Below are 57,671 nucleotides of genomic sequence, written 5' to 3' on the forward strand. Positions count from 1 at the left end.
TTTCTGCAAGCGTGGCGTAATCTAACCCTAGACGACGCATCACATCAGGTCGAAACTGCTCAATGACAATATCAAACTCAGAAATCTTGGCTTTAATCAGATCAATACTCGCCGGATCTTTTAAATCGAGAACAATCGACTGTTTATTTCGATTTAGATAACTATGTGCCGTTGCTTGTCCATTTGCATAAGGCGGCATGATGCGAATTAAATCTGGACGTGATGGAGATTCAATATGGATGACTTCTGCGCCCATATCGGCTAAGTACATTGTTGCAAAAGGGCCAGGTAAGAGGGTCGAGAAATCTAGAACTTTAAGTCCATTTAATGCTGTCGTCATCGTTTTTTTAACCACTATTATTCATATTTTCTTTTATATTAGTTAAGCAAATATTCTAAAACAATGTCATGTTCAGCCATTTACCTTGATCATTTCGGCAATTTAACATGTAAAAAGTGCTTTTACTCTGTTGTAAATCGCCAATTTATTTTTTTAGACGGTCATTTAGGTCAATTTAAAGTGAACATCAAAGAGACTGAAGGATTCAATATGAGTCGCGATACGATTAGCATCCACTTCGTGAATGCGGCTTTAACAGGCGTAAAACGCCTTGGCATGGATGTCGAGACGTTACTTTCACATGTGGGTATCGAAGCGGAACTATTACGTCAACCTAAAGCTCGAATCTCGCCAGAACAATACACTCGTTTTATAAAAATGTTGTGGATGGTCACACAAGATGAACACGTTGGTTTTGATGTACAGCCACGTCGTTTGGGCACTTTTGCCATTATGTGTCAGTTGATTATTCATGCAAAAACCTTGGGCCAAGCCCTTGAACTCTCATCTCAATTTTACAAATTATTCGGTGACGAATGGTCTGTAAGCCTAGAGCGTGACAAACATGAAGCACGTTTAGTTCCACTCATTCCAAAAACATTAGATCCGGACCATTTCATTACTGAAAGTATGTTAATGATTTGGCATGGTTTGGCATCGTGGCTGATTGAACGTCGGTTACCTTTAGAACGTGTTCATTTTAGCTATCCACGTCCTGCCCATGCAGATGAATATGATGCATTATTTTTTGCACCAGTCATGCAGTTTGATGCACCACGTACTGAGATTACCTTTGCGGCCGATTATCTTGATTTGCCAATCCGCCAAGATGAAAAAACGCTAGAAGAGTTCTTAAAAGCAGCTCCTGCTCAGCTTTTAGTAAAATTCAAAAACACCAACTCGCTGACTTCTCGTATTCGTGACGTGCTCAAAAGCCAAATTGGTGAAGAAATGCCAACGCTTAATGACGTTGCATCAATGTTGTACTTGTCTCCTCAAACTTTACGCCGCCGCTTGGCTGCTGAAGGTAAAAGCTACCAAGGCGTGAAAGATGCCCTACGCCGAGATGCTGCTATTCATTTGTTACTCAACCCTGAATTAACACTTGAAGATGTTGCACAACAAGTTGGCTTTAGTGAAACCAGTACTTTCCACCGCGCATTTAAAAAATGGACAGGTGTGACCCCTGGTTTATACCGTCAGCTACACGGTTACCACTAATTCTTAAATCTCTTTAGTTTCACATTTAGCCCAAGCATGACTTGGGCTTTTTTGTATCTCTATTGGCAAAAATCATCACCTGACTGGTGCGCTTATCGTCATTGCACTCGCTATTAAAACCAGTACACTCAAAGCACAAATAAATTTTAAGCAATAAAAAAGGAACTGTTATGAGCGAGGCTTATATTATTGATGCCATTCGCACACCACGCGGAAAAGGAAAAAAAGACGGCTCTCTTTACGAAGTAAAACCTATTACATTACTGACCACCTTATTAAACGAATTACAGCAGCGCCATCAACTTGATACGTCTAAAGTCGACGATATTGTTCTGGGCTGCGTAACGCCAATTGGTGACCAAGGTGGTGATATTGCTAAAACAGCAGCCATTGCCGCAGGCTGGAATGATGATGTTGCTGGGGTGCAAATCAATCGTTTTTGTGCTTCAGGTTTAGAAGCAGTCAACATGGCAGCAATGAAAGTTCGCTCAGGCTGGGAAGATTTAGTGGTTGCTGGTGGCGTCGAGTCAATGTCACGCATCCCAATGGGTTCTGATGGTGGGTCGTGGGCGTTAGACCCTGAAACCAATCTAAAATCATCATTTGTTCCACAAGGTGTGGGGGCTGACCTCATTGCAACCTTAGATGGTTATAGCCGCGAAGATGTAGACACATTTGCAGTAAACTCTCAGCAAAAAGCTGCAGCAGCTCAGGCAAATGGATATTTCGATCAATCAGTGGTTCCAGTAAAAGATCATTCTGGTGTGGTGATTTTAGAAAAAGATGAATTTATTAAAGGAAATACGACAGTTGAAGGACTGACTAAACTCAACCCAAGTTTTGAAATGATGGGACAAATGGGTTTTGATGCCATCGCCTTACAAAAATACCCTGAAGCACAAAAAATCAATCATGTTCATCATGCAGGTAACTCATCTGGCATTGTCGATGGAGCAGCTGTAGTTTTATTGGCTTCTGAAAAAGCGGTGAAAGAACAGAATTTAAAACCGCGCGCTAAAGTTCTGGCGACAGCACTGGTCGGGACAGACCCAACGATCATGCTTACTGGCCCTGCTCCTGCTGCACGTAAAGCTTTAGAAAAAGCTGGCCTCACCATTAATGATATTGACCTGTTTGAAGTCAACGAAGCCTTTGCAGCAGTTGTAATGCGTTTTATCAATGAACTCAATGTTCCACCAGAAAAAGTTAACGTAAATGGCGGTGCGATTGCTTTAGGTCATCCATTAGGTGCAACGGGTGCCATGATTTTAGGCACGCTACTTGATGAGCTTGAACGTCAAAATAAAAAGCGCGGTTTAGCTACGCTCTGTGTTGGTGGTGGTATGGGTATTGCCACCATTATTGAACGCGTATAAAGATTAGGGATATAAAAGATGAGTGCAATCCAATACGAAAAAAATGCCGATAACATTGTCATTTTAACGCTTGATTCAACAGGTCAATCTGCAAATACCATGAATGCCGAGTTTCGTGACTCGCTTGATGAAGCAACCCAAAAACTAAAAGCAGAAACAGCACTTGCGGGTGTTATTTTCCGCTCAGCCAAAAAAACTTTCTTTGCAGGCGGCGACTTAGATGAGCTTATTCAGGTTCAGCCTGAACATGCCACTGATTTTTTCAGCATGGTTGAAAAATTAAAAGGCCATTTACGTACCATTGAAACATTAGGTATTCCAGTCGTTGCAGCCTTAAATGGCACAGCGCTTGGTGGCGGTTGGGAAATCGCATTAAGTTGCCATCACCGCATTGCCATTAATGACTCAAAAAGTAAATTCGGCCTACCTGAAGTCACTTTAGGCCTTTTACCAGGTGGCGGTGGTATCGTCCGCATGGTACGCCTGCTTGGCTTACAAAACGCATTCCCATTTTTAATGGAAGGCAAGCAGTTCGGTGTTGATAAAGCAAAATCTTTAGGTCTGATACATGACACTGCTGAAAACGAACAAGAGCTTTTAGATAAAGCGATTACTTGGATAAAAGCCAATCCTAAGTCTCAACAACCTTTTGATGTCAAAGGTTATAAAATTCCGGGTGGCGATCCAAAGACTCCAGCTGTTGCTCAAGTTCTTGCTATTGCCCCAGCCATGTTAAGAGACAAAACTAAAGGTTGTTACCCTGCTCCTGAAGCAATTATGGCGGCAGCAGTTGAAGGTGCTCAGGTCGATGTAGATACCGCTTTACGCATCGAATCTCGTTACTTCACCGAACTCACCACGGGTCAGATCTCTAAAAATATGATCGGTACTTTCTGGCATGGTCTAAATGCGATTAAGTCTGGTGCTAGCCGCCCTACCGATGTTGCAAAATGGCAAGCAACCAAAGTTGGTGTGCTAGGCGCAGGTATGATGGGTGCGGGTATTGCATATTCGACTGCAATTAAAGGCATTCCTGTTGTACTAAAAGATGTCTCTATTGAAAATGCTGAAAAAGGCAAAGCCTATTCACAAAAACTTTTAGATAAACGCGTTTCACAAGGCCGTATGACCGCAGAAAAACGCGACCAAGTCTTATCCCTCATTACAGCCACTGCCTCAGCACAAGATTTACAAGGCTGTGACTTAATTATTGAAGCTGTATTTGAAAACCAAGAGCTCAAAGCCAAAGTTACTCAAGAAGCTGAACAATATTTAGCTGAAGGTGGAATCTTTGCATCAAATACCTCCACCCTACCAATCACAGGTTTGGCAACGGCGAGTAAAGATGCCCAGAAGTTTATTGGACTACATTTCTTTAGCCCAGTCGACAAAATGCAGTTGGTCGAAATTATTAAAGGTAAAAACACTTCAAGCGACACACTTGCCAAAGCCTACGACTTTGTACAACAGATTGGAAAAACGCCGATTGTTGTCAATGATAGCCGTGGCTTCTTTACCAGTCGTGTGTTTGGTACTTTTATTCAAGAAGGTATGCGCTTACTTGCCGAAGGTGTTCATCCAGCGCGTATTGAAATGGCAGCGCTTAAAGCAGGCATGCCTGTAGGCCCACTCGCTATTCAAGATGAAGTATCTTTAACCTTAACCGAACATGTTGCCAGTGAAGCACGTAAAGCCCTACAAGCCGAAGGTAAAGATTTGCCTAAGACCTCTGTCGATGAGGTCGTTCATACCATGATTCATGAGCTAAACCGTAAAGGTAAGGCGACTGGCGCTGGTTTCTATGAATATCCAGAAAATGGTAAAAAGCACCTTTGGGGAGGTTTAAACCGCTGGCAAAAAGATCATGATATTTCTGAGCAAGACATGATTGATCGCATTCTATTTGTACAAGCTTTAGATACATTACGTTGCTATGAAGAAGGCGTATTGGAGTCTGTGATTGATGCCAATGTCGGTTCTATCTTTGGGATTGGTTATGCACCTTGGACGGGTGGAGCCATTCAATTCCTCAACCAATATGGTACTGATAAAGCACAGAAGCGAGCAGAAGAATTAGCTGCCAAATATGGTGACCGTTTTACACCTCCAACTTTGCTAAAAACCAAAGCTGAGCAGAAGCAAAATATTCAATAACTTAGACTTATTGGATATTTAAAAACTGTATAAACCTTGCCCATATAAATATATTTTATTTATATGGGTTTTTCTTTATGACCTTTAAGATTTCAGCCTCCTGCCTAAATATGCTATAAATAGACTTCATTTTTGTGCTTCTAAAGCACATTCGAGAAATCCTTATGTCCGATAAAAATTCTTCCGAGTCAGCAATTTTAGGTTGGAAATTTGTTCTGATCGTTGGTGTTTTGAGTGCGATTTTCCTTGGCTTTTTCTATTTAGCGATGAGCAATGAACCTGACTATATGCCAGGGGCTCAGCGCAAAGCACAACAAGAGCAAATGCAGCAAAAAGCTGAAAATTCCACAGAGCAACACGCTCAACATAGTGACAACATGTCTGAAATGGATATGAAAGAACATCAGAACTCAACTCAGTAATTAGATATCAAATGACAGATTTTTCCCGTAATGCACTTGTTGTAGAGGGTGGAGGCATGCGTGGTGCCTTTACCAGTGGCGTACTTGATGCTTTTTTACAGCAGCAGTTCAACCCTTTCGATTTATATGTTGGCGTATCATCTGGTTCAACCAACGTTGCAAATTATTTAGCAGGTCAGCAAGGCCGCACTTTAACGTTTTATATTGATCACTCACTCCGTCCTGAATTTATCGATTACAAACGCTTCTTTAAAGGCGGTGATTTACTTGATTTAAAATGGATGTGGGAAATTGGCGAGCAAGAGCATCCGCTTGATCAGCAAAGTCTGTTTGCCAAAAATCCTGATTTTTATATGGTATTAACGCATGCCAAAACAGGTCATGCTGAATATCTTCGTGCTGGTAAAGACAACTTACTAAATGCACTTCGTGCTTCTAGCTCAATTCCAGTCTTAACGCGTCATCCCGTCGATATTATGGGTGAACCATACTTTGATGGTGGCGTTGCAGATGCCTTACCTGTTCGCTGGACGGCTCAGCAAAGTGATGTCAAAAAACTGTTAGTTTTACGCACTCGCCCGAAAAATTACTTTAAAGCCAGTAGTAGAGGGGATCAATTCCTCGCGAAATATGCGTTTAAACATCATTATGGTTTTGCAAACAGCTTACGTAGCCGTTGTGCTCGATATAATGCTTCAGTGGATTTTGTACGTAGCAATAATCCAGAGCAACAAATTTTAGAAGTTTGCCCGCCACCCCTTAAGAATATGGCAGGTCGTTTAAGTACTAATCCGAAAAAGCTTCGCTATAGCTATGAAGTTGGCATGGAAACAGGTTTACAAGCCATTAAAAGCTGGAATGCAATGAAATAATGCCAAATTGAGATTTCTAAAAAGAAGTCTCAATTTAACTCTAAAGTCATATCAATATGTGGGATACCACAATCTAGATATTCTTCGCCTTGACCCACAAAGCCCAATGCTTCATAAAACGCGGTCACATAAGTTTGAGCTGAAAGCTTTAGATAAGGCAATTTATGATAACGCGCGTAATCAATAATATGCTGCATTAAAATTTTGCCGATCCCTCGCTTGCGATAAGGTACTAAGACAGCTACCCGCCCGACACTATGCTGTGGCAACAATCGCGCTGTCGCAATGGGTTGCTCACGGTCATACATAATAAAGTGCAAAACTGTGGCATCTAAATCATCCCATTCATCTTCAGGGGCAATTCCCTGCTCTTGAATAAAAACCTGCTCACGAATGAGCTTGGCATCTTTCTCAAGCTGCTCCCAACCACCCTCTATAATTTTATACATGGGTTAACCTGCTTAGCACTTACAACCAATATTCTCGATAGGCAACTGGTCTTGTAGTAACAATTCTAGAGTTTGTTTTTTAATACCATACATTTCTTTCAAGGCTTGAATTTGAGCCATGATCTTGGCATCAGGCTGAGTAACATCCTTACGCTTAGTCGCCAGAATCATTTTGTTTTTACTGGTATGTTCCAGCGATACAAACTCAAAAACTTTGGTTTCATAGCCATAAGCTTTTAAAAGTAATGCACGTAATGTATCAGTCAACATTTCAGCTTGCTGACCAGCATGAATTCCAAATTGGAGCATTGGCTGTAAAACTTCGGGACTATGTAATTGTGGGCGTAACTCTTTGTGGCAACATGGGGCACACATAATCATTGATGCATTTAAACGAATGCCGGTATGAATCGCAAAATCGGTAGCAATGTCACAAGCATGCAAAGCAATCATGACATCCAACTTTTCCGGTTGATAACTACGTACATCACCTTCAAAAAAGTCTAAATGATTGAAATCAACTTTATCTGCAACTTTTTGGCAGAATTCAACCAGATTTGGGCGTAATTCAACACCGGTAATTAGAGGTGTTTTTTGTTGTTCTTGCAAATAATCATATAAAGCAAAAGTTAAATAGCCTTTACCTGAACCGAAATCGACAATCCGTAGTTCTTGCTGAGATGCATCAATCTGTTCATAGGCACTCGCAAAAATTTCAATAAATTTATTTATCTGTTTCCATTTGCGGGCCATGCTTGGAATGATTTGGCCTTTTTCATCGGTAATACCAAGCTCTTTTAGAAATGCATTGCCCTGCTGTACATAGCGTTGCTTTTCACGATCATGTGTCTGAACCGTTTGTGTCGCATTTACGGCCTGTTTTTTACCTATATTTAATAGGGCTTTTTTCTTATTTTTTTTAAGTTGGATTTCTTGAGTAGTTGAAAATAAGTTCGCTTGCTTACACTGCACTAAAAGCGCTGCAATCTGTTCTAAGCCTTCTTCAAATGAATAATTTTTGGTCACATCTTGGGTCGTATAGTGATATAAAGCCGAAAGCTGTTTTTGTCCATGTAACTCTACAACACGGAAAGTGATTTTTTCCAGTTGTTCCAACTCTCCTTTATATTGGCTCAAAATCAAACGCTCAAAAGTCTGCTCATCAAGCATTTGTTTGATTTCATAAAAGAATTGCTGTTCTTGCTCAAAGGAGAAAACCGACACGGATATACCTAAAAAATGAAGACTCATATAAAATAGAAGTTTAAAGGGTCTAGGATTAAAAATAAAATAACTTTACGACTGTTTTGTATTTCTATACATTTGTATTTTTAATCAAAAAAATTAAACTCATGAGTAAATCTGTGCTGGAAACTTACGATCCTAAAGAAGAACTACTTAACGCCTATAGCCATGGAGCTGGTGTCGTTATGGCAGTTATTGCTTCTATCTTTTTAATTATGAAGGGATCTTATCTTCCAACTGCTCAGTGGGTGGGTTTATGGGTATACTCATTTAGTCTAATTCTGGTTTTCACGAGTTCAACTCTCTATCACTTTGCTCAAACACAAAATCTACGTTATTGGTATAAGAAACTAGACCACACTGCTATTTATTATTTAATTGCTGGGACATATACCCCTTTCTTAAGCATCGCGATTCCTACACAAAAAGCCCATATTCTGCTTATTGCACTCTGGAGCATTGCTGCAATTGGTACACTTTTCAAGTTAGTTTTTATTAATCGTTTTCAAAAAATTTCTTTGCTGGCCTATATTGTAATGGGATGGCTTGCTGTTTTTGTAATGGATGATATGCGTACTTATTTGAGTAAAGACGCATTGATTTTCTTGATTATTGGCGGGTTAGCTTATACGGTTGGAGCATTGTTTTACGCGTTAAAAAAGGTAAGATATACCCATGCGATCTGGCACATTTTTGTGCTTTTAGGTGCAGGAGCACACTTTCTTGCGATCTATTGGTACATTGTTTAGTTCATTTTTCACTCTTATTCAGTGATCCTGAAAGAGTCATGGATGATGTTCTTTCACGCTATTCTTTTAGAAAAATATGTCTTTAAAAAGAATAGTAAATTAAAAATAAATTTTAACTGATATAAGGTCTTATATGGAGTCAACCTCTGCGACTGCTGCTCCGGCAGTGGCCACTAATTCAAAAGCGCGGGTTTTGTTTGCAAGTTTAGTCGGTACAACCATTGAGTTCTTCGACTTTTATATCTATGCAACCGCCGCAGTACTTATCTTTCCTCACCTGTTTTTCCCTGCTAGTAGTGGCAGTGCCGCAGTCTTACAATCTTTAGCAACCTTCGCCATTGCCTTTATTGCTCGCCCTATCGGTGCAGCATTATTCGGTCATTTAGGAGACCGTATTGGTCGTAAAGCCACTCTAGTTGCAGCTTTGCTCACCATGGGTATTTCAACAGTATGTATTGGTTTACTTCCAACGTATGCACAAATTGGTCTTGCTGCGCCTTTACTATTGGCTCTATGTCGTCTAGGGCAAGGCTTAGGTTTAGGTGGTGAATGGAGTGGTGCTGTATTACTTGCAACAGAGAATGCACCTGAGGGTAAACGCGCATGGTATGGCATGTTCCCACAACTAGGGGCTCCAATTGGCTTTATTTTGGCAACAGGTTCATTTTTATTATTGGGTGCAGCCATTCCTGAGCAGGCATTCATGCAATGGGGCTGGCGTATTCCCTTTATTGCAAGTGCAGTATTAGTGATTGTTGGCTTATATATCCGTTTAAAGCTCCATGAAACTCCAGCATTCCAAAAAGTTTTGGATAAGCAAAAAGAAGTAAATATTCCATTTAAAGAAGTCTTAACTAAACATACAGGCAAACTTGTACTTGGTACGATTGCAGCAATCTGTACGTTTGTGGTGTTCTATCTTACGACGGTATTTGCCTTAAACTGGGGAACCACTAAACTTGGCTATGCGCGTGGTGAGTTCCTAGAACTTCAACTCTTTGCCACACTGTGCTTTGCTGCATTCATTCCTTTATCTGCTATTTTTGCAGAAAAATTTGGTCGTAAAGCCACTTCGATTGGTGTTTGTATTGCTGCTGCAATTTTCGGTTTGTTCTTCTCTAGCATGTTAGAGTCTGGAAATACGTTAATCGTCTTTCTCTTCTTATGTACAGGCTTGTCGATTATGGGCTTGACCTATGGTCCGATTGGCACTGTTCTTTCTGAACTTTTCCCAACCTCAGTTCGTTATACAGGTTCAGCATTAACGTTTAACTTGGCAGGTATTTTTGGTGCATCTTTTGCTCCACTCATTGCCACTAAACTTGCTGAAACTTATGGTTTATATGCAGTTGGTTATTATCTTACTGCGGCATCACTTCTATCACTCATCGCTTTCTTATTCATTCGTGAAACAAAAAATGATGATGTGAATAATCAGATTTAAAAACTAGAAATTCTTATATAAAAAAAGCCGGTTCATTATTGACCGGCTTTTTTTATAAATATATGACTTAATTTATTGATGCTGGATTTGCTGGTGTAACGCTATTTGTTACAGCTGGAGCTGCTACATTGCTTGCTGCAACTGCCGCTGGTCCTGCTACAGCTGCTTCACCAATTAAAGCCACTTTTGCTTTTTCTTGGCTCTTCACAGATAAAGCAGGGTTAGTTGCCACAATACGATTAATGTTTGCCGAGTTTGCCGGAGCAATCGCAGTAGTTTGTAAAATAATTGGGCGATTACCTGTGTTACCTAACGTATAGCGAATACCTGTACGCGGGCTAATCACTGTTGTATTTTCTTGCTTCACTACAGCTTGAGCCGAAGTTGGCCCTTTTGCTGCAAGTACTTTATCAACCGTTGTCGTTTGAGGGGCTGAAGCTGCTTCTGCTGCGAAAACAAAACTAGGGACAGCAAGAACAGTTAAAAATAAAGGTTGTAATACTTTTTTCATTGTCTTTCCAACATACACTCTGGATGAGAAGTAAATAGCATTTAATGCTTAAAACTGCAAACATTATTCACAGGCTTACTACAAACATAAAAAAAGCAGAACAATTGTTCTGCTTTTTTTGTGAAGGCAGATTAGATCTTACCGTGACACTGCTTATATTTTAATCCAGATCCACATGGGCATGGCGCATTGCGACTTTCTGGAACAGGGAAAGCTTGCTGATCGGCAGACTCGTTCATGGTTTCTTGAGAAAGTGTAACTTCACCTGTTAAACCATCTACATCATCATGTTCAAAAGAAAGCTTCATCGATTCAGCTTGCTGCTGCTGTTGAGCTTCCATTTCTGCAAGTTCTTCTGGTGTTGGGATATGTACACGAGACAAATCAGTCACAACATCAGTTTTAATAATACCAAGCATATTTACAAACAGGTTGAAAGCTTCTTTCTTGTATTCCTGTTCAGGATTCTTTTGCGCATAGCCACGTAAGTGAATACCTTGACGCAAGTAATCCATTGCAGCTAAGTGATCTTTCCAATGACGATCAAGAGAGTTTAAAACGAAGTGGCGTTCAAGCATTGCTGCTGATTCATCACCCATTTGAGCACGGCGTTGACGATAACGTTCAATCACTTCATCACTGATTCGCTCAACTAAACCTTCTTCATCCAGACGGCGATCTTGATCTAACCATTCCTGAATTGGTAGCTCAATGCCCAAATCAATACGTAAAGCATTCTCTAAACCTTCAACATCCCACTGGTCATGAATTGACTCAGGTGGAATAAAGTTAGCAATCACGCCTTTCATCACTTCATGATGCATTTCTTCGACGTATTCTTTTAAGGTATTTTCAGCTAACACTTCATCACGTTGTGAATAAATGATCTTACGTTGTTCATTATTCACATCATCGTATTTCAATAAGTTTTTACGAATATCAAAGTTACGAGCTTCAACTTTACGCTGAGCGTTCTCGATTGAACGACTCACCATTTTGTGTTCAATCGCTTCATTTTCTTGTAGACCCATCGCGCGCATCATTCCGACTACGCGGTCACCTGCGAAAATACGCATAAGGTCATCTTCAAGAGACAAATAGAAACGAGAAACACCAGGGTCACCCTGACGGCCCGCACGACCACGTAACTGGTTATCAATACGACGTGATTCATGGCGTTCAGAACCAATGATGTGCAAACCACCTGATTGCAATACATCTTCATGGTCTTGTTCCCATTGTGCTTTCAGATGTGCTTCATCTTCAGCAGTAGGGTTCTCAAGTTTGGCAAGTTTTGCTTTCCAGTTACCACCCAAGATAATGTCTGTACCACGACCCGCCATGTTCGTTGCAATCGTTACTGCATTCGGGCTACCCGCTTGAGCAATAATGTCAGCTTCACGCTCATGTTGTTTTGCATTCAACACTTCGTGATGAATACCAGCTTGCATTAACTTAGAAGATAAAATTTCACTAGCTTCAATGGTCGCTGTACCAATAAGAATCGGTGCCACACCTTGCTCACGAATATTCGTAATTTCCTGAATAATCGCGTCATATTTACCGTTACGGTTTAAATAAATTAAATCGTTTTGGTCATTACGTACCATTGGGCGGTGAGTTGGAATAATCACAACATCAAGGCCATAAATTTCTTTCATTTCCGCAGCTTCAGTATCAGCAGTACCTGTCATACCTGAAAGCTTTTTATATAGACGGAAATAGTTCTGGAATGTTGTGGTCGCTAAAGTCTGGTTTTCAGGCTGAATTTCCAAACCTTCTTTCGCTTCAACTGCTTGATGCAAACCTTCTGACCAACGACGGCCCGGCATTGTACGGCCAGTATGTTCGTCAACAATCACGACTTCACCATCATGAATAATATAGTGAACATCGCGTTGGAATAAGAAATGTGCACGAATAGCAGCAGACACATGGTGAACAAGGCTTAGATTCGTTGCTGAATATAAGCTTTCACCTTCAGCCAACAAGCCCATCTGAATAAGTTCTTGCTCAACAGTTTCATAACCAATTTCGGTCATTTCAACTGAACGCTGTTTTTCATCAATCCAGAAATGCCCGCCATCTGCGACTTTTTCTTCTTTTTGCGGACGTAATCTAGGGGGAATCGTGTTGATTGCAGCATAAAGATGCGAAGAGTCTTCACTTTGACCAGAAATAATTAATGGTGTACGTGCTTCATCAATCAAGATTGAGTCAACTTCATCTATAATGGCATAGTGCAAGCCACGTTGTTTCTTTTCTGCTAAAGAAAACACCATGTTGTCACGTAAGTAGTCAAAACCGAATTCGTTATTGGTACCATAAGTAATATCAGCAAGATAAGCTTCCGCTTTTTCAGACGGACCTTGCATTGAATAGATCGTACCAATAGATAAACCCAAAAATTCAAATAATGGGCGGTTCAACTCAGCATCACGCTGTGCCAAATAATCGTTCACAGTAATGACATGAACGCCTTCGCCACTTAATGCGTTTAAATAACACGCCAAAGTACCCATAAGGGTTTTACCTTCACCGGTACGCATTTCGGCAATCTTACCTTCATGTAAGGTAATACCACCAATAAGCTGAACATCATAGTGACGCATGCCCATTACACGTTTGGCAGCTTCACGACACACTGCAAACGCTTCTGGAAGTAATTTATCTAAACTTTCGCCATTATTATAACGTTGTTTGAATTCTGGAGTTTTTGCAGATAAGTCTGCATCGCTTAAAGCTGATATCGTCGGCTCGAGCGCATTGATTTGCTCAACAATTTTGCGCATGCGTTTGAGTTCGCGCTCATTTTTTGTACCGAAGATACCTCCGATCAGACTTGCCAACATGGATAAACTCTCTAAATCTTGCTTGGTCAAATGAATAAACTTTTTCTCAGTCGTTTATTATGGTGCCAGAAATTTGAAGTACAAGGGTTTTGCACAAAACCCCTAAAAAAAATCTGATAGTTAGACGAATGGTTTTATCATTCACCTAGTCCCCCGTAATGCGCTCTGCCCCTAAAAACGTAACATTAACGCTCATCTATTAAGCATAACTTCCGAGAAATCTAATTTAGCAAATTTACCTTAAAGTTACATTGATTAAGCACATAAAATAGTGAGTTTTAGTCATATATATTTACACTTATATAAAAAACTCATAATAAAATACAAAAACAATAATTTTAATCATAAAGATAATGCTGCATATTCATTGGATCGAATAACAAATTATGACCAATTGAGGAACGATCATGACACTACGATTAGGAGATACAGCCCCCGATTTTCAACAAGAATCGAGTGAAGGCACAATTAATTTTTATGATTTTCTAGGGGATAGTTGGGGAATTTTATTTTCACATCCAGCCGACTATACACCCGTATGTACAACAGAGTTAGGTTACACAGCAAAATTAAAAGATGAATTTGAAAAACGTAATGTTAAAGCGATTGCTTTGTCAGTAGATGATGTAGAGTCTCATAAGGGCTGGATCAATGACATTAACGAAACACAAAACACGACTGTAAATTTTCCAATCATTGCCGATAAAGACCGCAAAGTCTCTGAGCTATATGGTTTCATTCATCCAAATGCCAGTGAAACACTGACAGTACGTTCATTAGTGATTATTGATCCAAATAAAAAAGTTCGCTTAATCATTACCTACCCTGCTTCAACAGGCCGAAATTTTAATGAAGTCTTACGTGTTGTTGACTCATTACAATTAACTGACAAGCATAAAGTAGCGACACCAGCGAACTGGCAACAAGGTGAAGATGTCGTTATTGTGCCATCACTTAAAGATGAAGAAGAAATTAAACAGCGCTTCCCTAAAGGCTATACAGCGGTTAAACCTTATTTACGCTTAACACCACAGCCTGAGCAAGATTAAAGCCTTTAAAAAGGCTTTAATTGAAGCGCAAGACAAGCGAAGCGCGTAGGCAAGCATTTGAAAATTTCGCTACAAGACAAGTGAAACGAGTATGCAAACATTCGAAACTTTTCGAATAAAAACTGTCAGCGACACGTACGCAACCAGTTAAAAAGTTCATAACAGGATATGCGAAGCAAGTACCAAATTTTTAGAAAATCTTAAGTAAATATCACACTCTAAAAAGTCATCCAACGTGATGGCTTTTTATTTATGTATTGAATACACATGGTTTTTACTGCCCAGATCAGTTATAACTCGAAGCGATTCGGTATAAAAAATAAAAATCATGATCCATAAAATTCATCATTTAAAGTGCGGCAGCATGTGCCCAGTTTGTGCCCCACTCTTTGGACAAAAAGGCTTCCGGGCTGAAGTCGTCTGCCATTGCCTTCTGGTTGAAACCGATCGCGGCCTTGTACTTATTGATACAGGCTTTGGGCTGCAAGATTATCTACATATGAAGCAGCGACTAGGTTCATTAGTCCAACGTTTAGGCAAAATTGAGACTAACCTTGAGTTTAGTGCCATCCAGCAAATCCAAAAGCTCGGGTTTAATCCTAAGGATGTACAACATATTTTTGTCACTCATCTTGATTTTGATCATGCAGGTGGAATTTCAGATTTCCCTCATGCCACAGTTCATGTTTTAGCGGCAGAATATAACGCGGCTCAACTACCAAATTTTAAGGGAAAACTTCGCTACAGAAACAATCAATACAAAGACCATCGCTACTGGAACTTCGTTGAATATCAGCAAGGTGAAGCATGGTTTAACCTCGAAAAAGTAAAGGGCTTTCCTCTGTTTCAAGATGAAATTTTAATGGTGCCTTTATTGGGTCACTCAGCTGGTCATTGTGGCATTGCCATAAAGCAACAAAATCAATGGTTATTATTTTGTGGAGATGCGTACTACTCACACCTAGAGTTAAACCCTAAAAATAAATTAAGATCACTTAGTGTGCTGGAAAAAACATTTGCAGAAGATAATGAGAAACGTCTTGTTAATCTCAAACACTTGCAGCATTTAGCTCAACATGAGCCAACGATTGAAATAATTTGTGCTCATGATCTTTATGAGCTTAACCGGTATCAAACATGAAAAAATTATCACTCATCACACTTGTCATCTGTATAAATTTACAGGGATGTATGCAGCATGAAAGTATTGCTCATGAACATAGACCACAAGATTGGGGTACTTTAGTCTCTCAGAGTCATAACTTTTATCAAATTAGTGGTGATGTTTTTCGCAGTGAACAACCCGATGCAACGATGGTTCCCGAGTTAAAACGCCATCAAATTGGAACTATTATTAACCTAAGAGCCAAAGCGGCAGATGATTTAGTTTTTAAAAATGAAAATTTTAATCTTGTACATATTCCTATCAACACATGGGCAATTGACCGACAAGATCTATTAGAAGTCATGCAACAAATTAAGATTGCCAAACAGAATAATCAACGTGTTTTATTACACTGCTACCATGGTTCAGACCGTACAGGAGCCAGTGTTGCCATGTATCGTATTATTTTTGAGAATTGGGCAATTGATGATGCGGTCAAAGAAATGAAACAAGGTGGTTATGGCTACCATATTATCTGGAAAAACATTGACCGCCTATTTACACCTGAAAATGTAAAATGGACTCAACAGCAACTGTCGAATTCCAGCAGCTAAAGACTGGATTGCTTTTGTATACAAACGCGATTTTTAGGCAAATAAGTTGGCTCAATCACCAACTTATTTATTGTTTTCATTCTTATCAATTACATCGAAAAACATACATTTAAAGATAGATGACCATCAAAAATATGATTTAACTTTATGATTTTCCCAAAGCGGCATTGCTAAGTAATACCTTCAAAATTTCAGAATCACCACCATCACTGTCTGTCACTAATAAAAATACTTCGCCATCGGATCTCGACTCAAACCAAGTAATCCCTTCAACCTTGATTGGCAGCGTCTGTCCTTTCGCATCTCGAATCAAATGAGCCGCTAAAGCTTTACCCTCAAGCGAAAACACCAAGATAAAACTTCCCAAGACAGCACCGTCATCATAGGTATTGAGTGTTTGTTCGACCGCAGCTGTAGCAACAATCAAATTTTTATCCGCTAAAAAACAAGCATCTGAAATTCCACTTGCTGAACCATCAAGCTCAGCTAAGCTCAGTTTGAGCGAATGTATAAGTGCATTTTCTAAGGATTTTCCTGCTTGAATTTTGATTAAATCAAAGACTAAAACCCCATGATGGAGATTTATGTTACCACGTTGAAAGATATAGAGATAACGATGGGCTGAACATATGGCTTCTATATTGAGATCAGCCCCGCCTGTTAATTCAACCTGATGCTGCAAAAAATCATAATCAACCGCATCCAAGAAAGTTCTGACCTGATCATTGGCAGGGTTATAGAGTAATGCTCGTTTTCGATTTTCTGTAGAACCCGAGCCCATCACCAAAAGCTGTGATTGTCCGTTCCAACTTATGGAGGTTAAAGCTTCAAAATCAGGCTTCCGTTCTTTGCTTAATGCACTTAGCGGTATTTGCTCTGAAGGATCAAATAACGGAATTTTTTCAAAGACCGTTGCATCGGCCATGTTCTGGGTTCGATTGATTCTTAATAAATAAGGGAGATTATCACCAACAAAATAAACATCATCCCCCACACAAACAACCCCAGACAGCGCGCTAATCCCTGAATCTTGTGCAAAAACAAATTGTTCTAATATTTTGATCGTTGTATTCATCTTCAAGATCCCCTATTGAATGGAACACTCCTCACAAGAATAAAGCCTTTGAAGTGTTCCTGATTTGATTTAGGGGATGATCAGCCGTTATCGCTGATCAAGCGGTACCCAGTCAATTACCCAAGCCGATTTCATATTTAAACTTGAATCAGAAGTAATTTTCTTACGGGCTGCATCTGCTGTATCACGGTCTTTCGCTGGTCCAACCATAATACGAATTCCCTTGCTGGTTTGGCTCGTAGTTACCTTGTAGCCTTTAGCTCGTAATTTAGAAACAACTGCATCTGCATTTGCTTGGTTAGCAGCCAATGCAACTTGCACCATCCACTTTTTATCACCATTTTCCAGCAGTTCACGCGCTTTTTCAGCATCAGCTTTTTTATCGGCTTCAGCTTTGCGTTTAGCATCTGATGCTTTCTTATCTGCTTCTGCCTGACGTTTTGCTTCAGCTGCTTTCTTATCTACTTCTGCTTGACGTTTTGCTTCAGTTGCTTTCTTATCTGCTTCTGCTTGACGTTTTGCTTCAGCTGCTTTCTTATCTGCTTCTGCCTGGCGTTTTGCTTCAGTTGCTTTTTTATCTGCTTCTGCTTGGCGTTTAGCATCTGATGCTTTCTTATCAGCTTCTGCTTGGCGCTTGGCATCAGCCGCTTTTTTATCTGCTTCTGCTTTTGCACTATCTACAGATTTTTTCTTCACATCAGTTTGTGGACTTTTTACTTTGCCATCACTGCCGACAACTTCCGGCGGAATATTGTCTGAACTTTCTTGAGCAGCGGTACGACGTGCATTAATCGCAGCATATTCGGCAGCTGCTTTACGAGCAGCATCGGCTTCAGCTTGCTGTTGCATGGCTAAAAACTCAGCTGCGCGTGCTTCCTGTTCTGCAACAGCCTTTTCACGCGAACGGCGTTGTTCTTCTAGCAAACGCTTTTCTGTTGCAACATCAACCGCTAGAGGTTGTAGTTGTACCATTTGTCCTTCGGTTGCTTGCTTTGGCTTAGTTTGAGTTTTTGGTGATGTAGATGCGGATGGTTGAACTTCAACCTGCTTTATTTCTTCATTTCCTTTTAGAAGTAATGCTGCCAATAAAACACCACCACCCAGTAAAACAACACCACCCATCCAGCGTTGTTTGTTATTCATTGACATTCTTCCAAATACTCCCAAATCGCTTCTAAAGTATGAAACGAACCACAGGCCAAAATCAGCTGATTGTTATTTGTTTGCTCAAGCGCTGATTTAAATGCCTCTTTGATATTGCCATATTGTTGTACTGTCTGACCTTGCAAGGCATCATTGAGTTGCTGAATCGATGCAGCACGCGGCACATTCAACTCAGCAATTTTCCAATGTAAAACAGTAGGTTTCAATAAATCGACTACTGATTTTATATCTTTATCTGCCAGCATTGAAAATACTGCGACAACTTCTGTGTACTGTTTATTGTATTCTAAGAAATTTCGCAATTGCTTTAACAAAAATTCAACACCATGTGGATTGTGTCCGGCATCAAAAATTACTGTTTTTCCTTCCACTTGACGCTGTTCAAAACGCCCTGCTAAGCGTGCAGCTTGAATACCTTTTTCTAAAGCAGACTGAGAAATTTCAAGTCCGCTATTTAAAATGGCTGCAACCGCCCCCGCAATATTTTCGATGGCTAAATGGCCTAAAGGAAGCTTTAAAGTGGTTCCTTCTGAAGCAAAGTACCAGTTTTGCCCATCATCGGCGAGTTTATAAAAATAATCACGATTAACGGTATATAAAATTGCTTGTATGCTTTCTGCTTTATCTTGAATTGCTTGAGGTAGAAGTTGTTCGCCAGCAAAGACAACCGGAATTTGTGGACGAATAATACCTGCTTTTTCAAAAGCAATTTTTTCAATGGTATCGCCTAACCAATCGGTATGATCTAGGCCAATATTAGTAATAATCGCAACATTGGGATCAATTACATTAACAACATCTAAGCGCCCGCCCAAACCGACTTCGAGCACCCATACATCGCATTGCTGCTGTTTAAAAATGACAAAAGCAGCCAAAGTGGTTGCTTCAAAAAAAGATAAGCTTAAATCACAATCGCGACGAGCCTGATCGACTTGAACAAAAGCATCAATCAGACTTTGATCATCGACTTCGACTCCACCTAATTTGACTCGTTCATTAAAGCGATAGATATGGGGTGACTGATATAACCCAACTTTATAACCCTGCTCATTTAATATAGCAGCTAATATAGTTGTCGTTGAGCCTTTACCATTCGTTCCGGCTACTGTAAAAACTTTAGCAGTAGGCTGAGTTACGCCCAGCTTTTCTGCCACAGGAATTACACGTTCCAGACCAAGATCTATCCCTGTAACGTGAACATGGCTCCAATAATTGAGCCATGTATCTAAAGAGTCTATTGAAAGTGGAGCTTGTTGATTCAAGGTAAGTTCATCAATTTCGATACAAGTCGAGATACAGTATCACGTAAAGCATGACGATGAACAATCTGATCGATTACGCCATGATCAAGCAAATATTCAGCACGTTGGAATGGCTCTTCCAATGTTTCACGTACAGTTTGTTCAATTACACGTTTACCTGCAAAGCCGATCATCGCTTTCGGTTCAGCAATATGAATATCACCTAACATTGCTAAAGAAGCTGTTACACCACCATAAACCGGATGTGTTAACACCACGATGTAAGGTAAGCCTGCATCTTTTAATTTTTGGATCGCCGCTGAAGTACGTGCCATTTGCATAAGTGACAACATGCCTTCTTGCATACGTGCGCCACCAGAAGCTGCGAAACAGATTAATGGTTGACGTTTTGCAATAGCAAGTTCAGCAGCCTGAACAAAACGGTCACCCACTACAGTACCCATAGAGCCGCCCATAAAGTCGAACTCAAAAGCACATGCAATCATATCCACGCCATTTAAATTGCCTTGCATTGCAATTAAAGCTTCTGTTTCACCAGTTTTGCTTTGCGCTTCACGCATACGGTCTGGATATGGTTTAGTGTCGACAAACTTTAATGGATCTTTCGCGCTAAACTCTTGACCCAATTCAGTCACGACATTATCGAAGAACCAGTTCAAACGATCACGAGCTTTCATACGTAAGTGTTCATCACACTGTGGACAAACATACGCATTGAAAGAGATTGCTGTACGTGTCACTAGAGCATGACATTCAGGGCATTCAATCGTTGGCTCAGTAAATGTTGCTTTGAGAATTTGTTGCTCATTTGCGACTTCAATACCTGGAACCGGACGTTTTGTCCATGGTGTCGAAGGGCTAAGAACTTTCCCTGATTTCACTTCTTGATTCATACTAACTCATCGAGCGCTGCTCGAAGCTCCTTGACTTTATTCACCGTCTGTTCAACAGCGTCATCCGCTGCCAACGTTGCAAAATTTTTAACGAAAGCACTACCTACAATCACAGCATCAGCAACGCTACCCATTGCTTTTGCTGAAGCGGCATCACTAATACCAAAACCAACACCAACTGGAATATCAGTGGCATTTTTGATTTTCTGAATACGTGCAGCAGCTTCTGCCGTATCTAGTGTTGCTGCTCCTGTTACACCCTTGAGTGAAACATAGTAGATAAATCCACTTGCCTGATTTGCCACATGTTGAATGCGCTGGTCTGTAGATGTTGGCGCGAGCAAGAAGATTTGATCCATGTCATGTTGCTTCAACACAGCACCAAACTCTTTTGACTCTTCTGGCGGTAAATCCACCAGCAATAAGCCATCTACACCACACTGTTTCGCATGAGAAATAAATTTCTCGTAACCAATCACTTCAACCGGATTCAGATAACCCATTAAAACAACAGGTGTATCCTGATCCTGTTCACGGAACTCCTTTACCATATTGAGAGCATCTAATGTGTTAGTCCCTGCTGCAAGCGCACGTTCAGCTGCAAGCGCAATTACCGGACCATCAGCCATTGGGTCTGAAAATGGTAAACCAAGCTCAATGACATCTACTCCTGCCGCAACCATTTTATGCAGTAACGGAACTGTTACTTGCGGTTGTGGATCACCCGCCATAACATAAGATACAAGCGCTTTACGTTGTTGGGACTTAAGCTTTTCAAAACGGGTGGCAAGACGTGACATAGGGTTGTGCTTTCCTTGAATTATTTAAAATTGAGGAGTTGTTTGTAGAAATACAAGAACATCGCATTTTAACGCTATTTTTTGTCCATTGAACAGGTCTAACGTTATGGCGATATTCGATTGTATGATTCATACAACCCATGGCGTACATTTATCAATATTTTGAAACTTTTCTCAATGATCAAAGCTTCCTATTTTCGAGCCATTATTAGATCGTCATCTGAATAGAAAACCATCCAAAAATGCCTATTTCACTGCATTTTTATTGGTTAGCTGTAATTGTCTTTTTCTTGTCAGCAAGGTTTGTCCTGTCAAATTTTTATGAGCCCGTGCAAGTGCTGACTGATCCGAATATCCCAACTGTTCAGCAATTAAAGTGAGGCTTGTATTTTGGTTGAGTAATATCTCACAACGTCTCATGCGCTCTGCATCTAAAATTAATTTAAATGAAGTGTTTAATGACTGTAGCTGGCGCTGTAAGCTTCGTACTGAAATATTCAACTCGATGGCAATATCTTCTATTTTAGGCGCTTGCTGTCTTTGCTTAAAATATTCATGCACGATCCAATGTATTTGCTGAGCTAAATCTGTTTGTATTTTACGCTGAGCTAACGCCTCTTCTGCCTGTTTCACCAAAAGTTGCATTAAGGTCGGGTCTGCATGTTGAGGGCGAATACTTAGTCCTTCACTTGCAAAAGTTAATGCATAGTAAGGTTTTCCAAATGATAATTTGCATTGAAAGAAACGCTGATAGTGCACTAACGGACCACGTGCGCTGTGCACAAACTCAACTTGTTGCAAGAGAAAATCATGCAGTGGGGCTATTTGTTTAGCAAGTTGTACCATAGCTGCCAAGGTCAATTCACAAAGTATGATATTACTGTCATCAACCAACGGCCAATACAAACGAATTTTAGAAACATCTTGCTCGATTTGCATAGGCACGACTTGCTCACCGTCAATCACCAGACGGTGAAACTTCATGATATATTCAAGAACCTCTGCAAAGCTACCACTTCGGGATGCCATATATCCCAATACACCAAAATTGGCAGGTGTAATACAAGTTGCCATTTCCAAAGCTAAATTGGAAACTTGTAGTCGAGATTCGGTCAGCTCTAAAAGCTCAAGAAAAAAAGTTAAAGGTGATTGAGCATCGATAGATGCAGATAAAATGTTTTGAACTTGGCGAACTTGAACATCTGTTAGATTTAATGCCTGCCAGTCCATCCCCTTTTCTTTTAAGTAAGTATTCCAAAGGTAAAAATAACCATTTGAAATCGTAAATTCCTGCATGGCGCATCCTTTTTTTACTACCACCTTGTCGTAAACTGTATAAAAATTGGCAATAACTGTCAAAACAAAGCCGACCAGTCGCGACATACTAGTGAACAAGTTAGATGCGAGAAATAAGAATATGAACGCACATGTTTCTTATCAGGTCGATCCAGTGGTTCGTAAAGATCTAGATTTTCATTTAAACGAAGCACCTCGCTTTTGGTTTAATAATGATCCTTTTTTGACTCGTATGTTTGATGCACTCAGCTTAACCTTTCCAGATGGAGAGCGTTATTTTATTGAATGTGTTCGTATGTTCCGTGACAAAATTGATGATCCAGAACTACAAAGACGAGTTGTGGACTTTATTAAACAAGAAGCTCAACATGGTATTGCTCATGACAAAATGAATCAGATCATGAAAGAGCAAGGCATGCCCGTTGACCAGTTCACAACCACGCTGAAAAGGATTTTCCGTTTTGAACTGACAAAACGCTCACCGCAATACAACATTGCCATGACTGCTGCTGCCGAACATTTAACAGCCTTAATGGCAGAGACGTTTTATAGCAACAAAAAAACATTGGAAAATGCACATCCGTATGTTCGAGCACTGTTTGCGTGGCATGCCATTGAAGAGATGGAGCATCGGGATGTTGCTTTTGACGTCATGAAACAAGTCGGTGAAGTGCCTGAGTCAACACGTCGCTTTGTATTAGTGGCTACAACAGTATTAATGTTTGGTTTTACGCTTTATCGTACCAATGTCATGTTGAAATGTGATGGTTTTAGTTCTAGAGAAAGACTGTTGATGACACTTAAAGGTTTGCCTTGGTTTTTCGGTAAAAATGGCACATTAACAGCCATGAAAAGCCAATATCTAGACTGGTTTAAAAAAGATTTTCATCCAAGTCAGCATCCGGTAATTCGTCAATATCCTGTTTGGATTGAAACACTCGAAAAGACAAATGACCCAATTGCAGCTGGCGAAGCATTCTGGCAAGCAGGTTTATAACCTGCTTGTTACCATTTTGCGTAATGTTGTTCTAATAAACCATATTGCTCATTGCAATTGATTATATCGGTTGCCTCATGCTCAATAGTGCCACTAATTTTAGCTTGCCACTGATTGAACTGGCTTCCAATCATTCTTAAATTAATATTTTCGTATCTACACCAACCAATATGCACTTGGAGATTAAGCTTTTGATCTAGAGAACTAATTTGCCAAAGTTCATCATTTACTTTTTCAAATAAAACGTCAGTCAGTGGAAATAAAACTCCGTTAATCCATAAGCAGTTTTCATTACCAAAACTTTCATTAACGCCAGAAGCTAAATTTAGGCCAATACGTCTGCCTTGTTCATCCCAGAAATTACATGAAAGCCAAAACCAAGCTGTTTCAGGTCGCAAAAAACCACAAGTATCGTCTAAAGATGCAAAAGTCTTTTCATCAAATTGTACAACTTGGTTTTGTCTATTAATAAACATCCCTTCTACACCCAGCGTCGTCTGCTTTTGAGTATAAGTCCAACCATTAATTCCTGTCGGTGTACATAAACTTAATATATCGGTGCCAGCACAAAAAATCCGAGCACTGAGTTTAATCTCACCATATTTAGTGACTCGAATGTACCGCACACCATTCGCATGCTGAATATCAAATTGATAAGGCGATTTAGAAAAATAACTTTGATTAAACAATGGTTGTTCATCAAGATAGGTTTTATGACCTAAAGGCTGAATCGCATTCCATTCAATTACCTGCTGGGTTTCATGATCATAAATATAGAAAAACCCGTGACCGACCCAGCCAATATCCGCAATGGCCAGACCAATACTATAATGTTTATGTTGAATACCACAGAATTTAAATTTCTTGTATTTTAATTGCTTACGCCAGCCTTTTAAGACCTTACCATAAGGGGTTTTATAAATATAATGTTGTACATGAATGGTTGACGGTACAGATTCAAAACGCCCATAACGAGGCTGTCCATTTTCTTGAATTAAATCCATTTACCCACTTCCATATGAATATTAGATTTCAAATGACCTATACAACGGTCAAATACGTATTTTCCCAAACTGTTGCAGCAAAATCGCCTTTTATTAAATGAATATAGCGCCCTGCTACACAATCTATCGCTAAGCAGTCATCAATATCAATGACTCGATCTGTATGCGCTTTTTGCCACTGTTGATCTATAAATTGTTTACCCAATTGTTTTGCAATAACAGCATTGGGCGCAACAACAAACTCATAACGGTGAAGTTCACCGAATTCATGAGCATTATATCCCCCCAGATTAATTAAATATAACTTTAAGTCATCTGGTTTTGGTGCTGCATCAGTGAAATGAATTTGATAATTCTCACCTTGTGAAGCCACACCAGAAAGCTTAGCCCAAGCATCAATATGTAATCCTTGAGCCTCACCAAACCAAGCCTGTTTAAGTTGAGGATAAACTTCTTCCAAAGTATCTCCTACAGCCATGACAACATCATGAACTTCTGTATTAGCGCGTGCATGACGCCCGCCCAACATCACCATAAACAGACTTGGCATTTTTATTCCCGCTTACATCTCAACCATTTCTACGCCATCAATGCGCGCAACAGTCATTAAATCTTTATCACCACGACCTGAAACGGTCGCAATAATAATCTGATCTTTAGACATAGTCGGTGCAAGCTTAGAGACATAAGCCATGGCATGTGAGCTTTCAAGAGCAGGAATAATCCCTTCAATTTTGGTTAAATCACGGAAGCCTTGTAGAGCCTCTGTATCATTAATCGGCACATACTCAACGCGCTTCATATCTTTCAAGAAGCTGTGTTCAGGACCAACACCCGGATAATCTAACCCTGCCGAGATACTGTGTGTCTCGATAATCTGACCTTGCTCATCACTCATCAAGTAAGTACGGTTACCGTGTAACACACCAACATGGCCTGCATTTAAAGGCGCAGAGTGTTTACCAGTTTCAATACCAAAACCAGCAGCTTCAACACCATACATTTTCACATTGGCATCGTTTAAGAATGGGTAGAATAAGCCCATTGCATTTGAACCGCCACCGACACAAGCAACCAATGCATCTGGTAAGCGACCCGCTTGTTCCAAAATCTGTTTACGCGCTTCACGACCAATAATTGACTGGAAATCACGTACAAGTTGGGGATATGGATGGGGACCTGCCACCGTACCAATCACATAGTAAGTACTATCAACATTGGTCACCCAGTCACGCATCGCTTCGTTCATGGCATCTTTAAGTGTTTTAGAGCCACTCTGTACAGGCACAACTGTTGCACCCAACAAACGCATACGATAAACATTCATCGCTTGACGCTTAACGTCTTCAGCACCCATATAAACAACACATTCAAGGCCTAAACGCGCTGCTATCGTTGCTGTTGCCACACCATGTTGCCCAGCACCAGTTTCAGCAATAATACGTTTTTTACCAGAAAGCTTTGCCAATAGCGCCTGACCAATCGTGTTGTTTACCTTATGTGAGCCTGTATGGTTCAAGTCTTCACGTTTCAGGTAAATTTGTGCACCACCTAACTCTTTTGACCATCGCTCAGCATAATAAAGTGGACTAGGACGACCTACATAGTAGGCGAGATCGCGGTCGAATTCTGCCAGAAACTGTTCATCATTTTTCATGCGGGAATATAGATTTTCTAAATCTTCTAATGCCGCCATTAGAGTTTCTGACACAAAACGTCCGCCATGGATACCGAAATGCCCTGCAGCATCTGGGTACTGTGTATAGTCAATCACATTGTTTTGCTGATCCACGTTGGACTCCTTGCATAAATCGTTCAATGAGTTGTTGGTCTTTTATACCTTTTGCGGACTCTACGCCTCCGCTCACATCTACTGCAAAAGCACCGGTAGTATGAATAGCGTCAATGACATTGTCAGGGGTTAAACCACCTGCCAAGATTAATGGAATATCAAGTTTTGGAAATTTAGACCAGTCAAACTGATGTCCTGTGCCCCCTTTAAGCTCAGGATGCCACGCATCGAGCAAGACAGCACTGGCTCCAACCGCCTGATATTTTTGAATTTCAGCAATAACATCAAGATCAGGCTTAACCTGAATCGCTTTATACCAGCGACGCTTACAATGGCGAGCTATCTCCTGACATTGTTCTGGAGTTTCGTCGCCATGTAGTTGTAATACATCTAGGGGAACACAATCAAGTACTGACTGAATCTCAGTAGCACTTGCATTCACAAACAAACCAACAAGTTGTACATAAGGAGGAATAAGTTTAACTAGTTCTTGTGCCTGCTCGAGTGTGACATGTCTTGGACTTGGCGGAAAAAATACAAAACCAATTGCATCTGCTCCAGCCGCAACTACTGACTGAACATCTTGAGGACGAGTAATTCCACAGATTTTCGCTCGTATACGTTTTTGGTTTGATGGGCTCATGATCTGCCTAAACTACAACCATTTCTTAAAATAAGCGCCATTGTAATGCAATTTTTGCCCCTTGCGTAAAAGTTCTCTGGGAATTGGGCTAAATGACATTGTATGAAATAAATCGCCACTTTATACTGCGTTCAATTGGAAGCAAGTGTAAGCTATTAATGCTTTAGGGAAGCTGGTGAAAGTCCGGCACTGCCCCCGCAACGGTAACAATGTAAAGCATATTTTTTAAGTCGATATCGACTTACACCACTGCAATGATGTGGGAAGGTGAATATGTCCATAAATTAAATATGGCGCTGAAGTCCGGAGACCTACTTGTTTCATCTATCTACCCGATCATTCACGTGGGGTGAATGTATGGAGCATGTTATGTCTAAGACTTTTCAACCTACTCGTCTGGTAGGGGCTATCGCTATTGCGATGGGGTTTTCACCTGTTATTTTTGCTGAAGAAACAACGAACGCAACTCAACTTGATCCAATTGTAGTGACTGCTTCAAAAAGTGCTGAAAAAGCGAGTGAAGTTCCAGCGCGTATTTCAGTGATTGATGAAAAAACAATTGGGCAGAATCCAATTGCAGATTTGCCGTCTCTATTAAGAAAAGAAGCTGGGTTAACTATTCATCAAACAGGTGGTTATGGCCAAACAGCTTCTGTATTTATCCGAGGAGCAAGTGCTGGACACACTCTATTTTTACAAGACGGTATGCGTTCAAATACTGCCACTGTAGCAGGTCAAAATATTCACTTATTTGATACAACCGATATTAAACAAATTGAAATATTACGGGGCCCGGCATCAGTTCAATATGGTACTGATGCGATTGGTGGGGTAATTCAATTAATTTCAAAAACTCCTACACAAAATAAAATCTTTACGACTATCGAAGCTGGCGAGAAAAATACTTATAAATCTATTCTAGGTATAGATTTAGCCCAAGATGGTTATTATGCTCAAATTCGTGGTCAACGTTTTGAAACAGATGGTGATCAAATCATTAGCAATGACAATCGTAAAGCTGGTTTTGATCAAAAAGGGTATTCAGCTAAAGTTGGTGTTGATAAAGAGCAATATGCTTTATCAGCTGAAATCAAAGAAAATAAAGGTACTGGTGACTTTTTTTCTTATGGCTCAGCACAAGCCTATGATTTTACTAACCGCTTATATAATGTTAACGCCCGTCTTAATTTAACTAACAATATTATTTGGAATACTCGTCTTTCTCAATTTGAAGACCAATATAATTTAATAAAAGCAGCATATCCATCAATTGTAAATACAAAGCAACAAGAGGTAGATTCAAATATTAAATGGCAATTTACACCAAGCCAAAATATTTTATTTGGTGTAGAACATAATAAAACAACTGCAGAGAAAGTAGTTGCTTATAGTGGCGATACAGGATTCGATAATTCTAATAAGACGACTGGCTATTATTTACAACATCAATATCAACATGATGGCATTAATACCCAAGCAGGTATTCGTGTAGAAGATAATGACCAATTTGGTACACATACAGTTGGACAACTTGCTGGGCGTCTCCTTGTAACACCAACCACTAGTGTATATGCAAATATTGGTACAGCCTTCCGTGCACCAGTTGTAGGACAAATTATTACGGAACCAACTTGGTGGGGAGGAAATCCAGATTTAAAACCAGAAGAAAGCGTGTCATATGAACTTGGATTTGATCAAAAACTAAACCACGGCTTAAATGTATATGGTTCGGTTTATCAAACTAAAGTTGATAACTTAATGGTATCTTCTGCCGCAACAAATTTCGTATTTTATAATATTGATAAAGCAACCTTAACTGGTGCTGAGTTAGGTTTAAAGTGGTCACTAGATAATTGGTTTATCAATGCTGAATATGCTTATATTCAACCTAAAAATGATGAAACTGATCAAGATGCGCCAAATCGCCCACGTCAAAACTTCAACATGAATATTGGTTGGGATAATGGTATATATGGCTTCAACACTGCTTTCGTTGCAAAAGGCAAAGCAAAAGATACACAAGATGTCCCAGGCTACACTACTCTTGATTTTAACGCTTATTGGCAAATGAACCCAAATGTCAAAATCTTTACTAATATTCAAAACTTATATGATACAGACTATAAAACTGCGTGGAATAAAGAGGTTGGCTCATACTATATTGCCAGCGGCCGTCTTGCATCAGCTGGTGTGACCTTAAGCTACTAAGCAAAAGTTTAATTATAAAAATATTTTCTTAACTCCAGTTTCGGGGTAATGTTCTGACCGACATTATCCCCTTTTTTATGTTCAGGATATCCATCATGGGACACCGTTTAAGCAAAATCTATACACGCACAGGCGACTCAGGTACAACAGGTTTAGGCGATGGCTCTCGTGTTGCCAAAGATGATTTAAGAGTTGCAGCACTTGGTGATGTCGATGAACTAAATGCCATTATTGGCGTTCTTCGAGCTCAAATCACTGCAAGTCAAGTAATAGACAAAGCAAATTGGGATAAGAGTCTAAGCTTAGTTCAACACTGGCTTTTTGACTTAGGCGGCGAGGTTTGTATTCCAAACTACAATTTACTTCAGCCTGTTTGCATTGAATTTCTTGAAAAAGAAATTGACCGTATGAATGAAGACTTACCCATGCTTAAAGAGTTTATTCTACCATCTGGCTCTTTAACTTGCAGTTATGCCCATCAGGCACGCGCAGTTTGCCGCCGTGCAGAACGATCGCTAATGTCAGTACAAACACGCGACCAGAATATTCAAACCACGGCACTCCAACTTTTAAACCGTCTGTCTGACTGGTTGTTTGTCGCATCTCGCGCTTTACAACGTGCTGAAGGTGGACAAGAAGTGCTTTGGCAAAAAAATATTAATGAGATTATTTAAAAGTAGATTAGATTAAACATGGTCTCTGCTCTTTTGAAGAGACCATCATTAGAAATAGTTGATAGAAGAAAATTATGCGCATTATTGGTCATCGTGGTGCTCGCAAAGAAGCTCCTGAAAATACGCTAGGTGGTTTTCAGCACTTAAAAAATCTAGGTATTCTTGGTGTCGAATTTGATATTCGTCAGCTTCAAGATCAAGAATTAGTCGTTATCCATGATGACAATTTCTTACGTACTGCGGGAATAGATCAAATTGTTGAGCAATCTAATTTGTCTCAAGCATTGTCATTTGATCATCGTCAAAACTGGCCCAATTGGCCAAACTCTGAACCAACACCTACACTTACAGGCGTTTTAAACTTACTTGATAACTTCGATCATATTGAAGTTGAAGTGAAAGCTGTAAGAGACATGGCTTTAGCAGAAAGACTCGTTCAAAAGCTTGAGACTGAATTGCAGGGTTATGAGAAAGTCGTGACCATCACAAGTTTTGACCTTCAGATCCTAACAGCTTTACGTGAGATGAATTCTCAATTTAAACGAGGCATATTAGTTGAACTTCCAGTGGGTGCAATCGCAATTGAACTCGCTCATCAATATGGTTGCTGTCATATTGGCTGGCATGATCAACTCGCAACAGATGAAATGATTCAGCTTTCACAACAAGCAAACCTAAATATTAGTGTTTGGACAGTGAATGATGTAGAAAGAGCAAAAAAGCTACGGGATTTAGATATACAGGGGCTAATTACAGATATTCCAACTGCGATGTTACAAGCTCTGTAAATATAAAAAAGGTGGTAAAACCACCTTTTATTATTTCTTTTGTGCCTGAATTAATCGCTGACCGCTTTGGTCAAGTAAATATAACGTATTACCTACTAACTGAAATTTTTGAATACGCTGTAAAGAATCAATCAACTCTGCCTCTTGAGCCAACGCACCATCACAACTTGAATGTCCTGCATTGACCTGCATATCAAGTTTCTGTTGACTGAAATCAAAAGTATATCGACCAAAAACGCCATTACAGCCCGTATGGCCTGATACTGTTTTGACAGCAGAATTTAAAGAAAGAACTGGCCATTGGTTAAAAAACTTAGCCTTGTGACCATTAATTTGGGTAATCTGCCAATCAATATCTTGAATGCCATCAGGACTCACTCTCTTTTTTACTACAGGAGGTTGTACGCGATGGACTGGTTTTACTTGAGCTTTCTGGCCTTTCTGAATATTTTGTTGTGGGGTACTTTGACATGCAGCTAATACAAGACTGATCGTGATCAAGATAGACTGCAATGATAATTTTCTTGCAATATCAATGTTGTTCTTTTTTTTCAATCGTTGTACGTTCATTAAACAACTTCTCCTACTTGAAAAACTCTGTGACATAGTTTAAATCTGTTACCGTTCTTTCAATACATCTGTACAATAATGTTAGTGATTCTCACTAAGCACGTGCTAATATGAAGGATAGAATAGCAATATATCTTGATGATTGGTTTTGCTATGTCGTTTTGTCTTTGTACCTTGTCTGACAAGGTTTCTAGGAGCGCTGCCGGATATGACTTCCGCCCCACTCAAAGCCCCAATTAACTGGACCGCTAGCATTACCTTAATTGGTTTACCAATTCTTGCTGCAATCATAATCCCGATTTATGCGTATTATTATGATTTTAGTGTAAGCGCATGGGTAAGCTTAATTTTTCTTTTAGCTCTAAGTAGTATGGGGATTACTGCTGGTTATCACCGCCTGTGGGCTCACCGAGCTTATGAAGCGTCGTTACCACTTAAAATTCTTTTAATGATTGGTGGTACATTTGCCGTGCAAAATAGTATTTTGTTCTGGGCATCTGGTCACCGTACACACCATCGACATGTTGATCATGTTGATGAGGATCCATATTCAATTAAGCGTGGTTTTTGGTATGCCCATATGGGTTGGATGATCCGCGATCATTCACCATCTGAGCCAGATTTTAAAAACGCACCAGACTTATTGAACGATAAACTGGTCATGTTTCAACATAAATACTATGGTTTACTCGTAGTTGCAGTTCATGTTGGAATTTTAGGCTTAATTGGTTGGGCAACTGGCGATTTGTGGGGTGTAGTCCTCATAGGTGGTCTATTGCGTTTAATCATTAGCCATCAAGTGACTTTCTTTATTAACTCGCTTTGCCACATGTGGGGTAAACGTCCTTATACAGACGAAAACACTGCACGTGATAATTTCTGGTTAGCCATTGCTACCTGGGGCGAGGGTTACCATAACTATCATCATATCTTCCAATACGATTATCGTAATGGTGTGAAATGGTGGCAATATGATCCAACAAAATGGTTGATATGGTCATGTTCTAAACTTGGTTTAGCTAAAAATTTACGTCGTATTCCAAGCTTTAATATTAAAAAAGCAGAATTGGCGATGAAATTTAAATACGCTGAACAAGACCTTGCTATTTATGGTCACAATGTAAATGCTGATATGACTCAGATGAAACAACGTATTGCTCAGGAATACGAAGCTTTTACCCATACATTAAATGACTGGGCAAAGCTAAAAGAGCAAGAACTACAAGCGAAAAAAGCAGCAATGGCTGAAAAGATTCATAGAATGGATCACAAGCTTAAAGTTGATTTTCAATTGCTTGAACACCGTTTAAGTCATCATCGTGAGTGTTTAGAAACGTTAATGCGTAACATTAAAAAGAACACTAATGTAGTATCAGACTAGAATAAGTTCTTATCTAAAATAGCTCTTTCGGGAGCTATTTTTATGCCCGCTTTTTAACTATGGTATAGTGAAATCTGCTTTCTCTATTTTGCCAAGCCCATGCAATTTAATCCGCTTTACCCTTCACTTTCGTCTAAATTATTCCATGTTCAGCAACCATCACCTTTACGTGGTGCAAAAGCAGGCCATTTCAATACTGCTTTGGCTGATGAGCTGCAATGGTCAGAAGACGAAAAAAATGCATGGGTTGAAATCTGTAGCGGACAGCGTACTTTCTCTGAATTTCCTTCTCTTGCTATGGTCTATGCTGGTCACCAATTCGGACAATGGGCGGGACAACTCGGTGATGGTCGTGGCTTACTGATTGCGCAAATACTTAATACAAAGGGTCAAACCATAGATCTACATCTAAAAGGTGCAGGCCCGACACCCTATTCAAGAATGGGAGACGGACGCGCAGTGTTGCGTTCTGTAGTTCGTGAATATTTAGCTGGGCATGCTTTAAATGCTTTAGGAGTCGCTTCTAGTCACGCGGTAGGTTTTACAACCTCCACTCAAGGGGTACAGCGCGAAAAACTAGAATTGGGAGCAATGTTACTAAGAACATCTGAATGTCATATTCGTTTAGGGCATTTTGAATGGATTAATCAATACGCTCCAGAGTTACTGCCAGAATTTACTCAAAAATGTATTGAGTGGCATTATCCTGAGTGTCTAGAAACTGAGAACCCTATTTTATCTTTTGCAAAAAAGGTGGTTGAGCGTACTGCAATCATGATTGCTAAATGGCAGTTGGTTGGATTTGCTCATGGTGTGATGAATACAGACAATCTCAACATTACTGGCTCTACACTCGATTTTGGTCCATATGGCTTTATGGAGCGTTTCCGCCCGAACTGGATTAATAACCACTCGGATTATCAAGGCCGTTATACTTACCAAAATCAACCAAGTATAGGTCATTGGAATTTATGGACGTGGTTAAACAACTTAATCCCTCTCGCTGAGCCTGAACAAAAGGATCAGTTTAAAGAGGAATTGGCGCGTTGCTTAGAACAATTTGAACCAACCTTCATGGAACATTACACAACTGGTTTATGTCAAAAAATGGGACTTCCCCATTTTCATAAAGACAGTCTTGATTGTAGTTTTACTTTTTTAAAAATCTTACAAACTGAACAACTCGACTACACTCAAAGCTTTATCCGACTTCAAAATAAAGAATATAAAACTCTACGAGATGATTGCCTTGATATTCGACAGTTTGATGAGTTTCTTAGTCAATATCAAAGCATTCGTGAACATCAAGATACAGATGAGCTTGATGCGAATATGCAACAAGCTAATCCAGTTTATATCTTACGTAATCACATGGCCCAACGTGCTATTGAAGCAGCTGAGCGAGATGATTTTAGCGAAGTAGATCGTTTATTTAAGCTGCTTGATCAGCCATATACAAGACAACCAGAGCTCGAACAATCACAAGATTTAGGTCCTTTACCAAGTGACGTACCAGACGTAGCAGTCAGCTGTTCTTCTTAATACTTTAAAGACTAAAACTCTCTTAAGTCGCTTAAGAGAGTTTCTTAAACATCAAAGAATAATATATGAAAATTAGACCTATCATTATTTGTACACTTCTCATGATTCCATTAGGAATCGCTTTTTATAATTATGAAAAATATTTACCGACTTTTACATCATCCCATAAAGCTCTTTCAACCGAAGAAATCTTAGAAATAATTAAGACCAAGCCCATCACCTCAATTGAAGTATTTAAAAATCAACGCGTACTTCTACTCAAAAATAATAATGAGGTGATTCGTCGTTATCCTATTCGTCTAGGCTTTAACCCTGAAGGGCATAAACACTTTGAAAATGATGGAAAAACACCTGAAGGGGTTTATTCTATAGATTGGCGAAACTCACAAAGTGCGTATTATAAATCCTTGCATATTTCCTATCCCGATACGAAAGATATTGCTTATGCCAAGCAACATAATCAACCAACGGGTGGAGATATCATGATTCATGGATCAGTCCCAAAATCCTTTTTATCTATGCCTTTTAGCTCGACTTATATGCCACACAAGGATTGGACTTTAGGATGTATCGCAGTTAGAAATGGAGATATAGACGAGATTTGGCAATTCGTACCAAATCATACAAAGATTATAATTTATCCATAAAATCTTTAAAATTATCCACATTTTCTGTGGATAACATTGTGGTTATCCACAGAATAACTTCTGTGAGTGCTTATTCTTCTGGATATTCGAAGCGGTAACCTACACCGTAAACTGCTTGAATCCACTCATGGCGGTTACCAGTTTCAGCCGCTTCACTAATTTTTCGACGCAAGTTTTTGATATGACTGTCAATCACACGATCGGCAACGTCAAAACTATCTGGATTAATATGATCCAATAATTGTGCTCGTGAATAGACTTGTCCAACATGCTCTAAAAATAGCTCAAGTAAACGAAATTCGGTTGGCGTTAAGCTCAACGATTTTTGTTGATACCAAATTCTTTGCTGTGCTTTATCAATTCGGAAAGAATCATTTTGTTCAGGCTCTGCCTTACGTTCTAAACGGCGTAAAACGGCCTGTACGCGGGCAACCAACTCTTTTGGGCTAAATGGTTTACATACATAGTCATCAGCGCCCATATTCAGACCCAAGACGCGGTCGATTTCTTCGGTACGGGCAGTCACCATAATAATCGGCAAATCTGATTGTTCACGGACCTTACGGCAAATGGTCAAACCATCCATTCGTGGAACCATTAAGTCCAGAACCATTAAATTAGGTTTACGTTGCTGGAAACTCGCATAGGCGTCTTGACCATCATGAAACATACTTACTTCAAAACCGGCAGCTTCAAGATAATCACGCACCAAATGCGCTAATTCGACTTCATCTTCAACCAACATCACATGTTTCATGAGATATTTTTCCTTTTATATTTAACTCTGCTTTTTAAAAGTGAGTACACAACGTAAGCCACCTAATGGTGAATGTTCAAAACTGAGTGTACCACCGAGCGCCTGCGCAATTTTACAAGACAAAGCCAAGCCTAGCCCTGTTCCACCTGTACTACGCGTACGCGAATCATCTACGCGATAGAATCGTTCACCTAAACGAGATAACTGCTCATCATTTAAACCAAATGGACTGTCATCAACATACAAAGTCCACTCCTGTGGAGTTTGGGCTGTATGAATATGAATTTTGCCACCTGTTTCTGTGTAACGAATACTATTACTAATTAAATTAACAATAATCTGTTTAAACCGATCACGATCTAATAATAGCGGAGAACTTGTTCCTTCAACTTGAATTTCAAGACCAGCTTGTTCAAGTTTCGGGTTAAAGTTCTCAACCTCTTGTAATACAACTTCCCACGGATTGACAGAACTCAAATAACACTTGAGTTGTTGTGCATCTGCCTGCGCCAAGTCTGCAAGGTCTTGTGTTAATTTTTTCAGGCTTGAAACCTGACGCATCATCGCATCAAGATGTTCAGGGGTTGCCTTTCGAATACCGTCTTGCATCGCTTCAATTTGTGCTTGCAATACAGCCAATGGTGTTTTTAATTCATGGGAAGTATCCGCTACCCATTGACGACGTGATTCTTCATGCCGATGCAAAATTTCTGCCAAATGGTTCAATTGGGTGGATAAATCACCTAATTCGTCATTTCGTTTAATAACAACTTGATGCTGATAATTTCCTTTCGTTAATTCATTTGTCGCATTTAATAAACGCTGAATCGGTTTCTTAAAATAAGTCGCCATCAATAGCGCCGCAACTAAACTTGAGAGCAAGGTTAAAGCATAAATTAAGAGTAAATAACGCTTTTGATTACTAAAGAAATTAATACTTAAAGCATCTTCTTTATCCAAAACGGGTTTTAAGCCTAAATATCCCACGACTTGATTGTTTAAGATAATCGGGCGAAATGACATCTGATCTGAAGAAGGCGGTTCACCAACCACAAATTGGTGATTTGCATCATATAAAGACAAACGAGAACTTAAACCCAAACGGTCAGGTAAAGCAATAAAACGCTTCTTACCATTTTGAGTTTCAATATCTTTTAAGCTCCCCTTCTTTGACTTATTTTTATCATCACTTGGGCGAAACTGGTTTGCACTTAAAGGGAAACGTAACCCTTCAAACGGTTGATATTGAGAAGGTAAATTTTGCTCAAGCGTTTTTAACTCTTCATCGCTAAAAATAGTATTTTTATTTGTCGGCGCAACTTGAGGTGAAATATTGATGAGGGCATGTTCATCGAAAGAGTGCTGTTGTATGGCAATATCATATTGGCGACGAAGCCACCACTGCGAGAGGCGATCATAATCATCGGGAGCCGCAGTCCCTTCGATTTGTAAAATTTGTGCCTGAATCGCATTTCCCCAATCATGGTACACCGTATAGACATTGCCAAGATTGGTAATAAGGCGGTCGAGCTTCTGCATTTCAACGTCGGCCACATATTTGGCAAAGTTCTTTTGCATTGTCCAGTGCAAAACACTCAAGCTTGCAGTCGCAATAAGCAATGTGGTGAGCAAGACTGTCAAAAATAACCGTAATGCAATGGGAACACGTAGAACGTTCAAAAGCACTCTCTCATTTTTACCCTATATTTGGCATTGTAACCAACAACGAAAAGAAAAACTCTCCATTGTTTCTACATCTTTATTATCTAATCTTTAAGCCATCAGTAAACACAACATTAAAAGGCTTTAAATATGAAAATGACGGCAAAAATTGCATTATTCAGTGCGGCAATTGTAACAATGGGAAGTTTAGCGGCTTGTCAATCAACGACTCAGCCACAAAAACCAGAACATCGCATGATGCAAGATGGCCCACGTGAGGGTCACCATCGTATGAAGCACCGTGAATTCACACCAGAACAAAAAGCAGCATGGGAACAGCACCGTGCCGAACGTCAAGCTCGCTTTGAACAAATCCAAAAAGCATGTGATGGTAAAGCAAATGGACAAGCAGTGAATGTGCAAGTTGGCGATAAAACAATTGAAGGTACTTGTAACCTTCGTTTTGAACCAAAACGCCCTCAACCACCAGTTAACGCCCTTGCTCCTGCACCAACTCAAGCAAAATAACTCTAAAAATCATGAAACAAAAGGCGCCTATAGGCGCCTTTTGTTTATACATAACTATTTACGATTTTGACTATTTGTATCATATAAACATAACCAAAAGTGTTTACACTCAAAGCACTTAGCTAGTTTAGGCATTTTTTTCTTGACTTTGCAGTCACAAAGTAAAGGTCCTGAGGTGCTTGTACAGTTATGCAAGTTGTTGCACGATGTAATAGTCCAAGGTGCCTCATGGCACATTATCATAGATTAAGATTATAACTCTGGTTTCACCAGTATTGAGGAACCCGATATGCCACAATACAAAGCGCCCTTACGTGATATGCAATTCGTTTTGCATGAATTATTAAATGCTGAAGAACACTATGCAAAATTACCTGATTTCCAAGGTAACGTAAGCCGTGAATTGGTTGATCAATATTTAGAAGCTGCGGCAGACTTTTGTGAAAATGAACTTTCTCCTTTAAACCAAGTTGGCGACCGCGAAGGTTGTACTTGGAATGATGGCGTAGTTACCACTCCAACAGGCTTTAAAGAAGCTTATCAAAAATATATTGAACTTGGCTTTCCGTCTCTATCAGCAGAAGAGCAATACGGTGGTCAGGCTTTACCTAACTCTTTAGGTATCGCAATTTCTGAAATGGTTGGTACAGCAAACTGGTCTTGGGGTATGTACCCAGGCTTGTCTCACGGAGCTGTACGTACATTAGAACATCATGGTTCTGATGAACAGAAAGATACTTATTTACCAAACCTTGTTTCAGGTGTTTGGACGGGTACGATGTGCTTAACTGAATCTCATGCAGGTTCGGACTTAGGTATTATCCGCTCTAAAGCAGAACCAAATGCTGATGGTAGCTATGCAATCTCTGGCGAGAAAATCTTTATCTCTGCTGGTGAACACGACATGGCAGAGAACATCATCCATATCGTTCTTGCACGTTTACCGGGTGCACCGAAAGGTACTAAAGGTATCTCATTATTCATCGTCCCTAAATTCCATGTAAATGCAGATGGAACTATTGGCGAGCGTAATGCGGTACGTTGTGGTTCTATCGAACACAAAATGGGTATTCATGGTAACGCGACTTGTGTCATTAACTTTGACCAAGCTAAAGGTTACTTGATTGGACCTGAAAACCGTGGTTTGAACTGTATGTTCACCTTCATGAACACAGCACGTATTGGTACTGCTGTTCAAGGTTTAGCAGCATCTGAATCATCTTTCCAAGGTGCGTTAACTTACGCGAAAGAACGTTTAGCAATGCGTTCACTTTCTGGTCCGAAAGCTCCAGAAAAAGATGCAGATCCGATTATCGTTCACCCTGCTGTACGTAATATGCTTTTAACTCAAAAAGCGTTTGCTGAAGGCGGTCGTGCACTTGTTTACTTACTTGCTCAATACGCTGACATCGTTGAAAAAGGCGAAACAGAAGAAGAGCGTAAGTTTGCTGACAACATCTTGTCTTTATTAACTCCAATTGCAAAAGCATTCTTAACTGAAACAGGTTCTGAATCTGCTAAGCATGGTGTTCAAGTCTTCGGTGGTCATGGTTTCATTTCTGAGCATGGCATGGAACAAATCGTACGTGATACACGTATTGCTTGCTTGTATGAAGGTACAACTGAAATTCAAGCACTTGATTTGTTAGGTCGTAAAGTATTGCAAACTCAAGGTGCAATGCTGAAAGACTTTACCAAAATGGTTCACAAACTTGTTGAAGCAAACAAAGACAACGCTGCCATGAAAGAATTTGTTGAGCCGCTTGCAGCGCTTAACAAAGAATGGGGCGATCTCACCATGCAAATTGGTATGCGCGCAATGCAAAACCCAGATGAAGTAGGCGCTGCTGCTGTAGACTACCTCTACTTCTCAGGTTATATCACTTTAGCGTACCTATGGGCTCGTATGGCACTTGTTGCACAAGAGAAATTAGCAGAAGGTACTAGCGAAGTTGACTTCTACAATGCAAAAGTAACAACTGCTCGATTCTACTTCAAAAAAATCTTGCCACGTGTTCGCTCACATGTAGATGTTATTGCTGGTGGCTTAGATCCATTAATGTCATTAGATGCTGAACATTTCGCTTTCTAACCATAGTTAGTTGCGATATGCAATGTTAAAAAACGAAAAAGGACTGCTCAGTTTTGACGGTCCTTTTTTTATAAAATCAATGATAAATTTACACTTTAAATTCCATATCCATTTCGTTTTACAGGATATCTAGCACAGGCCAATGTGCACAAAAAAGGTGAACGATTATGCCAATTTACAATGCTCCTTTAGCTGATATGAAATTCATCTTAAATGATGTATTCAAAGCAGAACAATTTTGGCAGTCTAATGAGAAACTCGCTCATGTAGATGCTGCAACTGCTGAAGCAATTTTAGAAGAAATGGCTAAATTTGCTCAGAACGTGACTCATCCATTAAACCGTACCGGTGATGAAGAAGGCGCTCGCTATGAAAACGGCGAAGTGTTCACACCAGCAGGTTTTAAAGATGCATTCCGTCAATATGCAGAAGGCGGTTGGATTGGCTTAGGTGCCGACGAAGAATGGGGCGGTCAAGGCATGCCAAAAATGCTCACCGTTCTTTCTGATGAAATGTTATTTGCAACTAACCCATCATTTATGCTCTACCCGCTTCTTTCTGTAGGCGCAGGTATGGCATTAAACAGCTATGCATCTCAAGAACAAAAAGAAACTTATTTACCTAAGATTTATTCAGGTGAATGGTCAGGCACGATGTGCTTAACCGAGCCACATGCAGGTACTGACTTAGGGATTATTAAAACTAAAGCTGAACCTAATGAAGATGGTACTTATAACATTACAGGTACTAAAATCTTCATCACTGGTGGTGACAACGACTTAGCAGAAAACATCATTCACTTGGTACTTGCTAAAACTCCAGATGCACCTGCTGGTTCACGTGGTATTTCTTTGTTCATCGTACCTAAGTACTTTGTTAATGAAGATGGTTCATTAGGTGAACGCAACCTAGTTGGTCCAGGTTCTATCGAACATAAAATGGGGATTAAAGCATCTGCAACTTGTGTGATGAACTTTGATGGAGCAAAAGGTTACCTCGTTGGTAAAGAAAACGAAGGTCTTGCTGCCATGTTTGTCATGATGAACTACGAACGTTTATCTATGGGTATTCAAGGTTTAGGTGCATCTGAGTTTGCATATCAAAATGCAGCACAATATGCGACTGACCGCTTACAAGGCCGTAGTGCATTAGGTGTTCAATCACCAAACAAACCAGCAGATAGCATTTTGGTACATGGTGACGTGCGTCGTATGTTGTTAAACGTACGCGCAAACAATGAAGCATCACGAGCATTTGCAGTCTATGTAGGTCAACAGCTCGATATCACTAAATTCTCAACTGATGCCGAAGCTGTGAAAAAAGCCAATAATCGCGTTGCGCTTTTAACGCCGATTGCTAAAGCTTACCTTACAGATACAGCATTCCAAGCAACTTTAGATGCTCAAATGGTATTCGGTGGGCACGGTTATATCCGTGAATGGGGTATGGAACAATGTATTCGTGATCTTCGTATTGCTCAGATTTATGAAGGAACAAACGGCGTTCAGTCTCAAGATTTAATTGGTCGTAAAACCATTAAATGTGGCGGCGCGTTCATTGCTGAATACATCACTGAAATCCGTGATTTTGCAAATGACTTAGACACAGATTTGAACTTCATTAAAGATGCAACTTTAGATGCTGCAACTGAAATTGAAGCAATCACTCAGTTTATTATCGAACAAGCTGCTGAAAATGTAGACTTCCCGAACTCTGCTGCTGTTGATTACTTACATGCAGTTGGTTTACTCAGCTTCGCTTATATGTTTGCGAAAATTGCGGCAGCAGCAAAAGATAAGTCTGGTGATTTCTACCAAAACAAACTCGCTTTAGCTCAATACTTTGCTGAACGTATCTTGCCAGAAATTGATGCGCGTATTGCTAAAATCAAAGCAGGTTCTGACTTAATTATGGGCTTTAGTGAAGACTACTTTACGAACCAAGCTTAATTAAGTTCTTTATAAAAAACGCCTGAAAAATCAGGCGTTTTTTATTTTGTATCTACTATTTCAATTGGCATGAAATTTGTTTAATTTCTAAACATTACGAAGCAAATAAAAGATCTTACTATGCCTGATCCCAAAAAGTATGAGCGCATTCTGGACCGATTTGGTCATTATGCCGTTGAAGCTTTTCATTATTTAGCCCTATTTATTATTGGCTGTATGGTGGCGTGGTCCGCAGCCAATACTGTCTTTGAAATTTTAACCATCAAAAAGTATGCTTCAATTGATGATATTTTATTATTATTTATATACTTAGAGCTTGGAGCAATGGTTGGGATTTACTTTAAAACCAATCATATGCCTGTACGCTTTCTTATTTATGTTGCGATTACGGCATTAACCCGTCTACTTATTTCAGATATCCAACATGACCATAAAGCGGATATGGACCAAGTCATTATTACAGGCTCAATTCTTATTTTAGCCCTTTCTATCTTAGTCGTTCGTTTTGCATCTTGGAATTATCCTTCAGTGATGAAAGAAAAGCATGCAAAAACACCCACAACTTTAAAGCCTCCTCAGCCTCAAGATGATGAATTAGCTTAGAAAAATGGCCTCAATATTGAGGTCATTTATATATTCTATATTTCAAAATTAACGAACACGATAAATTTGATGTTTTGAGTCTACAAGTAAATATTGGTTAGGCGTTTTAACCCAACGGTATCCACGTGGCGGCTCATACAAACGATGCGATCTCCAGTCCGAAACATAATAGCGACTATTACGGTATTCCGCAGGAATACGATCACCGCGTTTAAATGCTACATATCGACCATAGTGCTTACCACGATCGGCATTTGACCAACTTGGAGCCCGATGATCATTACGATAATCGTGGCGACGGTCATCACGATGTTCATATCGGTCATGGTCTCTACCATGGTTATTATCCCAACGATGATTGGTATCGGCCATCGCGGTAGCTGATATACCTAACATTAATGTCGAAAGTACAAGAACGATTGGCTTTTTCATGCCCTATTTCCTTTTAATCTTGATATGAAGCTAGATTAGAAGACAGTCAAGGAGAAACCATGAATAAAACAGATAACATTGCTAAGGTTTGTAATGACTATAAAGAAAATATGAAGAATCTGTATCTATGCTAACATTAGCTTTTTTCTAGCTAGGTCAATTGCTGTGTCTGAAATCAGTTTTGAACGTCTTCATCAGTTTTTCTGCAAAGTTCCAAGTGTGCAAGAAGCACGTATCATGGCGAATGGAGCAGATGGCGAACACGCTTGGTGGTTTAAGTTCAGTATTGATGTAGAACATCCACTTGCATGGCAAACAGTTCAAGAGTTAGGGCATGTTTTAAACTACCTATCAACAAACGAACGCCTACCGACCTTATTCTTTCCTGTTTCTCCACCTCCTTACATGAACGGTGAAGCAAAAGATTTTTTATCGTGGATTATTCAGTGTAATCATCCGGAGTTTTCTCCAGATGTGGTCTGTGACTGGCTTGAGGCACGTTTACCAAATCCTGTTGATGATGAGTCACAGTGGAAAATTAAGACTGATTTGAGTGAATTGGAAAAGTTAGATGATAAAACTTTGGATCAGTTGATTCCGCCAGCGCCTTAAATTATTTCAATGATGGGATAGGCTAAGTGATATAGAAATTAAATATTTCCCAATATTCGCTGGTGCTAAATGTCATCCACAACCTGCCCGAAATTTATGAATATATTGTTTTTGCAATAAAATCGGTTAAATGAAGATATTGAACAGGTTTTGTGGATGACAAATGCCTTTGGTTACTTTGGGCAAAACCAAAGTAACGAATGAGCTCTAGGTTTAGGGTGAGACTAAGTAAGACTCCGTCGTGAACATATATAGCCTCAACGTTTATATAAAAAATAGAATTAGAAAGTCGACAACCCTGACCATTCCATAAAACGATAAATCCAATATTTCACTTTAGACTCATCTGCATACTTCACATAGTCCACGCTCATCTGTCTACCTTGCAGGTTTGACCACGATGTATTGAAGTAATTTTGAGCATCTTTAAAGACTTGATCTTGAACTTTCCCAATCACCAGCATGTCAGTTTCAAGGTTATAATTTTTTAAATTACGGGCTGTAAAATTGGCCGACCCTACAATCAACTCAGCTTGCTGAGCGTTATATTTTAAGATCATTTTGCTATGGTTCTGCTCGCCATGGGTATCACACCAACGGATTGGAATGCCTGCCGCATGTAATTCGGAGGCAACTTGTCGGTTAGGAATACCATTCTTTTGTCGGCCAAAAGCATCTTTATTTGGGTCAAGTAGAACTCGGACAATAACTCCTCTATCTTGAGCACTTTTTAGAGCCTGAATAATCTTACGTTCAGACAAATAGAACATACTTAAATCAAGGTGCTCTTTAGGCTTAGCTGAGTTAATCAATTTTAATACAGATTGATAAATCGCCCCTTCAGTTAAGACTTGGACTTGAGGTTTGGTTACGTCTTTTTCAAAATCACCTAAAATGAGCGATGGAGAACTACTTCCCGACATTCGTGCAACCGCTGCTTCAGTTTGTAGAACATCAGCTGCTGTGGCTCCCGTTACAACCAATGCAACATTTGAGTGTCTAGAACTACCATCATGTGGGTTTGCAGAAGTTACAAGTGATTTCCAGCCAGCATCGGTATCAACTACCACGGTTTTACGATGATTTGCCTTAAAGTTAAATAAGTTTAAATAGCTACGCAGTGTAATTTTTTCATCACCGAACGGATTTGGTAACCAGCCTTTGTCTGGGTTATTCCCAATATTCTGACAGCAGATGTACCATAAGCCGGACCAGAATGGGTTAGACGCACGTAATGGGCCTAAATTGGTTTCAATCACATCAACACCCGCTTGACGTAACTGACGGTAATTTTCAGGTTTTAAGCCCCCATAGACCGAATTAATCGGGTCAGTAATCATCACAATCTGAATTTGGCGATTTTGTCTTTTTTTACTTACCAATGCATCAGTTAACTCTTGCATGAGTGGTCTTTGCTTTATTTTTGAGTCGCCAACTTCTGAATTAAACAAGAACATATCCACCACAATCGTGGTTTTGGCCTCATCAATCATTTTCAAGATTTCATCAAAGATGTGCTGATCAACCTGTTGTTGCCCTTTTGCATCAAGGTAGGTTTTATCTGCTAAAAATTTGACATCGGCATGTCTAAGCTTGCCACTAAAGTTAATCCCTTGTGGCAATGGTTTTACTGTGTGGTAAATTGCCGATGCAAGATATGCAATAGCAACAACGCAAAGTAATATCGCCATATAACGACGCCCTGACCAATTTATTTTTTGATGAATTCGTTGAAAAATACGCATAAAAAAGACCTAACTTGATAGTTTCAAGTTAGGTCTTTTGGTTTGATTTTTCAAGTTTAGTTTCGTGTTAAACCCTTAAAATTTAAAATCAACACCTACTGTAAAATTGCGTCCAACTTGTGGAATATTTGATAAGAATGATGCATGTTGATAAACGGTGTCATCTAACAAGTTATTCGCTTTCATATAGACACGATAATCTGTTTTTGCACCATATTGCCCAGAGTATGCCACACCAAGATTGAGCATGTTATAGCCTTCAGTTTCGGTCTCGTAGGCCGCGATTTTGTCTTGGTTAAAGACATGATAATACTCGGCAGAACCACTAAAACCATCACCGAAGTCTGCATCGACTTTAGTCCCTAAGCGTCCTGCTGGAATACGTGGTGCATTTCCTTCAGCATCAATTTTACCGCGCACATAGTCACCAAAAGCACTGATCTTGTACATTGGGGTAATTTGGTAACCAATTTCACCCTCTGCACCATAGAAACGTGCTTTATCTTGAGTGTATTGAACTAAACGGAAGTCTTTATAGCGGTCAAGGGTTTGCGCATAGATATAATCATCAAACCAGTTATGGTAAACATGAAGATGATAATCGAGTTTGTCATTATCAAAATGCAAACCTAACTCAACGTTATTGGATTTTTCCTTACTGAGCTGATCGTTCCCTAACTCATAAGTATTTGTAGCAAAGTGCCCACCATTTGCATATAACTCTTGAGCTAAAGGTAAACGTTCTTGATGTGAGGCTACAAAAGAGAGTTTGTAGTTTGGTGCAAACTCCCAGTTCGCAGCACCTGCGTAAGAAAATGCCGAACCATCAAAATCTTGTTTTGAGTTATCGTCTACATCAATTTCTTGCTGATCTGCACGTGCAGAAAGCTCAAAATGTACATCTTTCCATTGCTTATGTTCTAAAGCAAATACGCTCCACTTTTTTGTAGTGGTCGGTGCCATAAACGCTTCTTCGCCAGTCAAATCTAATTTTTGCTGGCCTAACTGTGCACCAATTACCCCTTCCCAATCAGCAATAGGGTTATGTACTAACTCGATACGGCCGTCATAGCCTTTGTTTTGGAATCGGGTAGCAATTGCCCCTTCTTCAATTTCATCATGCTGATAGTCGGTATAGCTTGCTTGTGCGCGTAACTTTTGAAAGCCTGCAAATGGATCATTTAACTCAGTTTTAAAGTCATAACGCTCAGATTTTAAATCAATCCATGGACCACCATGTTCATGATCATGTTCTTCATTTCCATGGTCATGAGCTTCTTCACCATCTTCATGCTCATGATCGCCACAATGTAAATGCGGTCTTCCGCCTAGATGAGCACTACAACTTTCATATTCATGACTATGCCCAGGCAAACCATATTGGTCTCGACGATTGCTATAAGAAATACCTGTATAACCACGGTCATAAATCCAAGACAACCCAACGTTAACTGAATCACCCTGAGCAAAAGTATTGTCTACACGGCGCTCTTTTTCACCTTCATGAATATAATTTGGTGCGATATAGTTATTCGCATCACGTGTTAACCCCTCAACACGTAAAGCTACTTGGCTACCCAAGCCAACTGTTACACCAGCGCTCGCCAGTTTTTCATCACTTCCAGTGTTGTAACGTAAGCCAACTTGTCCTTCATAACCATTTTCAGGCATTTGCGTAGGGATCTTGTTATCAATAACGTTGACTAAACCACCGACAGTTCCCGCACCGAACAGTAACGTAGAAGGGCCTCGAATCACTTCGACTTGTTTTGCAAGCACAGGATCTACAGTTACCGCATGGTCAGGAGACAACGTCGAGACATCAATATTCTCTGATGAATTTTGAAGCACTTTAACGCGTGGACCATCTTGTCCACGGATAACTGGACGACTCGAACCAGCCCCAAACTGATTAGCGTAAATTCCCACTTCGCTACTGAGTGCATCCCCAATGGTCGCAGCACCTTGCGATAAATGCTTTTGATCAACGACAGTATCTGCAACAGCAAAATCTTGTGAGGTTTGCTCAAGTGGATGAGCCTTAATTCGAATGGTTTCTAACTTTTCAACATTTTCACTTTCTGCTGCAAACGAAGGAACGGATATGACAGCTAAAATGGATAAGGTCAAAATATTTTTATAGAACAACATGAGGTAATTCTCTAATCGCTATGCCTTTTGTTTTGTTATATTATAACATTTCGTTTGTTTTGCAATAAAAAACATTTCTGATTCGACGATTCGTTAGACTGGTCAACTAAATGATGTGAGTAATTTTTGATTTCTAATGCCCTTTACCATCTCTCATGCCGTTATAGCTCCTCCTCTATCCAAGCTTAGCCAAAACACTTTACCGATTGCTGCGTTAGCCATTGGAAGTATGACACCCGATCTTTACCGCTTATTTACAGTTCAGTCCAGCATGCTGACGCACCAATGGAAAGGTCTGATTTATCCCAATCTTGCATTAGGCCTCGTCTTTTGTGCAGTTTGGTATTTTCTTTATCGTCCAGTGGTGTACCGTTTTTTTGGTGTGCAACATGATCTTGGCCTCAGCTCTTTAAAACGTATTTCTATATTTTTTATTGGAATCATATTTGCACTCATCATCGGCATAGCGACTCATCTGATTTGGGATGGTTTAACGCATGCTGATTTTCGAACCTTTGTATTTAAAGATGTATTAGCGACAACAGTTCATCTTTTTGGGCGTCCATATCCATTACATCGTCTTTTGCAACTTGGCTCTTCTGCTCTTGCTTTGCCTTTTCTCGCTTGGATGTGTATTCACTATTACCAGCGCTATGAACAACATTGGAAAGTAAGTAGAAAAATTAAAATTTTTGCATGGTCTTTATTTATTCTATCTACGCTCTTGGGTTTATTTTCTTTTTGGGATTATGCTCGCTACATTCCTCATGAGGTTTGGCACGCCGACACCTACTATTTTACAGGCCGTTCGATTAATGAGTTTATGCAGGGCTGGTTAAGCACCTTTAGCTTAGGATGCTTATTATTCTTGTTTTTAGATCGGCAACAAAGAATGGGATGAATCAGGAAACTTGCTGCCAAATTGCTCATTTTCAGGTTAATTTCTGCGGTTTTTTGATCTACTTCTTGTGACAAACCATGCAACAAGGCATAATCGAAAACTTATTTTTTTTGACGGTGCGCGGTTTACGCATCCGTCTTTTCAGCCAATATAGTTTGGATAATCTTCATTATGATGCGAACTCATTACTGTGGCTCTTTAACTGAAGCCCAAATCGACCAAACCGTTACACTATGCGGTTGGGTACATCGTCGCCGTGACCATGGTGGTGTTATTTTCCTTGATATGCGTGACCGTGATGGTCTCGTTCAAGTGGTTATTGACCCAGATACTCCAGAAGCATTTGCAACTGCAGATAAAGCACGTTCTGAATATGTATTAAAAATTACAGGTCGTGTTCGTCGCCGTTATGAAGGTACTGAAAATGCCAACATGGTGAGTGGTCAAATTGAAGTTTTAGGTAAAGACATCGAAGTTCTTGCCGCTTCTGAAACTCCGCCATTCCCATTAAATGATGAAAACACCAATATTTCTGAAGAAATTCGTTTGAAATATCGCTTCTTAGATATTCGTCGTCCTGAAATGTTGGATCGTTTACGCTTCCGTTCTAAATTGACCAATCTTATTCGTAATTATTTCGAAGACAATGGTTTCTTAGATGTTGAAACACCTATTTTGACACGTGCAACTCCTGAAGGTGCGCGTGACTATTTAGTACCAAGTCGTGTACAAAATGGTAGTTTCTACGCACTTCCACAATCACCACAATTATTCAAACAATTGTTAATGGTGGGTGGTATTGATCGTTACTACCAAATCGCGAAATGTTTCCGTGACGAAGACTTACGTGCTGATCGTCAACCAGAATTTACTCAAATCGACGTTGAAACATCGTTCATGAGTGACGATGACATTATGGACTTGATGGAAGTCCTAACTGTGAAGATGTTCGATGAACTTCTTGGCGTTAAATTCGATAAATTCCAACGTATGACGTATGCAGATGCAATGCGTGACTACGCATCAGATAAACCTGACATGCGTATTCCGTTGAAACTCGTCGATGTTGCAGACTTAATGCAAGAAGTAGAGTTCAAAGTATTTGCGGGTCCTGCAAAAGATCCTAAAGGTCGTATTGTTGCTTTACGTGTTCCAGGTGCAGCATCATTGCCACGTAGTGCAATCGATGAATACACCAAATTCGTTGGCATCTATGGTGCAAAAGGTTTGGCTTACATCAAAGTTAATGAACTCGCTAAAGGAATTGAAGGTCTTCAATCTCCAATCGTGAAATTCATTGAGCCGATCGTACTTGAACTGTTGGCACGTGTTGGCGCGCAAGATGGCGATATCGTATTCTTCGGTGCAGATAAAGCTAAAGTTGTAAATGATGCAATGGGTGCTCTTCGTGTGAAGATTGGCCATGATTTGAATCTTTCAACTTGTGAGTGGGCTCCACTTTGGGTTGTTGACTTCCCAATGTTTGAAGAAACTGACGATGGCAAATGGACTTCTGTTCACCATCCATTCACGCTACCAAAATCAAGCGTAGAAGAAGTGAAGAGCAATCCAGGTGAAGCACTTTCTGTTGCTTACGACATGGTATTGAACGGTACTGAAGTTGGTGGTGGTTCACTTCGTATTTACACATTAGAAATGCAAAAAGCGATTTTTGAAGCGCTTGGTATTTCTGATGAAGAAGCAGAAGAGAAATTCAGCTTCTTGCTAAATGCGCTTCGTTACGGTGCTCCTCCTCACGGTGGTTTGGCATTTGGTCTTGACCGTTTAGTGATGTTAATGACGGGTGCGACTTCTATTCGTGACGTTATTGCATTCCCTAAAACTAAGACTGCTGAATGTCCACTTACTCAAGCACCTGCTCCTGTTGAAGCAAATCAGCTTCGTGACTTGGGCATCCGCTTACGTGAAAAGCCAAAAGCTGAAGAAACTAAATAATTTTTAGATTTTCAAATTAAAAAACCCTGCTTATGCAGGGTTTTTTATTAATTAATTTTCAAATTTTAATGGGATATTTCTTTTTCAAAACTTGATAGCTTTTTAAATTTCTGCTCAAAAATTTGAATAATTTCTGTTTTAAGCTTTTCAAAATCGACCACATGTTCATCGTCATTTAGACAAATTTGTGGAAGCCTTTCACTCTTAATAACATTATTAATTTCAGGAAGATTTTGTAGCCTTAAGTTAAAGTTTTGACCACGTTCAAATATATTTACAGGATAAAAGCGACCTGAGCACAATTGCCATAATCGGAAAAGATATTGGTTAACATCTAAAGGCTGTCTAAACCGATGACTTGATACTTCTTTTAAGTAAGCCTCTTCAGTTTTCCACACTTCTTCAAAGACTGACTTCAAGAAGGGTTGAGGCAAATGAGTACTATAAAAGCTTGAGAATTTTCGATTATATAAACTTAAAAAATTCCCCAAATTACTGCTCATAGAATAGCGATAATTAAAAAGAGCATAGGGATTTTTATGAAATAATTTTCGCTTATCAAAATGCTTATTAATAATTGCAACATCAGTCAAAGCAACTGCGCCTAAAAAGTTCTCTTCACCTACTACCATGAGTGGCTGTAAACGCACACCATCACAAGGTAAACCCTTTCTAAAAAAGAAATCAGGCTCTAACGGCATATTGATAAAGGTATCATCATTAAAATAGACAAAATGCTCTGCTAATCCCTCAATTTTATGAATATTGATTTCAATGGCATGTGAGTTAAATGTCGGTAAGCAGTTTGGTTCTATAATTTGATCGTGTGTGACCAAATTTAATTTCGGATGATTTTTGACTAAAAATTCAGGGAAATGCCCACAAGTCACTAGATGGATCTTTCTGACCCACGGACAAAATTTCTCAACAGATCTAAACCAGTAATGAAGATTATTCCAGTCCCGATATCGACATTGATCAACGAGTTCAACCGTCTTTGTTTTAGTTTCTTTGGATTTATAATATATGTATTGATGCTGCCATTTCGTATCAGTTGAGTCCACCCAAATCATTACAAAATCAACAGGCTGCATTAAACATATATCCAAATAAGTACAGAAATTTACTAGAAAATTTCAGATAAAAAATGGACCTCAAAGTTTATTAATGTTAATAAAAATTCACAATCTATTCATAATTTTAGTTTTTCTACACAATTTTACTCAATTAAGGCTCTATTGAGATGAGAGTGGGCAAATGGCATAATACCTCCACTTTTTCTCCCTTGGTGATTCATTATGGCAATGCGCCCTGATGTACGTCGACATGCTTTAATCGTAATTGTATTCTCTCTTGCGCAATGGTTTTTCATGCGCTATATCCTTGCCAATGAGTTATTTAACATCAATACAAATCAACGTATTCTTTATTTCTGCGTAAGTAGCTTAGCAGGTGCATTGCTTATTTTTGTTGCGCTGATTTATATGGTTTTAAAAGGAAATACGGATAAATAAAAAATTCTTTTTATTTATCATTTGAGGTTGTTATGGGTTTACGCAAATCTACAAGAAAAATTTTTTTCCTTTTAAGGTTTCATCTTAAATTCTATATAGATAAGCGTATCAAAAATCTTGAACCTAACAACCTAGCAAATCTAATTACCCTTCATCCTCAATCTGAAGGTAAAATTAATATTCCAAAAATCATATGGATATACTGGGACTCTAAAAAACCAGAACTAGTAGAACGTTGTTTAGAACGTATTAAAAGTTTGAATCATGAATATACTGTTCACATTTTAGACAATAACAATATAAGTGATTTTTGTGAAATTGACTTTTCTCAATTTGAAGGCCTCACTCCTCAATTAAAATCTGATCTACTACGCTTATATTTATTATATAAACATGGTGGTATTTGGGTTGATGCAAGTGTAATTCTCTATAGTAATTTAGACTGGATTATTGATCTATGTAATAACAATAAAACCAAAGCATTTGGGTATTATAGAAATGCCAATACAACTGTAAAACAGTACCCAGTCATTGAAAGTTGGCTTTTAGCCTCAGAGAGAAATAATATTTTCTTTAAAGAGTGGCTAGATGAGCTCATTTATGCAGTTAAGTTAGGAATTAAAAACTACATTCATGAGATAAAAAAATCTTGTCCAAACTATGATGAATATTTTCAAAACATTGGCCGACTTGAATATCTTGTCATTTATGTAGCTTGTCAAAAAGTTCTTAGAAGAGCAGAGATGAGCATCACATTAATTAACTGTGATGAGAACGCTTTTATTTACCATAGTTTCAACGATAAATCTAATATCCACTTTATTGAGTCATTGGTATTAAACTATAGACCATTAAATATGCCATACCTTATAAAGCTAATTGGCTCAGATAGAAATTTATTAGAGCCGTATATTAAATCAAATAAAGTTAAGAAAAATTCACTTCTTGATTTTTAAAATCCATTAATATCTATACTTAGTTATTTCTTTTTTAAATTTATTATTTAAAAAAAGGAATAGTGCAAAAATAAATATATTAAAAATTAAAGTTATTTTAATATATTGAGTGGAACCATTCCAGAATGTAATAAAGGAACTTATTAGTGATACGATAAAAATGAGACTAACACCTCTACTATACCGTTTAGAAATTTTTATGATTTGATTATTTTTCTCAACCATGTTCCAGATTGATCCAAGTTGATCACTGTATAAATCTTTATGGTTATCAAATATTCTATTCAAAGCAATTTCTTTTGAAATTTTTTGACAATCAATTTGATCAGTTAAACTAGACTGATCTGATCTTTTTCTATAAAAATATAAATATTCTGGAATAACAAAATAGTTTTTATTGTTCTTTAATAAAGAGATATATAAGTTCCAATCTTCACAAACTTTAAGTTTTTCATCATAGCCTCCTACTCTTTTAAAGTCAGCAGTCCGCATTAGAGCAATACATGGAAAAATAGCATTATGAAAAATGAACTCTTTTAAACTTACTATTTTATGGCTAATCTTATTATTTGATCGTTCAAACTCTTGAACATTTGTACACACTAATGCTAAATCAGGACGTGTTTGCAATATATTTAAGCATTTTTCAATATAGCTAGATGCAATTTTGTCATCAGAGTCAACAAACATCAAATAATCACCGGAAGCATTATTTGCTCCCCAGTTTCTAGCACTCGACACTCCTCCATTTTCTTTTTTAAAATATTTGTATTTATCTCTACTTAGATAATCAGATATATTTTCACACAACTCAGCACTATCGTTTGATCCATCATCTACAATTATGCATTCAAAATTTGTATAAGTTTGTTCGTCTATTGATTTAATAGTATCAAGAATAGTATTTGAGGCATTATAAGCCGGCACAATAATACTAACTAAAGCTGTCATATAAAATGTCTCTAAACTTAAAAATATAATTAAAAAATTTAAAAGTATCGCTTATATGATAATTTAGCCAAATTTTTTCTTAAACCATGCCCATATTTACTTTTTTCTAAATCTTCAGATTTTGCTCTTTCACTTTCTAATCGGCTTAATATTGGATCTTTTTCTCCAATTTCAATTACTGGATGATCGACAATAAATGACATTAAGATATGAACAGTTGAATCAAAATCAAATAAATAACTCCAATCATCTGCTTTTCTTATTTTATGATGATATTTAAGTAATGTTTCAGCCATTTTTCTATCAACAACGTACGCAAAAGCATAGCAAGCGCGATGGAAAAAATCTGGAACCACTTCTAATACTTTTTTATTTAAAAAATTGTAGTCTTTAAATTCACCTCTTGTTTTTAGGCATTCCTTCATTTGAATACCGCCTAGACTAAATAGCAAATTCGATGGTAAGGATACTTTTTCTAATTCTTGTTTTAACTTATCAATCGTTAAATCATCAGGCAATATTGCATCATCTTCAAAAATCAATGCATATTCATCTTCCGATTCAAGAAAAAGCTCTAAAGCTTTTAAATGAGATAAGGTACAGCCTAGCTCACTCGGTGTTAAAGGTTGGGAACGACCTTTTACGGCCATTTCAAAATATTGTTTTACGGATAAATCTACCCCTTTAACGCCTACTTTTGTGTAGTCAACCTTACTCGTCTTGAAAAAATTTTGGCCGAGGAACTTACTTAAACGAGGTGATTTTTCATCTTCGATAGTTACAACATAAATCTTCATTAAGCTATTCCCCTTTTAAACAGCGAGTATCATATCTAATGTAAAATAGAGTTAATATATCTTTTTTATTTTCTTGTATTGTCATGATTCGTTCAATTCAAAAAAAATGGTACAAATACCAACAAGCAAAAAAAGCAAAATCTTTTGACTCTCATTGGTATATGCGTTTCGGTTGGCTAGAACAACCCTTTACAATACTTGAGCAATTAGATTCTCTCTTTGAGATTCACTCCCCTAAGAAATTTACATTTGCAGATAGCTTTTATGCTCATGAAAATGATCGTCATTTCATTTTTTTTGAAGAAGTTGATGACGAGCATCCAGTAGGCTTTCTTTCTGTCTTGGAAGTTTTTAAAGACGGAACCTACACCCCACCTGAGACAATCTTAAAACTCGACTATCACCTTTCTTATCCTTGTGTATTTAAAGTAGAAGACACTTGGTACATGATTCCTGAGACTTCTGCTAATAAAACCATTGAGCTTTGGAAATGTACTGAGTTTCCAGTGAAATGGGAAAAGCATTCGAATCTAATCGAGAATATCGAAGCAGTCGACAGTACACCTTTTTATCATGAAGGCTTATGGTATCTTTTTACTTCAACGCGTCGTGATTGTAAGAAGTTTGGTGACCGTTTAGATCTTTTCTTTACCGAAGATATTTTGAATCCTCAATGGCAAGAGCACCCAATGAATCCAGTGTGCCGAGGCAGTCAGCAGTTTCGTATGGCAGGCAAACCTTTTATTTATAAAGGACAACTGGTTCGACCAAGCCAAGATTCTTTAAAACGTTATGGCGGCAATATCGAATTAAAAGCGATTACTCAGCTTAGCCCAACAGCCTATGAAGAAAAATTACTAGAAGTGGTTTTACCAGACTGGAATCAGGCAGATGACGGTTGCCATACCATTAATGTCGAAGATAACTTCGTGGTACTTGATGCTATCCGCCTTACGCCAAAAAATAATTAAGTTTTTAACAGCTGCTTATAAATATTAAGCGTCTGCTCAGCCATGGCTGGGACAGTTAGTTCAGCTTTGGCTTTTTCATACAGAGGGCTAAAGTCATTTTGTGCATCTAGCTTAAGTGCAGCTTGAATTGCGCTTGCTAGGCCTTCTGCATCTCCAATTTCTGCTAGATATTGTTCTGGCAGCCACTCGATCACACCATTCACTTTAGTTGAAGCCATAGCTTTATCGGCCTGTAAAGCTTCTACCATTACGAGCGGAAAACCTTCACGGTCAGAAGATAAAACTACAACATCTGCCAACTGAACCAAATCTCGAGCATCAGTTCTAAATCCAAGAAAAGCGACCCGATTTTGCATGTTTAATTCACTGACTTGTTTCTCTAAACTTGCTCTAAGTGAACCATCGCCTACAATCCATAAATTGGCATCGATATGTTGCAACGACTCAATCAATAAACTGATATTTTTTACTGGTTCTAGACGTCCAATACACATGACAACTTTTTTGCTAGGGTCTAGCTCAGCAAAATCTTTTTGAATCGATTGAAGTAATTTTTCTTTATTTTCAGCTGTAAGAGCAGGTTGAGGATACACTCCATTATAAACCACATGTGCTTTCGACTCTGGAATCCCTTGTGTGAGTGCTTGGCTCACAGCAATAACCGCATCACCGGCTAAATAGGCAGATTTATTCTTTTTAGTACCGTGTACCGTCGTTACAAATTTAGGGCCAGATAAAAATGGCTTAATACGGGCAATCAGCTCAGCCGCCTTTCCTGCTTGTGCATGAACAATAGCCGGTTGAATTTGCTGGATAAGATTTTTAAGTTGCCAGAGTAAAAAAATATTCCAACGGCTACGTGCAAAATCAACCGCATGAAAATGTACTTGTTGGCTAAACTTGTCTACGTAGCAAGGATGTGTAATCACGTGCACTTCATGGTTCAAAGCAAGCTCATTAACAAGGTTAAAAGTGTGCTGCTCTAAGCCACCAATTCCACCACTCGTTGCCAATACCTGAACAATTTTCATAGCTTGCCTACTTATTTTTATCTTTATTCATAGTCTGTTCAAATAATTTGGCTTCTTTTAGAAATGCATAAAACGCGTTAATCATACTATTTACGAAACCACGCCAACCATTTAAGAAACTACGACGAATAAAATAAGACTTCATAAAAGTCACTGGCATCACCAAAACCAATTTTGCAACGCTTGGAGACTTTCCTTTTTGGAATTTCTCTAATGCTTTTAAATTGGAATATTGGTTATTTTTTTCGACTTTAACGAAAATGCTCGACTCGCCATAATGATAAATATCATGTTGAGCGCGCTGAGATTCACCATCCACAATCACATTTTCATGGACTTTATTGGCAAGGTCGTAATGCCCTTTAGACTTGCGAAAAAAACGCACCTTTGCATGCTTTTTAGTATGTTTGCTGTTGGGAACACCTAAGAACACATCATTAATGGGTGTGATTAATGCATCAAGCTTATTCTGTTGAATCGTTTCAACAATTTCTTGTTTTAACTCGTTAGATAAGACTTCATCACCATCTAAATTGAGTACCCAATCATTTCGGCATTTTGCTAAAGCCAAACTTTTTTGCCCAGCATAACCTTGCCAATCTTGGTGAGAAATTTGCGTATTTTCAAAGCGCTGTGCAATTTCATAGGTGTTGTCAGTACTGCCTGAGTCTAAAATAATAACTTCATCAAACTCACTGACACTTTGCAAAGTTCGCTTTAACCAAGCGCCACAATTTAAAGTGACAATATAGACACTACATGGAATTTTATTCATAACTTATAACGTCCTTTAGCAAGGGCGATACGCATCTGTAAAGCATTCATAGCACCATGCGTGCTGACACGTGGAATATTAAATTGATTAATTGCTTCGTAAGCTTCGATTTTTTTACGAGTCGATACTGCGTTTTTAAAGCCAATCTC

The 57,671-nt window shown here is 39.1% G+C and carries 54 protein-coding genes and 1 riboswitch (2 of these 55 running past the window's edge); of the genes, 27 read left to right on the forward strand and 27 right to left on the reverse strand.

What is annotated here, in order from left to right; translation table 11 throughout:
* Window positions 1-340: the 5' portion of a CaiB/BaiF CoA transferase family protein gene (locus AC07M3_RS13125; RefSeq protein ID WP_199990771.1), read on the reverse strand. It extends 779 nt beyond the left edge of the window; the window shows 340 of its 1,119 coding nt (coding positions 1-340); its start codon is at window positions 338-340; its stop codon lies off the left edge, out of view.
* Window positions 341-550: 210 nt separating this feature from the next.
* Between AC07M3_RS13125 and AC07M3_RS13130 the strand changes: the two genes are divergently transcribed.
* From AC07M3_RS13130 to AC07M3_RS13150, 5 genes are all read left to right on the forward strand, one after another.
* Window positions 551-1,561 (forward strand): AraC family transcriptional regulator, encoded by a 1,011-nt coding sequence (locus tag AC07M3_RS13130; protein WP_004638954.1) that lies wholly within the window; start codon window positions 551-553, stop codon window positions 1,559-1,561.
* A 170-nt stretch (window positions 1,562-1,731) separates the two neighbouring features.
* Window positions 1,732-2,937, forward strand: a complete 1,206-nt coding sequence (locus AC07M3_RS13135; protein ID WP_494567497.1) for an acetyl-CoA C-acetyltransferase — start codon at window positions 1,732-1,734, stop codon at window positions 2,935-2,937.
* A gap of 18 nt (window positions 2,938-2,955) precedes the next feature.
* Entirely contained in the window at window positions 2,956-5,091 is a 2,136-nt protein-coding gene (locus AC07M3_RS13140) for a 3-hydroxyacyl-CoA dehydrogenase NAD-binding domain-containing protein (RefSeq protein ID WP_494567498.1), read from the forward strand.
* Window positions 5,092-5,255: 164 nt separating this feature from the next.
* Window positions 5,256-5,513: a hypothetical protein gene (locus AC07M3_RS13145; protein WP_004638947.1), complete on the forward strand. Its 258-nt coding sequence runs from the start codon at window positions 5,256-5,258 to the stop codon at window positions 5,511-5,513.
* Window positions 5,514-5,524: 11 nt separating this feature from the next.
* Entirely contained in the window at window positions 5,525-6,385 is an 861-nt protein-coding gene (locus AC07M3_RS13150; RefSeq protein WP_494567499.1) for a patatin-like phospholipase family protein, read from the forward strand.
* A 29-nt stretch (window positions 6,386-6,414) separates the two neighbouring features.
* Here AC07M3_RS13150 and AC07M3_RS13155 read toward each other — a convergent pair whose 3' ends face one another.
* The gene (locus AC07M3_RS13155) at window positions 6,415-6,834 is read right to left on the reverse strand and encodes a GNAT family N-acetyltransferase (RefSeq protein WP_494567500.1); all 420 of its coding nucleotides are present in this window, start codon (window positions 6,832-6,834) and stop codon (window positions 6,415-6,417) included.
* Window positions 6,835-6,846: 12 nt separating this feature from the next.
* A complete protein-coding gene (locus tag AC07M3_RS13160; RefSeq protein ID WP_494567501.1) occupies window positions 6,847-8,058 on the reverse strand; it encodes a class I SAM-dependent methyltransferase in 1,212 nt (403 codons plus the stop codon).
* Between the two features lie 128 nt (window positions 8,059-8,186).
* Between AC07M3_RS13160 and trhA the strand changes: the two genes are divergently transcribed.
* Window positions 8,187-8,828, forward strand: coding sequence for a PAQR family membrane homeostasis protein TrhA (trhA, locus tag AC07M3_RS13165; protein ID WP_494567502.1), 642 nt, complete (start codon window positions 8,187-8,189; stop codon window positions 8,826-8,828).
* 133 nt (window positions 8,829-8,961) lie between these two features.
* Window positions 8,962-10,272, forward strand: coding sequence for an MFS transporter (locus AC07M3_RS13170; RefSeq protein WP_494567503.1), 1,311 nt, complete (start codon window positions 8,962-8,964; stop codon window positions 10,270-10,272).
* Between the two features lie 67 nt (window positions 10,273-10,339).
* Here AC07M3_RS13170 and AC07M3_RS13175 read toward each other — a convergent pair whose 3' ends face one another.
* Both AC07M3_RS13175 and secA read right to left on the reverse strand, forming a co-directional pair.
* On the reverse strand, window positions 10,340-10,783 hold the full coding sequence (locus AC07M3_RS13175; protein WP_375037729.1) for a hypothetical protein: 444 nt from the start codon (window positions 10,781-10,783) through the stop codon (window positions 10,340-10,342).
* 131 nt (window positions 10,784-10,914) lie between these two features.
* Window positions 10,915-13,635, reverse strand: coding sequence for a preprotein translocase subunit SecA (gene secA / locus AC07M3_RS13180; RefSeq protein WP_092708684.1), 2,721 nt, complete (start codon window positions 13,633-13,635; stop codon window positions 10,915-10,917).
* A gap of 407 nt (window positions 13,636-14,042) precedes the next feature.
* Here secA and AC07M3_RS13185 point away from each other — a divergent pair, with 407 nt between their 5' ends.
* The 3 genes from AC07M3_RS13185 to AC07M3_RS13195 all read left to right on the forward strand — a co-directional run bounded on the left by AC07M3_RS13185 (window position 14,043) and on the right by AC07M3_RS13195 (window position 16,403).
* Complete coding sequence (locus tag AC07M3_RS13185; protein WP_000175334.1) at window positions 14,043-14,684, forward strand: peroxiredoxin; 642 nt, start codon at window positions 14,043-14,045, stop codon at window positions 14,682-14,684.
* A 328-nt stretch (window positions 14,685-15,012) separates the two neighbouring features.
* Window positions 15,013-15,825, forward strand: coding sequence for an MBL fold metallo-hydrolase (locus AC07M3_RS13190; RefSeq protein ID WP_494567504.1), 813 nt, complete (start codon window positions 15,013-15,015; stop codon window positions 15,823-15,825).
* A complete protein-coding gene (locus tag AC07M3_RS13195) occupies window positions 15,822-16,403 on the forward strand; it encodes a dual specificity protein phosphatase family protein (RefSeq protein WP_209735039.1) in 582 nt (193 codons plus the stop codon). The genes AC07M3_RS13190 and AC07M3_RS13195 overlap by 4 nt, the downstream gene beginning before the upstream one ends.
* 145 nt (window positions 16,404-16,548) lie before the next feature.
* Here the strand turns inward: AC07M3_RS13195 and AC07M3_RS13200 are convergent, their stop codons facing one another.
* The 6 genes from AC07M3_RS13200 to AC07M3_RS13225 all read right to left on the reverse strand — a co-directional run bounded on the left by AC07M3_RS13200 (window position 16,549) and on the right by AC07M3_RS13225 (window position 22,893).
* Window positions 16,549-17,478: a DUF6929 family protein gene (locus tag AC07M3_RS13200; protein WP_209735038.1), complete on the reverse strand. Its 930-nt coding sequence runs from the start codon at window positions 17,476-17,478 to the stop codon at window positions 16,549-16,551.
* Between the two features lie 87 nt (window positions 17,479-17,565).
* Window positions 17,566-18,627: an SPOR domain-containing protein gene (locus tag AC07M3_RS13205; protein ID WP_209735037.1), complete on the reverse strand. Its 1,062-nt coding sequence runs from the start codon at window positions 18,625-18,627 to the stop codon at window positions 17,566-17,568.
* A complete protein-coding gene (gene folC, locus AC07M3_RS13210; RefSeq protein WP_494567505.1) occupies window positions 18,618-19,904 on the reverse strand; it encodes a bifunctional tetrahydrofolate synthase/dihydrofolate synthase in 1,287 nt (428 codons plus the stop codon). Before folC ends, AC07M3_RS13205 begins: the two co-directional genes overlap by 10 nt.
* On the reverse strand, window positions 19,901-20,797 hold the full coding sequence (accD, locus tag AC07M3_RS13215; RefSeq protein ID WP_017392445.1) for an acetyl-CoA carboxylase, carboxyltransferase subunit beta: 897 nt from the start codon (window positions 20,795-20,797) through the stop codon (window positions 19,901-19,903). Before accD ends, folC begins: the two co-directional genes overlap by 4 nt.
* On the reverse strand, window positions 20,794-21,597 hold the full coding sequence (gene trpA, locus AC07M3_RS13220; protein WP_017392444.1) for a tryptophan synthase subunit alpha: 804 nt from the start codon (window positions 21,595-21,597) through the stop codon (window positions 20,794-20,796). Before trpA ends, accD begins: the two co-directional genes overlap by 4 nt.
* Window positions 21,598-21,843: 246 nt before the next feature.
* Complete coding sequence (locus AC07M3_RS13225) at window positions 21,844-22,893, reverse strand: AraC family transcriptional regulator (RefSeq protein ID WP_494567506.1); 1,050 nt, start codon at window positions 22,891-22,893, stop codon at window positions 21,844-21,846.
* A gap of 121 nt (window positions 22,894-23,014) precedes the next feature.
* Here AC07M3_RS13225 and AC07M3_RS13230 point away from each other — a divergent pair, with 121 nt between their 5' ends.
* On the forward strand, window positions 23,015-23,890 hold the full coding sequence (locus AC07M3_RS13230) for a metal-dependent hydrolase (protein WP_005050101.1): 876 nt from the start codon (window positions 23,015-23,017) through the stop codon (window positions 23,888-23,890).
* An 8-nt stretch (window positions 23,891-23,898) separates the two neighbouring features.
* On the opposite strand, the gene AC07M3_RS13235 is transcribed toward AC07M3_RS13230, so the two are convergent.
* From AC07M3_RS13235 to AC07M3_RS13250, 4 genes are read right to left on the reverse strand one after another with little or no spacing between them, the layout of a single operon-like run.
* Window positions 23,899-24,894, reverse strand: coding sequence for a DUF2804 domain-containing protein (locus AC07M3_RS13235; protein ID WP_494567507.1), 996 nt, complete (start codon window positions 24,892-24,894; stop codon window positions 23,899-23,901).
* Window positions 24,895-24,931: 37 nt separating this feature from the next.
* Complete coding sequence (locus AC07M3_RS13240) at window positions 24,932-25,444, reverse strand: DUF1543 domain-containing protein (protein WP_494567508.1); 513 nt, start codon at window positions 25,442-25,444, stop codon at window positions 24,932-24,934.
* Between the two features lie 12 nt (window positions 25,445-25,456).
* On the reverse strand, window positions 25,457-26,686 hold the full coding sequence (trpB, locus tag AC07M3_RS13245) for a tryptophan synthase subunit beta (protein ID WP_003655197.1): 1,230 nt from the start codon (window positions 26,684-26,686) through the stop codon (window positions 25,457-25,459).
* Window positions 26,661-27,329 (reverse strand): phosphoribosylanthranilate isomerase, encoded by a 669-nt coding sequence (locus AC07M3_RS13250; RefSeq protein ID WP_494567509.1) that lies wholly within the window; start codon window positions 27,327-27,329, stop codon window positions 26,661-26,663. The genes trpB and AC07M3_RS13250 overlap by 26 nt, the downstream gene beginning before the upstream one ends.
* Before the next feature lie 126 nt (window positions 27,330-27,455).
* Window positions 27,456-27,662, forward strand: a riboswitch (cobalamin riboswitch).
* A gap of 24 nt (window positions 27,663-27,686) precedes the next feature.
* Between AC07M3_RS13250 and AC07M3_RS13255 the strand changes: the two genes are divergently transcribed.
* From AC07M3_RS13255 to AC07M3_RS13265, 3 genes are all read left to right on the forward strand, one after another.
* Window positions 27,687-29,537 carry a TonB-dependent receptor plug domain-containing protein gene (locus tag AC07M3_RS13255; RefSeq protein WP_494567510.1) on the forward strand — a complete coding sequence of 617 codons (1,851 nt, stop codon included), beginning with the start codon at window positions 27,687-27,689 and terminating at the stop codon, window positions 29,535-29,537.
* Between the two features lie 95 nt (window positions 29,538-29,632).
* Window positions 29,633-30,211, forward strand: a complete 579-nt coding sequence (locus AC07M3_RS13260) for a cob(I)yrinic acid a,c-diamide adenosyltransferase (protein ID WP_004638907.1) — start codon at window positions 29,633-29,635, stop codon at window positions 30,209-30,211.
* A gap of 74 nt (window positions 30,212-30,285) precedes the next feature.
* The gene (locus AC07M3_RS13265; protein ID WP_494567511.1) at window positions 30,286-30,999 is read left to right on the forward strand and encodes a glycerophosphodiester phosphodiesterase; all 714 of its coding nucleotides are present in this window, start codon (window positions 30,286-30,288) and stop codon (window positions 30,997-30,999) included.
* 30 nt (window positions 31,000-31,029) lie between these two features.
* On the opposite strand, the gene AC07M3_RS13270 is transcribed toward AC07M3_RS13265, so the two are convergent.
* The gene (locus AC07M3_RS13270; RefSeq protein WP_127493904.1) at window positions 31,030-31,569 is read right to left on the reverse strand and encodes an META domain-containing protein; all 540 of its coding nucleotides are present in this window, start codon (window positions 31,567-31,569) and stop codon (window positions 31,030-31,032) included.
* A gap of 208 nt (window positions 31,570-31,777) precedes the next feature.
* Here AC07M3_RS13270 and AC07M3_RS13275 point away from each other — a divergent pair, with 208 nt between their 5' ends.
* The 3 genes from AC07M3_RS13275 (at window position 31,778) to AC07M3_RS13285 (ending at window position 35,139) form a co-directional block, all read left to right on the forward strand.
* Entirely contained in the window at window positions 31,778-32,950 is a 1,173-nt protein-coding gene (locus tag AC07M3_RS13275; protein WP_092708642.1) for an acyl-CoA desaturase, read from the forward strand.
* Between the two features lie 99 nt (window positions 32,951-33,049).
* Window positions 33,050-34,492 (forward strand): protein adenylyltransferase SelO, encoded by a 1,443-nt coding sequence (locus AC07M3_RS13280; protein ID WP_494567512.1) that lies wholly within the window; start codon window positions 33,050-33,052, stop codon window positions 34,490-34,492.
* Between the two features lie 65 nt (window positions 34,493-34,557).
* On the forward strand, window positions 34,558-35,139 hold the full coding sequence (locus tag AC07M3_RS13285) for a L,D-transpeptidase family protein (RefSeq protein ID WP_307012541.1): 582 nt from the start codon (window positions 34,558-34,560) through the stop codon (window positions 35,137-35,139).
* A gap of 70 nt (window positions 35,140-35,209) precedes the next feature.
* Here AC07M3_RS13285 and AC07M3_RS13290 read toward each other — a convergent pair whose 3' ends face one another.
* Together AC07M3_RS13290 and baeS are read right to left on the reverse strand one after the other, a co-directional pair.
* Window positions 35,210-35,896, reverse strand: coding sequence for a response regulator (locus AC07M3_RS13290; RefSeq protein ID WP_003655179.1), 687 nt, complete (start codon window positions 35,894-35,896; stop codon window positions 35,210-35,212).
* Window positions 35,897-35,917: 21 nt separating this feature from the next.
* Entirely contained in the window at window positions 35,918-37,576 is a 1,659-nt protein-coding gene (baeS, locus tag AC07M3_RS13295) for a sensor histidine kinase efflux regulator BaeS (RefSeq protein ID WP_307012539.1), read from the reverse strand.
* Window positions 37,577-37,708: 132 nt separating this feature from the next.
* On the opposite strand from baeS, the gene AC07M3_RS13300 reads away from it, so the two are divergent.
* From AC07M3_RS13300 to AC07M3_RS13315, 4 genes are all read left to right on the forward strand, one after another.
* Window positions 37,709-38,086: a hypothetical protein gene (locus AC07M3_RS13300; RefSeq protein ID WP_375037716.1), complete on the forward strand. Its 378-nt coding sequence runs from the start codon at window positions 37,709-37,711 to the stop codon at window positions 38,084-38,086.
* Between the two features lie 289 nt (window positions 38,087-38,375).
* Window positions 38,376-40,178, forward strand: a complete 1,803-nt coding sequence (locus AC07M3_RS13305) for an acyl-CoA dehydrogenase C-terminal domain-containing protein (RefSeq protein WP_494567513.1) — start codon at window positions 38,376-38,378, stop codon at window positions 40,176-40,178.
* A 167-nt stretch (window positions 40,179-40,345) separates the two neighbouring features.
* Window positions 40,346-42,127, forward strand: a complete 1,782-nt coding sequence (locus AC07M3_RS13310) for an acyl-CoA dehydrogenase C-terminal domain-containing protein (RefSeq protein ID WP_133747720.1) — start codon at window positions 40,346-40,348, stop codon at window positions 42,125-42,127.
* A 120-nt stretch (window positions 42,128-42,247) separates the two neighbouring features.
* A complete protein-coding gene (locus AC07M3_RS13315; RefSeq protein ID WP_133747719.1) occupies window positions 42,248-42,730 on the forward strand; it encodes a phosphate-starvation-inducible protein PsiE in 483 nt (160 codons plus the stop codon).
* Between the two features lie 48 nt (window positions 42,731-42,778).
* Here AC07M3_RS13315 and AC07M3_RS13320 read toward each other — a convergent pair whose 3' ends face one another.
* On the reverse strand, window positions 42,779-43,162 hold the full coding sequence (locus AC07M3_RS13320; protein ID WP_494567514.1) for an RcnB family protein: 384 nt from the start codon (window positions 43,160-43,162) through the stop codon (window positions 42,779-42,781).
* A gap of 165 nt (window positions 43,163-43,327) precedes the next feature.
* Between AC07M3_RS13320 and AC07M3_RS13325 the strand changes: the two genes are divergently transcribed.
* Complete coding sequence (locus AC07M3_RS13325) at window positions 43,328-43,774, forward strand: hypothetical protein (protein ID WP_004638883.1); 447 nt, start codon at window positions 43,328-43,330, stop codon at window positions 43,772-43,774.
* A 281-nt stretch (window positions 43,775-44,055) separates the two neighbouring features.
* Here AC07M3_RS13325 and AC07M3_RS13330 read toward each other — a convergent pair whose 3' ends face one another.
* Entirely contained in the window at window positions 44,056-45,519 is a 1,464-nt protein-coding gene (locus AC07M3_RS13330; protein WP_494567515.1) for a phospholipase D family protein, read from the reverse strand.
* A 75-nt stretch (window positions 45,520-45,594) separates the two neighbouring features.
* Window positions 45,595-47,670, reverse strand: coding sequence for a zinc piracy TonB-dependent receptor ZnuD (znuD, locus tag AC07M3_RS13335; RefSeq protein WP_494567516.1), 2,076 nt, complete (start codon window positions 47,668-47,670; stop codon window positions 45,595-45,597).
* Window positions 47,671-47,806: 136 nt separating this feature from the next.
* Here znuD and AC07M3_RS13340 point away from each other — a divergent pair, with 136 nt between their 5' ends.
* Window positions 47,807-48,571, forward strand: coding sequence for a DUF4184 family protein (locus tag AC07M3_RS13340; RefSeq protein ID WP_494567517.1), 765 nt, complete (start codon window positions 47,807-47,809; stop codon window positions 48,569-48,571).
* Between the two features lie 171 nt (window positions 48,572-48,742).
* Window positions 48,743-50,527 (forward strand): aspartate--tRNA ligase, encoded by a 1,785-nt coding sequence (gene aspS / locus AC07M3_RS13345; RefSeq protein ID WP_005036159.1) that lies wholly within the window; start codon window positions 48,743-48,745, stop codon window positions 50,525-50,527.
* 65 nt (window positions 50,528-50,592) lie between these two features.
* Here aspS and AC07M3_RS13350 read toward each other — a convergent pair whose 3' ends face one another.
* Window positions 50,593-51,621, reverse strand: coding sequence for a stealth conserved region 3 domain-containing protein (locus AC07M3_RS13350; RefSeq protein WP_494567518.1), 1,029 nt, complete (start codon window positions 51,619-51,621; stop codon window positions 50,593-50,595).
* A gap of 204 nt (window positions 51,622-51,825) precedes the next feature.
* Between AC07M3_RS13350 and AC07M3_RS13355 the strand changes: the two genes are divergently transcribed.
* Window positions 51,826-52,041, forward strand: coding sequence for a hypothetical protein (locus tag AC07M3_RS13355; protein WP_005036150.1), 216 nt, complete (start codon window positions 51,826-51,828; stop codon window positions 52,039-52,041).
* Window positions 52,042-52,073: 32 nt separating this feature from the next.
* On the forward strand, window positions 52,074-52,997 hold the full coding sequence (locus tag AC07M3_RS13360) for a glycosyltransferase family 32 protein (RefSeq protein WP_092708619.1): 924 nt from the start codon (window positions 52,074-52,076) through the stop codon (window positions 52,995-52,997).
* Between the two features lie 6 nt (window positions 52,998-53,003).
* On the opposite strand, the gene AC07M3_RS13365 is transcribed toward AC07M3_RS13360, so the two are convergent.
* Complete coding sequence (locus AC07M3_RS13365; RefSeq protein WP_494567519.1) at window positions 53,004-53,948, reverse strand: glycosyltransferase family 2 protein; 945 nt, start codon at window positions 53,946-53,948, stop codon at window positions 53,004-53,006.
* Window positions 53,949-53,986: 38 nt separating this feature from the next.
* Window positions 53,987-54,745: a glycosyltransferase family 25 protein gene (locus AC07M3_RS13370; protein WP_494567520.1), complete on the reverse strand. Its 759-nt coding sequence runs from the start codon at window positions 54,743-54,745 to the stop codon at window positions 53,987-53,989.
* An 83-nt stretch (window positions 54,746-54,828) separates the two neighbouring features.
* Between AC07M3_RS13370 and ghy the strand changes: the two genes are divergently transcribed.
* Complete coding sequence (gene ghy, locus AC07M3_RS13375; RefSeq protein WP_494567521.1) at window positions 54,829-55,716, forward strand: glycosyl hydrolase Ghy; 888 nt, start codon at window positions 54,829-54,831, stop codon at window positions 55,714-55,716.
* On the opposite strand, the gene AC07M3_RS13380 is transcribed toward ghy, so the two are convergent.
* The 3 genes in view from AC07M3_RS13380 to AC07M3_RS13390 are tightly spaced (at most 7 nt apart) and all read right to left on the reverse strand, a layout consistent with a single transcriptional unit that may run on beyond the window.
* On the reverse strand, window positions 55,713-56,747 hold the full coding sequence (locus AC07M3_RS13380; protein WP_494567522.1) for a glycosyltransferase: 1,035 nt from the start codon (window positions 56,745-56,747) through the stop codon (window positions 55,713-55,715). The two genes, ghy and AC07M3_RS13380, sit on opposite strands and share 4 nt — an antisense overlap.
* Before the next feature lie 7 nt (window positions 56,748-56,754).
* Window positions 56,755-57,522, reverse strand: coding sequence for a glycosyltransferase family 2 protein (locus AC07M3_RS13385; protein ID WP_494567523.1), 768 nt, complete (start codon window positions 57,520-57,522; stop codon window positions 56,755-56,757).
* Window positions 57,519-57,671 carry the final stretch of a polysaccharide deacetylase family protein gene (locus AC07M3_RS13390; RefSeq protein ID WP_494567524.1) on the reverse strand. The gene runs 603 nt beyond the window's last position, so the window shows 153 of its 756 coding nt (coding positions 604-756); its start codon lies beyond the right edge, outside the window — the gene reads right to left on this strand; the stop codon is at window positions 57,519-57,521. The genes AC07M3_RS13385 and AC07M3_RS13390 overlap by 4 nt, the downstream gene beginning before the upstream one ends.

It is taken from the genome of Acinetobacter sp. GW821-FHT09D10 (genome assembly GCF_059416285.1).

What these genes read in the sequence shown, in the direction of transcription:
- AC07M3_RS13130 (WP_004638954.1), top strand. Translation starts at nt 551, where the DNA reads ATGAGTCGCGATACGATTAGCATCCACTTCGTGAATGCGGCTTTAACA.
- AC07M3_RS13135 (WP_494567497.1), top strand. Translation starts at nt 1,732, where the DNA reads ATGAGCGAGGCTTATATTATTGATGCCATTCGCACACCACGCGGAAAA.
- AC07M3_RS13140 (WP_494567498.1), top strand. Translation starts at nt 2,956, where the DNA reads ATGAGTGCAATCCAATACGAAAAAAATGCCGATAACATTGTCATTTTA.
- AC07M3_RS13145 (WP_004638947.1), top strand. Translation starts at nt 5,256, where the DNA reads ATGTCCGATAAAAATTCTTCCGAGTCAGCAATTTTAGGTTGGAAATTT.
- AC07M3_RS13150 (WP_494567499.1), top strand. Translation starts at nt 5,525, where the DNA reads ATGACAGATTTTTCCCGTAATGCACTTGTTGTAGAGGGTGGAGGCATG.
- AC07M3_RS13155 (WP_494567500.1), bottom strand. Translation starts at nt 6,834, where the DNA reads ATGTATAAAATTATAGAGGGTGGTTGGGAGCAGCTTGAGAAAGATGCC.
- trhA (WP_494567502.1), top strand. Translation starts at nt 8,187, where the DNA reads ATGAGTAAATCTGTGCTGGAAACTTACGATCCTAAAGAAGAACTACTT.
- AC07M3_RS13170 (WP_494567503.1), top strand. Translation starts at nt 8,962, where the DNA reads ATGGAGTCAACCTCTGCGACTGCTGCTCCGGCAGTGGCCACTAATTCA.
- AC07M3_RS13175 (WP_375037729.1), bottom strand. Translation starts at nt 10,783, where the DNA reads ATGAAAAAAGTATTACAACCTTTATTTTTAACTGTTCTTGCTGTCCCT.
- secA (WP_092708684.1), bottom strand. Translation starts at nt 13,635, where the DNA reads ATGTTGGCAAGTCTGATCGGAGGTATCTTCGGTACAAAAAATGAGCGC.
- AC07M3_RS13185 (WP_000175334.1), top strand. Translation starts at nt 14,043, where the DNA reads ATGACACTACGATTAGGAGATACAGCCCCCGATTTTCAACAAGAATCG.
- AC07M3_RS13190 (WP_494567504.1), top strand. Translation starts at nt 15,013, where the DNA reads ATGATCCATAAAATTCATCATTTAAAGTGCGGCAGCATGTGCCCAGTT.
- AC07M3_RS13195 (WP_209735039.1), top strand. Translation starts at nt 15,822, where the DNA reads ATGAAAAAATTATCACTCATCACACTTGTCATCTGTATAAATTTACAG.
- AC07M3_RS13200 (WP_209735038.1), bottom strand. Translation starts at nt 17,478, where the DNA reads ATGAATACAACGATCAAAATATTAGAACAATTTGTTTTTGCACAAGAT.
- AC07M3_RS13205 (WP_209735037.1), bottom strand. Translation starts at nt 18,627, where the DNA reads ATGTCAATGAATAACAAACAACGCTGGATGGGTGGTGTTGTTTTACTG.
- accD (WP_017392445.1), bottom strand. Translation starts at nt 20,797, where the DNA reads ATGAATCAAGAAGTGAAATCAGGGAAAGTTCTTAGCCCTTCGACACCA.
- trpA (WP_017392444.1), bottom strand. Translation starts at nt 21,597, where the DNA reads ATGTCACGTCTTGCCACCCGTTTTGAAAAGCTTAAGTCCCAACAACGT.
- AC07M3_RS13225 (WP_494567506.1), bottom strand. Translation starts at nt 22,893, where the DNA reads ATGCAGGAATTTACGATTTCAAATGGTTATTTTTACCTTTGGAATACT.
- AC07M3_RS13230 (WP_005050101.1), top strand. Translation starts at nt 23,015, where the DNA reads ATGAACGCACATGTTTCTTATCAGGTCGATCCAGTGGTTCGTAAAGAT.
- AC07M3_RS13235 (WP_494567507.1), bottom strand. Translation starts at nt 24,894, where the DNA reads ATGGATTTAATTCAAGAAAATGGACAGCCTCGTTATGGGCGTTTTGAA.
- AC07M3_RS13240 (WP_494567508.1), bottom strand. Translation starts at nt 25,444, where the DNA reads ATGCCAAGTCTGTTTATGGTGATGTTGGGCGGGCGTCATGCACGCGCT.
- AC07M3_RS13250 (WP_494567509.1), bottom strand. Translation starts at nt 27,329, where the DNA reads ATGAGCCCATCAAACCAAAAACGTATACGAGCGAAAATCTGTGGAATT.
- AC07M3_RS13255 (WP_494567510.1), top strand. Translation starts at nt 27,687, where the DNA reads ATGGAGCATGTTATGTCTAAGACTTTTCAACCTACTCGTCTGGTAGGG.
- AC07M3_RS13260 (WP_004638907.1), top strand. Translation starts at nt 29,633, where the DNA reads ATGGGACACCGTTTAAGCAAAATCTATACACGCACAGGCGACTCAGGT.
- AC07M3_RS13265 (WP_494567511.1), top strand. Translation starts at nt 30,286, where the DNA reads ATGCGCATTATTGGTCATCGTGGTGCTCGCAAAGAAGCTCCTGAAAAT.
- AC07M3_RS13270 (WP_127493904.1), bottom strand. Translation starts at nt 31,569, where the DNA reads ATGAACGTACAACGATTGAAAAAAAAGAACAACATTGATATTGCAAGA.
- AC07M3_RS13275 (WP_092708642.1), top strand. Translation starts at nt 31,778, where the DNA reads ATGACTTCCGCCCCACTCAAAGCCCCAATTAACTGGACCGCTAGCATT.
- AC07M3_RS13280 (WP_494567512.1), top strand. Translation starts at nt 33,050, where the DNA reads ATGCAATTTAATCCGCTTTACCCTTCACTTTCGTCTAAATTATTCCAT.
- AC07M3_RS13285 (WP_307012541.1), top strand. Translation starts at nt 34,558, where the DNA reads ATGAAAATTAGACCTATCATTATTTGTACACTTCTCATGATTCCATTA.
- AC07M3_RS13290 (WP_003655179.1), bottom strand. Translation starts at nt 35,896, where the DNA reads ATGAAACATGTGATGTTGGTTGAAGATGAAGTCGAATTAGCGCATTTG.
- AC07M3_RS13300 (WP_375037716.1), top strand. Translation starts at nt 37,709, where the DNA reads ATGAAAATGACGGCAAAAATTGCATTATTCAGTGCGGCAATTGTAACA.
- AC07M3_RS13305 (WP_494567513.1), top strand. Translation starts at nt 38,376, where the DNA reads ATGCCACAATACAAAGCGCCCTTACGTGATATGCAATTCGTTTTGCAT.
- AC07M3_RS13310 (WP_133747720.1), top strand. Translation starts at nt 40,346, where the DNA reads ATGCCAATTTACAATGCTCCTTTAGCTGATATGAAATTCATCTTAAAT.
- AC07M3_RS13315 (WP_133747719.1), top strand. Translation starts at nt 42,248, where the DNA reads ATGCCTGATCCCAAAAAGTATGAGCGCATTCTGGACCGATTTGGTCAT.
- AC07M3_RS13320 (WP_494567514.1), bottom strand. Translation starts at nt 43,162, where the DNA reads ATGAAAAAGCCAATCGTTCTTGTACTTTCGACATTAATGTTAGGTATA.
- AC07M3_RS13330 (WP_494567515.1), bottom strand. Translation starts at nt 45,519, where the DNA reads ATGCGTATTTTTCAACGAATTCATCAAAAAATAAATTGGTCAGGGCGT.
- znuD (WP_494567516.1), bottom strand. Translation starts at nt 47,670, where the DNA reads ATGTTGTTCTATAAAAATATTTTGACCTTATCCATTTTAGCTGTCATA.
- AC07M3_RS13340 (WP_494567517.1), top strand. Translation starts at nt 47,807, where the DNA reads ATGCCCTTTACCATCTCTCATGCCGTTATAGCTCCTCCTCTATCCAAG.
- aspS (WP_005036159.1), top strand. Translation starts at nt 48,743, where the DNA reads ATGATGCGAACTCATTACTGTGGCTCTTTAACTGAAGCCCAAATCGAC.
- AC07M3_RS13350 (WP_494567518.1), bottom strand. Translation starts at nt 51,621, where the DNA reads ATGCAGCCTGTTGATTTTGTAATGATTTGGGTGGACTCAACTGATACG.
- AC07M3_RS13355 (WP_005036150.1), top strand. Translation starts at nt 51,826, where the DNA reads ATGGCAATGCGCCCTGATGTACGTCGACATGCTTTAATCGTAATTGTA.
- AC07M3_RS13360 (WP_092708619.1), top strand. Translation starts at nt 52,074, where the DNA reads ATGGGTTTACGCAAATCTACAAGAAAAATTTTTTTCCTTTTAAGGTTT.
- AC07M3_RS13365 (WP_494567519.1), bottom strand. Translation starts at nt 53,948, where the DNA reads ATGACAGCTTTAGTTAGTATTATTGTGCCGGCTTATAATGCCTCAAAT.
- AC07M3_RS13370 (WP_494567520.1), bottom strand. Translation starts at nt 54,745, where the DNA reads ATGAAGATTTATGTTGTAACTATCGAAGATGAAAAATCACCTCGTTTA.
- ghy (WP_494567521.1), top strand. Translation starts at nt 54,829, where the DNA reads ATGATTCGTTCAATTCAAAAAAAATGGTACAAATACCAACAAGCAAAA.
- AC07M3_RS13380 (WP_494567522.1), bottom strand. Translation starts at nt 56,747, where the DNA reads ATGAAAATTGTTCAGGTATTGGCAACGAGTGGTGGAATTGGTGGCTTA.
- AC07M3_RS13385 (WP_494567523.1), bottom strand. Translation starts at nt 57,522, where the DNA reads ATGAATAAAATTCCATGTAGTGTCTATATTGTCACTTTAAATTGTGGC.